The organism is Bradyrhizobium sp. Rc3b (genome assembly GCF_900114915.1).
Taxonomy (GTDB): Bacteria; Pseudomonadota; Alphaproteobacteria; order Rhizobiales; family Xanthobacteraceae; genus Bradyrhizobium.
This window is the reverse complement of sequence record NZ_FOUS01000003.1, coordinates 623379-679857: the sequence shown is the minus strand read 5'-3', so window position 1 is coordinate 679857 and position 56479 is coordinate 623379. Positions and strand designations below refer to the sequence as shown.

At 65.6% G+C, this 56479-nt stretch carries 51 protein-coding genes (1 of these 51 running past the window's edge); 26 read left to right on the top strand and 25 right to left on the bottom strand.

What is annotated here, in order from left to right:
• The 4 genes from BM190_RS10005 to BM190_RS09990 form a co-directional block, all read left to right on the top strand.
• Positions 1-356, top strand: a 356-nt coding sequence (locus BM190_RS10005; RefSeq protein ID WP_092253942.1) for a chemotaxis protein CheW, incomplete at its 5' end; no start/stop codon positions are given.
• 72 nt (positions 357-428) lie between these two features.
• On the top strand, positions 429-794 hold the full coding sequence (locus BM190_RS10000; protein WP_007600538.1) for a response regulator: 366 nt from the start codon (positions 429-431) through the stop codon (positions 792-794).
• A 75-nt stretch (positions 795-869) separates the two neighbouring features.
• Entirely contained in the window at positions 870-2060 is a 1191-nt protein-coding gene (locus BM190_RS09995) for a protein-glutamate methylesterase/protein-glutamine glutaminase (protein ID WP_092253940.1), read from the top strand.
• A complete protein-coding gene (locus BM190_RS09990; RefSeq protein ID WP_092253938.1) occupies positions 2057-2929 on the top strand; it encodes a CheR family methyltransferase in 873 nt (290 codons plus the stop codon). The genes BM190_RS09995 and BM190_RS09990 overlap by 4 nt, the downstream gene beginning before the upstream one ends.
• A 159-nt stretch (positions 2930-3088) precedes the next feature.
• Here the strand turns inward: BM190_RS09990 and BM190_RS09985 are convergent, their stop codons facing one another.
• From BM190_RS09985 to ctrA, 4 genes are all read right to left on the bottom strand, one after another.
• The gene (locus BM190_RS09985) at positions 3089-4249 is read right to left on the bottom strand and encodes a glutathionylspermidine synthase family protein (RefSeq protein ID WP_092253936.1); all 1161 of its coding nucleotides are present in this window, start codon (positions 4247-4249) and stop codon (positions 3089-3091) included.
• Between the two features lie 2 nt (positions 4250-4251).
• Positions 4252-4653, bottom strand: a complete 402-nt coding sequence (locus BM190_RS41065) for a hypothetical protein (RefSeq protein WP_092253934.1) — start codon at positions 4651-4653, stop codon at positions 4252-4254.
• Position 4654: 1 nt separating this feature from the next.
• Positions 4655-5059: a DUF350 domain-containing protein gene (locus BM190_RS09975; protein ID WP_026201752.1), complete on the bottom strand. Its 405-nt coding sequence runs from the start codon at positions 5057-5059 to the stop codon at positions 4655-4657.
• A gap of 184 nt (positions 5060-5243) precedes the next feature.
• Positions 5244-5945 (bottom strand): response regulator transcription factor CtrA, encoded by a 702-nt coding sequence (gene ctrA / locus BM190_RS09970; protein ID WP_008138878.1) that lies wholly within the window; start codon positions 5943-5945, stop codon positions 5244-5246.
• A gap of 450 nt (positions 5946-6395) precedes the next feature.
• On the opposite strand from ctrA, the gene fliI reads away from it, so the two are divergent.
• From fliI to BM190_RS09940, 6 genes are all read left to right on the top strand, one after another.
• Complete coding sequence (gene fliI, locus BM190_RS09965; protein WP_018316924.1) at positions 6396-7721, top strand: flagellar protein export ATPase FliI; 1326 nt, start codon at positions 6396-6398, stop codon at positions 7719-7721.
• Between the two features lie 121 nt (positions 7722-7842).
• Complete coding sequence (fliJ, locus tag BM190_RS09960; RefSeq protein ID WP_008138882.1) at positions 7843-8262, top strand: flagellar export protein FliJ; 420 nt, start codon at positions 7843-7845, stop codon at positions 8260-8262.
• A 343-nt stretch (positions 8263-8605) separates the two neighbouring features.
• Positions 8606-9151: a sigma-70 family RNA polymerase sigma factor gene (locus BM190_RS09955; protein ID WP_018316925.1), complete on the top strand. Its 546-nt coding sequence runs from the start codon at positions 8606-8608 to the stop codon at positions 9149-9151.
• Between the two features lie 37 nt (positions 9152-9188).
• Positions 9189-10238 carry an anti-sigma factor gene (locus BM190_RS09950; protein ID WP_092253932.1) on the top strand — a complete coding sequence of 350 codons (1050 nt, stop codon included), beginning with the start codon at positions 9189-9191 and terminating at the stop codon, positions 10236-10238.
• Positions 10239-10491: 253 nt separating this feature from the next.
• Positions 10492-11451 (top strand): helix-turn-helix transcriptional regulator, encoded by a 960-nt coding sequence (locus BM190_RS09945; protein ID WP_092253930.1) that lies wholly within the window; start codon positions 10492-10494, stop codon positions 11449-11451.
• Between the two features lie 133 nt (positions 11452-11584).
• A complete protein-coding gene (locus BM190_RS09940; RefSeq protein ID WP_092253928.1) occupies positions 11585-12802 on the top strand; it encodes an NAD(P)/FAD-dependent oxidoreductase in 1218 nt (405 codons plus the stop codon).
• 1185 nt (positions 12803-13987) lie between these two features.
• Here BM190_RS09940 and BM190_RS09930 read toward each other — a convergent pair.
• The 8 genes from BM190_RS09930 to BM190_RS09895 all read right to left on the bottom strand — a co-directional run bounded on the left by BM190_RS09930 (position 13988) and on the right by BM190_RS09895 (position 21350).
• Positions 13988-14188: a hypothetical protein gene (locus tag BM190_RS09930; protein ID WP_092253926.1), complete on the bottom strand. Its 201-nt coding sequence runs from the start codon at positions 14186-14188 to the stop codon at positions 13988-13990.
• A gap of 294 nt (positions 14189-14482) precedes the next feature.
• On the bottom strand, positions 14483-16624 hold the full coding sequence (flhA, locus tag BM190_RS09925; protein WP_177236996.1) for a flagellar biosynthesis protein FlhA: 2142 nt from the start codon (positions 16622-16624) through the stop codon (positions 14483-14485).
• 329 nt (positions 16625-16953) lie between these two features.
• On the bottom strand, positions 16954-17256 hold the full coding sequence (locus BM190_RS09920; protein ID WP_092253921.1) for a copper-binding protein: 303 nt from the start codon (positions 17254-17256) through the stop codon (positions 16954-16956).
• Between the two features lie 17 nt (positions 17257-17273).
• On the bottom strand, positions 17274-17750 hold the full coding sequence (locus BM190_RS09915; RefSeq protein ID WP_409362478.1) for a cupredoxin domain-containing protein: 477 nt from the start codon (positions 17748-17750) through the stop codon (positions 17274-17276).
• A gap of 8 nt (positions 17751-17758) precedes the next feature.
• Positions 17759-19090: a multicopper oxidase family protein gene (locus BM190_RS09910; protein WP_092254020.1), complete on the bottom strand. Its 1332-nt coding sequence runs from the start codon at positions 19088-19090 to the stop codon at positions 17759-17761.
• 13 nt (positions 19091-19103) lie between these two features.
• The gene (locus BM190_RS09905) at positions 19104-20540 is read right to left on the bottom strand and encodes a TolC family protein (RefSeq protein ID WP_092253917.1); all 1437 of its coding nucleotides are present in this window, start codon (positions 20538-20540) and stop codon (positions 19104-19106) included.
• A 9-nt stretch (positions 20541-20549) separates the two neighbouring features.
• Positions 20550-20834, bottom strand: coding sequence for a hypothetical protein (locus BM190_RS09900; RefSeq protein WP_092253915.1), 285 nt, complete (start codon positions 20832-20834; stop codon positions 20550-20552).
• Positions 20835-20909: 75 nt separating this feature from the next.
• Positions 20910-21350: a hypothetical protein gene (locus tag BM190_RS09895; protein ID WP_092253913.1), complete on the bottom strand. Its 441-nt coding sequence runs from the start codon at positions 21348-21350 to the stop codon at positions 20910-20912.
• Between the two features lie 225 nt (positions 21351-21575).
• Between BM190_RS09895 and BM190_RS09890 the strand changes: the two genes are divergently transcribed.
• Positions 21576-22763: an MFS transporter gene (locus BM190_RS09890; protein ID WP_177236995.1), complete on the top strand. Its 1188-nt coding sequence runs from the start codon at positions 21576-21578 to the stop codon at positions 22761-22763.
• Here BM190_RS09890 and BM190_RS09885 read toward each other — a convergent pair.
• Entirely contained in the window at positions 22760-23167 is a 408-nt protein-coding gene (locus tag BM190_RS09885; protein WP_092253909.1) for a DUF4864 domain-containing protein, read from the bottom strand. The two genes, BM190_RS09890 and BM190_RS09885, sit on opposite strands and share 4 nt — an antisense overlap.
• 66 nt (positions 23168-23233) lie before the next feature.
• On the bottom strand, positions 23234-23872 hold the full coding sequence (locus BM190_RS09880; RefSeq protein WP_092253907.1) for a TetR/AcrR family transcriptional regulator: 639 nt from the start codon (positions 23870-23872) through the stop codon (positions 23234-23236).
• Positions 23873-24123: 251 nt separating this feature from the next.
• Here BM190_RS09880 and BM190_RS09875 point away from each other — a divergent pair, with 251 nt between their 5' ends.
• Genes BM190_RS09875 through BM190_RS09865 form a run of 3 tightly spaced genes read left to right on the top strand, consistent with a single transcriptional unit; the run spans position 24124 to position 27927 of the window.
• Positions 24124-24621, top strand: a complete 498-nt coding sequence (locus BM190_RS09875) for a (2Fe-2S)-binding protein (protein ID WP_092253905.1) — start codon at positions 24124-24126, stop codon at positions 24619-24621.
• Positions 24618-25673 carry an FAD binding domain-containing protein gene (locus BM190_RS09870; protein ID WP_092253903.1) on the top strand — a complete coding sequence of 352 codons (1056 nt, stop codon included), beginning with the start codon at positions 24618-24620 and terminating at the stop codon, positions 25671-25673. The genes BM190_RS09875 and BM190_RS09870 overlap by 4 nt, the downstream gene beginning before the upstream one ends.
• Positions 25666-27927: a xanthine dehydrogenase family protein molybdopterin-binding subunit gene (locus BM190_RS09865; RefSeq protein WP_092253901.1), complete on the top strand. Its 2262-nt coding sequence runs from the start codon at positions 25666-25668 to the stop codon at positions 27925-27927. The genes BM190_RS09870 and BM190_RS09865 overlap by 8 nt, the downstream gene beginning before the upstream one ends.
• Positions 27928-27969: 42 nt before the next feature.
• Here the strand turns inward: BM190_RS09865 and BM190_RS40340 are convergent, their stop codons facing one another.
• On the bottom strand, positions 27970-28122 hold the full coding sequence (locus BM190_RS40340; RefSeq protein WP_177236994.1) for a hypothetical protein: 153 nt from the start codon (positions 28120-28122) through the stop codon (positions 27970-27972).
• A gap of 191 nt (positions 28123-28313) precedes the next feature.
• Entirely contained in the window at positions 28314-28862 is a 549-nt protein-coding gene (locus tag BM190_RS09860; RefSeq protein ID WP_008561958.1) for a cupin domain-containing protein, read from the bottom strand.
• A gap of 148 nt (positions 28863-29010) precedes the next feature.
• Here BM190_RS09860 and aptA point away from each other — a divergent pair, with 148 nt between their 5' ends.
• Both aptA and BM190_RS09850 read left to right on the top strand, forming a co-directional pair.
• Entirely contained in the window at positions 29011-30339 is a 1329-nt protein-coding gene (gene aptA / locus BM190_RS09855; RefSeq protein ID WP_177236993.1) for an omega-aminotransferase AptA, read from the top strand.
• A 70-nt stretch (positions 30340-30409) separates the two neighbouring features.
• Positions 30410-31675, top strand: coding sequence for a D-amino acid dehydrogenase (locus BM190_RS09850; RefSeq protein ID WP_092253897.1), 1266 nt, complete (start codon positions 30410-30412; stop codon positions 31673-31675).
• 155 nt (positions 31676-31830) lie between these two features.
• Here BM190_RS09850 and BM190_RS09845 read toward each other — a convergent pair whose 3' ends face one another.
• Positions 31831-32475, bottom strand: a complete 645-nt coding sequence (locus BM190_RS09845; protein ID WP_177236992.1) for a helix-turn-helix domain-containing protein — start codon at positions 32473-32475, stop codon at positions 31831-31833.
• Positions 32476-32654: 179 nt separating this feature from the next.
• On the opposite strand from BM190_RS09845, the gene BM190_RS09840 reads away from it, so the two are divergent.
• From BM190_RS09840 to BM190_RS09825, 4 genes are read left to right on the top strand one after another with little or no spacing between them, the layout of a single operon-like run.
• Positions 32655-33413 carry an ABC transporter substrate-binding protein gene (locus BM190_RS09840; protein ID WP_092253893.1) on the top strand — a complete coding sequence of 253 codons (759 nt, stop codon included), beginning with the start codon at positions 32655-32657 and terminating at the stop codon, positions 33411-33413.
• Positions 33414-33444: 31 nt separating this feature from the next.
• The gene (locus tag BM190_RS09835; RefSeq protein WP_092253891.1) at positions 33445-34098 is read left to right on the top strand and encodes an amino acid ABC transporter permease; all 654 of its coding nucleotides are present in this window, start codon (positions 33445-33447) and stop codon (positions 34096-34098) included.
• Entirely contained in the window at positions 34095-34826 is a 732-nt protein-coding gene (locus BM190_RS09830; RefSeq protein ID WP_092253889.1) for an amino acid ABC transporter ATP-binding protein, read from the top strand. Before BM190_RS09835 ends, BM190_RS09830 begins: the two co-directional genes overlap by 4 nt.
• Positions 34827-34838: 12 nt before the next feature.
• The gene (locus BM190_RS09825) at positions 34839-36125 is read left to right on the top strand and encodes an NAD(P)/FAD-dependent oxidoreductase (protein WP_092254018.1); all 1287 of its coding nucleotides are present in this window, start codon (positions 34839-34841) and stop codon (positions 36123-36125) included.
• Between the two features lie 55 nt (positions 36126-36180).
• Here BM190_RS09825 and BM190_RS40335 read toward each other — a convergent pair whose 3' ends face one another.
• Both BM190_RS40335 and BM190_RS09815 read right to left on the bottom strand, forming a co-directional pair.
• A complete protein-coding gene (locus BM190_RS40335) occupies positions 36181-36423 on the bottom strand; it encodes a hypothetical protein (RefSeq protein ID WP_177236991.1) in 243 nt (80 codons plus the stop codon).
• A gap of 157 nt (positions 36424-36580) precedes the next feature.
• Positions 36581-38170 (bottom strand): gamma-glutamyltransferase family protein, encoded by a 1590-nt coding sequence (locus tag BM190_RS09815; RefSeq protein WP_092253887.1) that lies wholly within the window; start codon positions 38168-38170, stop codon positions 36581-36583.
• Between the two features lie 120 nt (positions 38171-38290).
• On the opposite strand from BM190_RS09815, the gene BM190_RS09810 reads away from it, so the two are divergent.
• Positions 38291-39064, top strand: a complete 774-nt coding sequence (locus BM190_RS09810; protein ID WP_092253885.1) for an enoyl-CoA hydratase-related protein — start codon at positions 38291-38293, stop codon at positions 39062-39064.
• A 144-nt stretch (positions 39065-39208) separates the two neighbouring features.
• On the opposite strand, the gene BM190_RS40330 is transcribed toward BM190_RS09810, so the two are convergent.
• Both BM190_RS40330 and BM190_RS09805 read right to left on the bottom strand, forming a co-directional pair.
• Positions 39209-39385, bottom strand: coding sequence for a hypothetical protein (locus tag BM190_RS40330; protein ID WP_018316954.1), 177 nt, complete (start codon positions 39383-39385; stop codon positions 39209-39211).
• A 9-nt stretch (positions 39386-39394) separates the two neighbouring features.
• Positions 39395-39628, bottom strand: a complete 234-nt coding sequence (locus tag BM190_RS09805; protein WP_018316955.1) for a DUF6894 family protein — start codon at positions 39626-39628, stop codon at positions 39395-39397.
• A 262-nt stretch (positions 39629-39890) separates the two neighbouring features.
• Between BM190_RS09805 and BM190_RS09800 the strand changes: the two genes are divergently transcribed.
• The 3 genes from BM190_RS09800 to BM190_RS09790 all read left to right on the top strand — a co-directional run bounded on the left by BM190_RS09800 (position 39891) and on the right by BM190_RS09790 (position 43944).
• The gene (locus tag BM190_RS09800; RefSeq protein WP_244550629.1) at positions 39891-41909 is read left to right on the top strand and encodes a PQQ-dependent sugar dehydrogenase; all 2019 of its coding nucleotides are present in this window, start codon (positions 39891-39893) and stop codon (positions 41907-41909) included.
• Complete coding sequence (locus BM190_RS09795) at positions 41866-42807, top strand: SMP-30/gluconolactonase/LRE family protein (protein ID WP_177236990.1); 942 nt, start codon at positions 41866-41868, stop codon at positions 42805-42807. Before BM190_RS09800 ends, BM190_RS09795 begins: the two co-directional genes overlap by 44 nt.
• 111 nt (positions 42808-42918) lie before the next feature.
• Positions 42919-43944 carry a histone deacetylase family protein gene (locus BM190_RS09790; protein ID WP_092253881.1) on the top strand — a complete coding sequence of 342 codons (1026 nt, stop codon included), beginning with the start codon at positions 42919-42921 and terminating at the stop codon, positions 43942-43944.
• Positions 43945-44080: 136 nt separating this feature from the next.
• Here the strand turns inward: BM190_RS09790 and BM190_RS09780 are convergent, their stop codons facing one another.
• The 4 genes from BM190_RS09780 to BM190_RS09770 all read right to left on the bottom strand — a co-directional run bounded on the left by BM190_RS09780 (position 44081) and on the right by BM190_RS09770 (position 52789).
• Entirely contained in the window at positions 44081-45061 is a 981-nt protein-coding gene (locus BM190_RS09780) for an LLM class flavin-dependent oxidoreductase (protein ID WP_092253878.1), read from the bottom strand.
• A complete protein-coding gene (locus BM190_RS09775; RefSeq protein WP_018316960.1) occupies positions 45058-45789 on the bottom strand; it encodes a 4'-phosphopantetheinyl transferase family protein in 732 nt (243 codons plus the stop codon). The genes BM190_RS09780 and BM190_RS09775 overlap by 4 nt, the downstream gene beginning before the upstream one ends.
• A gap of 234 nt (positions 45790-46023) precedes the next feature.
• Entirely contained in the window at positions 46024-46197 is a 174-nt protein-coding gene (locus BM190_RS40325) for a hypothetical protein (protein ID WP_177236989.1), read from the bottom strand.
• Positions 46198-46336: 139 nt separating this feature from the next.
• Complete coding sequence (locus BM190_RS09770; protein WP_092253877.1) at positions 46337-52789, bottom strand: non-ribosomal peptide synthetase; 6453 nt, start codon at positions 52787-52789, stop codon at positions 46337-46339.
• Positions 52790-52931: 142 nt separating this feature from the next.
• Here BM190_RS09770 and BM190_RS09765 point away from each other — a divergent pair, with 142 nt between their 5' ends.
• On the top strand, positions 52932-56393 hold the full coding sequence (locus BM190_RS09765) for an AAA family ATPase (protein WP_092253875.1): 3462 nt from the start codon (positions 52932-52934) through the stop codon (positions 56391-56393).
• Position 56394: 1 nt separating this feature from the next.
• A protein-coding gene (locus BM190_RS09760; protein WP_092253873.1) for a protein-L-isoaspartate O-methyltransferase family protein crosses the window boundary here: on the top strand, positions 56395-56479 show its 5' end (the start). The gene runs 707 nt beyond the window's last position; 85 of the gene's 792 nt are visible here — the first part of the coding sequence; its start codon is at positions 56395-56397; the stop codon falls past the right edge of the window.

Sequence of the window (56479 nt, the reverse complement as noted above, 5' to 3'; positions counted from 1 at the left end):
AACGCGTCACCCGCGTGCCCTTGTCCTCGCGCGAGATCGCGGGCGTGCTGAACTTGCGCGGCCGCATCGTCACCGTGGTCGACATGCGCGCCCGGCTCGGCCTGCCGCAGCCCGAGGACGGCAAGGTGCCGATGGCGGTCGGCGTCGACCTCCGCGGTGAATCCTATGGCCTGCTGATCGACCAGATCGGCGAGGTGCTGCGCCTGCCCGAAGCCGGCATGGAAGAAAATCCCGTCAACCTCGACCCCCGCATGGCCAAGCTCGCCGGCGGCGTCCACCGCCTCGAGGGACAGCTCATGGTCGTCCTCGACGTCGATCGCGTCCTCGAGCTCGCGCCGGAAATGATGGCGGCCTGATACGGCGGCTCGCCGCCGACGTGCCAGTAATTGGAAGTGCCCCCCGCAAAGGGGGAGGAAGCAGAGGTTCACATGCGAACTTGTCTCGTCGTTGATGATTCCAGCGTCATCCGCAAGGTTGCGCGCCGGATCCTGGAGGGCCTCGACTTCCAGATCCTCGAAGCCGAGGACGGTGAGAAGGCGCTGGAGGCCTGCAAGCGCGGCTTGCCCGATGCGGTGCTGCTCGACTGGAACATGCCCGTGATGGACGGCTACGAGTTCCTCGGCCATCTCAGGCGCATGCCCGGCGGCGACCAGCCCAAGGTGGTGTTCTGCACCACCGAGAACGACGTCGCGCATATCGCGCGCGCGCTGCATGCCGGCGCCAACGAATACATCATGAAGCCGTTCGACAAGGACATCGTGACGGCGAAATTCCAGGAAGTCGGCCTTATCTGAGCGATCGGCCGGAGGCCGAAGCGATTCTTCGGCGCTTGTTTTCAACTGTACCCTTTCAGTCTGAGTTGGTGAGTAATGAGTGTTGCGTTCGCAGGTAATTCGGCCACGACCGGCTCGCGCGAAGCGGGGCCGCTGCGGGTGATGATCGTCGACGACTCCGTCGTCATCCGCGGTCTGATCTCGCGGTGGATCGGCGCCGAGCACGACATGGAGGTCGCTGCCTCGCTGCGCACCGGGCTCGAAGCGGTCAACCAGATCGAACGCATCAATCCTGACGTTGCCGTGCTCGACATCGAAATGCCCGAGCTCGACGGCATCTCGGCGCTGCCGCAGCTGCTTGCGAAGAAGCGCGATCTCGTCATCATCATGGCCTCGACGTTGACCCGCCGTAACGCGGAGATCAGCTTCAAGGCGCTGTCGCTCGGCGCCGCCGATTACATTCCGAAGCCAGAATCGACGCGCGAGGCGTCGGCCGCCGACATCTTTCATCACGACCTGATCCAGAAGATCCGCCATCTCGGTGCGCGGCTGCGTCGCAAGGCCGCGGTGGCAAGTCCGCCGCTGGCGCCGGCGAGCCCGGCTCCGGCCCCGCGTAGTCCTGTTGCGCGGCCCGCAGTGCCCGCTCCGGCGGTGCCTGCTGCGTCATCCGGGGCGCTCACCATGCGCCCGTTCTCCATTCAGACCCCCAAGGTGCTGCTGATCGGCTCCTCGACCGGCGGTCCGCAGGCGCTGATGGCGCTCGTCACCGAGCTCGGCCCGGTGATCGACCGCTTCCCGGTGCTGATCACCCAGCACATGCCGCCGACCTTCACCACCATCCTTGCCGAGCATTTGGCGCGTTCGAGCCGTAAGCCGGCCGCCGAGGCGGTCGACGGCGAGCCGGTGAAGCCGGGACGGATTTATCTCGCGCCCGGCGGCAAGCACATGCGCGTGGCGCGCAGCGGTGCGGACACCGTGATCGCGCTCGACGACGGCCCCGCCGTCAATTTCTGCAAGCCCGCGGTCGATCCGCTCTTCACCTCCGCCATCGACATCTGGCACGGCAGCATCCTCTCCGTGATCCTGACCGGCATGGGCTCGGACGGCATGCGCGGCGGCAAGGACATCGTTGCGGCCGGCGGCAGCGTCATCGCGCAGGACGAAGCCTCCAGCGTGGTCTGGGGCATGCCGGGCGCGGCGGCCAATGCCGGCATCTGCGCGGCGATCCTGCCGCTCAACCAGATCGGCGCCAAGGTCAACCGCCTGTTCGCGGGAGATCGCGCGTGACGCCGGTTGACTACGATTATCTGCGCAAGTTCCTGAAAGAGCGCTCCGGCCTCGATCTGTCGCCCGACAAGCAATATCTGGTCGAGAGCCGGCTCTTGCCGCTGGCGCGCAAGGCGAGTCTATCAGGCATTCCCGATCTGGTGCTGAAGATCAGGAACGGCGATGGCCGGCTTGCGACCGACGTGGTCGAAGCGATGACCACCAACGAGACCTTCTTCTACCGCGACAAGATCCCGTTCGATCATTTACGCGACACCATCCTGCCGGGCCTGATCAAGGCGCGCGCGGCGCGCAAGAGCTTGCGCATCTGGTCGGCGGCGTCGTCGACGGGGCAGGAGCCCTATTCGATCGCGATGTGCGTGAAGGAGATGGGCGCAGCATTGGCCGGCTGGCGCATCGAGATCGTCGCCACCGATCTGTCGCAGGAGGTGCTGGAGAAATCCAAGGCCGGCATCTACAGCCAGTTCGAGGTGCAGCGCGGCCTGCCGATCCAGCACCTGATGAAGTACTTCACGCAATCCGGCGACACCTGGCAGCTCAATGCCGACATTCGCGCGATGGTGCAGTTCCGCCAGCTCAACCTGCTGCAGGATTTCTCCCATCTCGGCACGTTCGACGTGATCTTCTGCCGCAACGTGCTGATCTATTTCGACCAGGACACCAAGGCGGTGATCTTCGAGCGGATGGCGAAGGGCCTGGAGACCGACGGCACGTTGTTGCTCGGCGCTGCCGAATCCGTCGTCGGCATCACCGATGCGTTCCGTCCCATCGCCGAGCGCCGCGGTCTCTACCAGCTCAACCCCGCACGTTCCGGCCGCCCCATGGGCGGATTGATGCCGCCGTCGTTGAAGGTTGCCGCGGCGCGGTGATCCTTCCGCGAGTCCGGAATTGTAGGGTGGGCAAAGGCGCACTTGCGCCGTGCCCACCATCGATCCAACACTGCAACAGAAATGGTGGGCACGCTTCGCTTTGCCCATCCTACGATACTTTCAATTGCGTCGAGAGATACTTCTCATGCGCCATTGCACTCACAAAATCGCATGCGGCAGAAATCGCGAGCGGTTGCCGGTGATCGGGCTCTCGTCCTCGCGGATCGACAATCCGCACGGCTCGTGATTCACCAGCCAGCTTCCCACCACCGGATAGAAGCCTGAGAAATTCGGCAGCGGCGCGAGCGCCTGGCGCACAAAACCTTCGGCGCCGTAGGGACCTTCCTGCTCGTCGAGCGATACGCCGCCGGACACGATCGTGACGTTGGCGCCTTCGCGCGACAGCAGCGGCTTGCGTACGTAGGATGTTCCGAGCTCCGCTGCCCGCGCGTCATCCTCGAAGAACGCCGGCAGCAGATGGGGATGGTTCGGAAACATCTCCCAGAGCAGCGGCAAGATGCCCTTGTTGGAGAGCACCGCCTTCCACGGCGGTTCGATCCAGCGCGTGGCCGCGTCCTTCAGCTTCGCGCCGAAGGAATCGTGGAACATCCATTCCCAGGGATAGAGCTTGAAGGCGAGTGCGATGTCGGCCTCGTCGAGGTCGACGAAGCCGCCAGGCTCATCGCGCCAGCCGACCTCTTCGATGTCGAGCAGCCTGGTCGAGAGGCCGGCTTGGCGCGCGGTGTCTTCGAGATAAGCGAGCGTGCCGGCGTCTTCCGAGTTGTCGGTGGTGCCGGTGAGATGGACGTGACGGCCCGCGGCGATCTCCTTCCACGCCGCGATCAGTCGCTCATGGATGGAGTTGAACTGATCGGCGCGAACAGGGATGATACGGCGCTCGATCGCCTGCTCGAGCCAGGTCCATTGAAACACCGCGGCCTCGAAGATCGAGGTCGGCGTATCCGCGTTGTATTCGAGCAGTTTTGCCGGCGACTTGCCGTCGAACTTCAAATCGAGCCGGCCATAGAGGCTGCGGTCGTCGCGCTGCCAGCTCTCTGCGATCAAATTCCAGAACGCTTCCGGAATCTGCAAGCGCCGCAGCTGCCGCTCCTCGCCGATGACGCGGCCGGCAAGCTCCAGGCACATCGCCTCGATCTCGGCGGTCGGCGTCTCGATGCCGCGCTCGATCTCGTCGAGCGTGAAGCCGTAATAGGCGCGCTCGTCCCAATAGCGCTCGCCGTCGATGGTGTGGAAGACGAAGCCGCATTGCGCCGCGGTCTCTCGCCAATCGTCGCGCTCCAGGCACGTGATGCGCTGCATTGTTAGCCCCCGCCCGAGAAGCCATGGCCGAACGAGCCGAAGCCGCCGCGGCTGACGCTGCTGTGGCCGGAATCGGACGACGTGCCCGATGAGGAGTGGCTCGAGGAATCGCTGCTGAAGAAGCTCGACCGTGACGACCAGCGCGAACTGCCGCTGCTCGAGGAGCTGCTTCTGCTGCTGCAATTGGTGCTTGTCTGCACCGCCGGGTCCGTTCCGGACGGAGGGGGCTCGCAATTCTGCCGCGGCATCATCGTGTACGCGGTGGTGCCGACCGCGAGCGTGCCCATCACCAGCAGCGCGACATGGCCGGAGCGCTTCACCGGCGCTTTGGCCGACAACGGCAATGGCTGTGGCAGGCGTGGCCGGCGCTTGCCGAACTGCTTGTTGGAAGGTTTGTCGGCCATCTCAATAGATCATGCTGGCGGCGTTGAGCAGTCCCGCCGCGAGTGAGGACAGCCCGAGCCAGATGGCCGGCGCCAGCTCGCCGGCCGCGATCCGCGCCGACAGGTTCGGCACCGGCACGCGCACGAGAAAGAACACGATGACCTGCACGATCAGCGCGATCATCGCCCAGATCAGGCAGTCCAGCACGTTGGCCGAATGTGCGATGGCGCTGACCAGCGGCGCCACGAAGCCGAGCAGGCTGAGGCCGAGCGCGATCGCCGCCGCCGGCTCGTTGTCGCGGATCAGCTGGAACTCGTTATGCGCGGTGATGCGGGTATAGACGAACAGATACGCCACGATCGCGATCAGCCCGGTGCAGAAATAGACCAGGAAGGCGGGCAGGCCGGCCAGTGATTGCAGGATCATCGTTCCCCCATCGTGCAGCGACCATTCGTCGATGGGAGGAGGATAGCGGTTCAATGGGAGGAGGGCGATGAAGCCGCCTTTGAACCCGCCTTGGCATCCCCAAAAAACAAAACCCCGCCATTTGCGGCGGGGTCCAGGCTGGGAGGAGCAAGCCCGGGAGGGCTTGCGACGTAAACCCAGAAGATCAGGCGGGAATGCGCTCTTCGTGCTCGTGGGGCTCGCGCAGCACGTAGCCGCGGCCCCAGACGGTCTCGATGAAATTGCGTCCCTCGGAAGCGTTGGCCAGCTTCTTGCGGAGCTTGCAGATGAAGACGTCGATGATCTTCAGCTCGGGCTCGTCCATGCCGCCATAGAGGTGGTTGAGGAACATTTCCTTGGTGAGGGTCGTGCCCTTGCGGAGCGAGAGCAGCTCCAGCATCTGATATTCCTTGCCGGTCAGATGCACGCGCTGGCCGCCGACTTCCACCGTCTTGGTGTCGAGGTTCACGACGAGGTCGCCGGTCTGGATGACCGACTGGGCATGGCCCTTGGAGCGGCGCACGATCGCATGGATGCGGGCCACCAGCTCGTCCTTGTGGAAGGGCTTGGTCATGTAGTCGTCGGCGCCGACGCCGAGACCCTTGACCTTGTCCTCGATGCCGGCGAGGCCGGAGAGGATCAGGATCGGTGTCTTGATCTTGGAGACCCGAAGCTGCTTGAGCACGTCGTAGCCGGACATGTCGGGCAGGTTGAGGTCGAGAAGGATAATGTCGTAATCGTATAATTTACCGAGATCGACGCCTTCTTCCCCCAAATCGGTCGTGTAGACGTTGAAGCTCTCAGACTTCAGCATCAGCTCGATCGACTGCGCGACGGCGCTGTCATCTTCAATCAGCAAAACGCGCATGCCAGTTCCCCATAGTCGCCGCTCCTGGGCGTCAGGTCGGCCGCATTCGCGGCACTCAACAAAACGCCTTTGAACAACTGATTCGGATCCTGACAACAGATGGTTAACAAATCCTGATTCTGGAACGCAAGTCCCCCGGGTGCAATTTTTGTCGAATCGCCCTAAGGTCTTGTGTAAGAAGCAGCTTTCGTCACCCAGTTCTGTTCAAGTTCCACTTTAAGAGACGGGCCTAACCGACTCCCGCGACTCAGCCTTCTTCTGAAGAGGAGTCACGCTCAGTCACAAAGACAGTGACGCAATGATTAATGATGCGGGTAAACACGAAGTTAAGCGCCGTTCAGAAATATGGCGAAACTTAAGGTTTTCCCCGTGAAGGCCCGGGGCTCACGAAGGCGGGCGGCCATTCTATGAAGCCTCATATGAAAGCGCGCTCCTGATGAAGGCTGTCTTATGAAGGCGCTTGCCGAACAGATCGGCGATATCGACGGCATCAATATTTACGGTCGCGTCGTCGGTGTGCGCGGCCTGATGGTCGAGGTGGCCGGCCCCATCCACGCGATGTCGGTCGGCGCGCGGCTGGTGATCGAGACCGGCGCCAACCGTTCGATTCCCTGCGAGGTGATCGGCTTCTCCGGCAACAATGCTGTCGTGATGCCGTTCGCCGGCCTCGACGGCGTGCGCCGCGGCTGCAAGGCCGTGATCGCCAATGCCGCCAATCTGGTGCGGCCGTCGTCGGCCTGGCTCGGCCGCGTCGTCAACGCGCTGGGCGAGCCGATCGACGGCAAGGGGCCGCTGCCGCAAGGCGCCTCGCCGATGCCGTTCCGCAATGCGCCGCCCCCGGCGCATTCGCGCAAGCGTGTCGGCGCCCCGCTCGATCTCGGCGTGCGCGCGATGAACACCTTCCTCACCTGCTGCCGCGGCCAGCGCATGGGCATCTTCGCAGGGTCCGGCGTCGGCAAATCGGTGCTGCTGTCGATGCTCGCGCGCAACGTCGATGCTGCGGTCAGCGTCATCGGGCTGATCGGCGAACGCGGCCGCGAGGTTCAGGAATTCTTGCAGGACGACCTCGGCGAGGAGGGCCTCGCGCGTTCCGTCGTCGTGGTTGCGACCTCCGACGAGCCGGCGCTGATGCGCCGCCAGGCGGCGTATCTGACGCTCGCGGTCGCCGAATATTTTCGCGACGAGAACCAGGACGTGCTCTGCCTGATGGATTCGGTGACGCGCTTTGCCATGGCCCAGCGCGAAATCGGCCTGTCCGCCGGCGAGCCGCCGACGGCCAAGGGCTACACCCCGACCGTCTTCACCGAGCTGCCGAAACTTCTGGAGCGCGCCGGGCCGGGCCTCGGGGAGGGCGCCATCACCGCGATCTTCACGGTGCTGGTCGACGGCGACGATCATAACGAGCCGATTGCGGACGCCGTCCGCGGCATCCTTGACGGCCACATCGTGATGCAGCGCTCGATCGCCGAGCGCGGCCGCTACCCCGCCATCAACATCCTCAAATCCGTCTCCCGCACCATGCCGAAATCGGCCGATCCGCAGTTCTGGCCGACCATCCAGAAGGCGCGCGCGGTGATGGCGACCTATGCCGACATGGAGGAATTGATCCGGCTCGGCGCCTACCGGGCCGGCTCCAGCCCCGAGGTCGACGAGGCGATCCGCCTGCACGAACCGCTCGAGGCGTTCCTGCGCCAGCGCAAGGACGAAAATGCGTCTCTGGCTGACGGCTATCGCCAATTGGCGCATATCCTCGGTAATTTGGAAACGGAACGCTAACTTTGTCAGGTCATCATCCCATCCCACAGAGTAGCAGAGCCGGTCTTGGCCCCAGTCGGGCCTGTGGGGAGACCGGTGACGTCCCACGTGCAGCGAGGGGACTTCTGGGGAGTACGAGTCGATGAAGTCACGAGATACCCTCATCCGCCTGAAGAAGTTTCAGGTCGACGAGAAGCGCCGCCGGGTCACCCAGATCGAGACCATGATCGCCGACTTCCAGCGGATGTCGACCGATCTTGAACGCGAGATCACGACCGAGCAGGAGCGTGCCGGGATCAACGATCCCTCGCACTTCGCCTATCCGACCTATGCCAAGGCCGCCATTCAGCGCCGCGAGAACCTGACCCGCTCGGCCGACGAGCTCAAGGGCCAGCTCGACGAAGCCAAGGCCGCGCTGGCCGAGGCCTTCGAGGAGCTCAAGAAGGTCGAGCTCCTGGACGAACGCGACCAGGCCCGCGAGCGCGCCGAGGAAAATGCCCGCGAGCAGGCCGACCTCGACAGCATCGGCCTGATGCGCGCCCGCATCGGCGCCGTCGCCTAAAGACACAGCCAGCGGCCAAACCGCCGAGAATTTGTAAAACCCGGACCCGCAAGGTCCGGGTTTTCGCATGTGCTATCCACAGCGTGGCGCCGCACCCCTTGGTGGACGGCTTGGCCACGCGCTATGGTGGTGCGTGGTTTACCTCGCCCCGCTTTGAGGGGAGAGGTCGGATTGCCCCGGCGATGCGTAGCATCGTCCGGCGCGATCCGGGTGAGGGGGACTCTCCGCGGGTCCGTCTGCAACCTCCCTTGCGGAGACTCCCCCTCACCCCGATCCTCTCAGGGCGAGCGTAGCTCGTCCCGACCCCGCAGGCGGGGGAGAGGGAGGAAGGTTGGGGGGCTGAATGCTGACGCCAGCAGAGCTGGTCGGGTTGATCGAGGCGGTGGCGAAGGGCGATCAGGCGGCGTTCGAGCGCCTCTACGCCGCCACGCGCGCGAAACTCTATGGCGTCGTGCTCCGTATCTTGCGCCGACAGGATCTCGCAGAGGAGGTCATTCAGGAGACCTACGTCAAGATCTGGAACAGTGCCGGCCAGTTCAATCCCGCGCTGTCGTCGCCGATCACGTGGATGGCCTCGATCGCGCGCAACCGTGCGATCGACATCGTGCGCAAGAAGTCGGAGGTCTCGATCGAGGAGGAGCCGCAGGCGATGGAGGTCGCGGCCGACAGCCCCGATCCGCTGGCGCGCCGGGAGATGACCGAGGAGTTGAAGCGGCTGCTGGAATGCATCGGCCGGCTCGAGCCCGACCGTCAGCGGCTCGTGCTTCTCGCCTATTACAACGGCTGGAGCCGCGAGCAACTGGCGGAGAAATTCGCAGCTCCCGTCAACACGGTGAAGACGTGGCTCCGGCGCAGCATGTTGGATATCCGGGAGTGCCTCGGACTATGAAGGTTTATACGGTGAGGGTGGTTCTGGACTGCATGTGATGGCCTACTCGGAGGACCATATCGCGCTCGCCGCGGAATATGCGCTCGGTACGCTCGAGGCCGATGAGCGCGCGCAGGTCGAGACCATGATGGCGGTGGACCCGGCGTTCGCCGAAATCGTGCAGGCCTGGGCCTATCGGCTCGGCGCCCTCAACCAGATGGTCGGCTCGGTCGAGCCGCGTCCGGTCGTGTGGGAGAACATCAGGTCCGAGATTGCGCGCACGGTGCTTGCGCAGCAGCCGCCTGTTCTGGCCGACGTCGTACCGCCGCCAGTCCCGCCCGTCGAAGCCGCGCCGCCGGAAGCGCCGCTGGAGCAGGTCTCGCAACCGGAGCCGCAGCCTCCCGAGGCAGAGCAGCCCGAGCCGGTGCGCTCCGGATCCGATGCGATACCCGACATTGCGCCGGTGTTCATGCCGCAGGTCCACGCGCCCGATCCCGAGGTCGTCCGGACGCCGCAGGTGCCGATCGCCGACGACACCAACGTGATCCGCCTCGAGGGCCGCGTGAAGCGCTGGCGCTCGATCGCATCCGCGGTCGGCGCGCTCGCGGCCGCGCTGCTGGTGACGCTGTCGCTTCAGATCTTCCTGCCCGACGCGCTGCCGGGGGCTTTACGTCCCGCGCCGCGCATCCAGACGGTGGAAGTGAAGACGCCGGCCGCGCCGCTCACCGCCGCCGCGCAATATGTCGCGCTGCTGCAGGGCCAGGGCGGCGGCCCCGCCTTCATCCTCACCATCGACGGCGCGACCAAGAACTTTACCGTGCGCAAGGTCGGCGCGACGCCGGAGCCCGGCAAGAGCTTCGAGCTCTGGCTGATCTCCGACAAGCTGCCGCGCCCGCGCTCGCTCGGTGTGATCGGCGCCGGCGAATTCACCGCGCGTCCGCTGCTCGCCTCCTATGATTCCGAAGTCGTCAACGGCGCCACCTACGCGGTCACGGTCGAGCAGGCCGGCGGCTCGCCTAACGGCCAGCCGACCTCGGCCCCCATCTTTTCCGGCAAGCTGATCGAGACCGTACCGCCGTCCCAGCCGCAGGCGCCCACGAAGAAGTAGGTCCCGTAGCCCGGATGGAGCGCAGCGCAATCCGGGACCACCGCGCCATCAGGCGACAACCCCGGATTACGCTTCGCTGCATCCGGGCTACGAAGCCGCGTCTTGTCGCCACGGTCCATCTCGCCGTCGCATCCCGACAAGTCGCCTGGAATCCGCCCCCGATTTGAACCTTGCCGCAATTCGTGGCGTCAAATTCCCGGAAATTGCAGTCGGCGCCGCCGATCGCGGAGCCGAAAGAGGGGCTAGAAAACAAATGGATGCAGCGAAAACGCCCGGCATCTTCGTTCACCAATACACCGGACTGCCGCACGGCCCTGCGTTCGAGCATTGGCGCGAGCGGGCCTTCGGTGCCTGCGGCCTCGATATCGGGCCGAGCCATGGCGACAGCATCGATTGCCGGCTCCAGATCAGCGTTGTCGACAACATCGCGCTCGCCATTCCGGAAGGCGCCTCCGCGCAATATTCCCGCACCCAGAGCCACCTTGCCGACGGCAGCGACGACCTCGTGCTGATCGCCGCACATGCCGGCCTCGTCCGTGTCGGGCAGAATGGCCACACCGTGGAGCTTGCGCCCGCGCAGATGGTGCTCGTCGACATGAGCATCACCGGCACCGTCGGTCACACCGATGAAAACCGCTTCACCACCATCCGCATGCCGCGCCGCGCGTTGCTCGACATCAATCCGCGTACCGAGGACAAGCTGTCGCAAGTGCTCAGCGACGGTGCGGTCGCCGAGACCATCTTCCGCTACCACGCGCTCGCCGCCAATCACGCGCCGCACCTCGACGCGGTGGGCCAGCGCCTGACCGCGCAGCATATGGTCGATCTGGTTGGCCTCCTGCTCGGCACCGATGCCGAGCATGCAAGTCTTGCGCGCGGCCGCGGCCATGCGGCGGCGCGCCTCGACCTCATGCGCGCCGATGTGATGGCCGCGCTCGGCCGCAACGATCTCTGCCTGTCCGAGATCGCGACGCGCTCGGGCTTGAGCCCACGCCAGGCGCAACGCCTGTTCGAGCAGGCCGGCACGACCTTCACCGAATTCGTGCTGGAGCAGCGCCTGCTGCAGGCGCGTAAGCTGCTCGGCGATCCCCGCGCCAGGGCGCGCAAGATCAGCGACATTGCGCATTCCTCGGGCTTTTCTGATTTGTCATATTTCAACCGTGCGTTCCGCAAGCGCTTTGGCGCGACACCGTCGGAATTGCGCGAGGCGTAGGCGCGCCCCGGTTTCGTTCTGCGGATCACAGTTGGCCCATTCGCGGCGATGAGCTATATCTACCTGTGCGGGTACACCGCTCGATCGCTTGTCGTTCCCTTGTCGTTCCATTGGGAAAGTGCAGTCAACGGACATGGCGCGTATCGTCGTGCTCGGCGCCGGATTTGCAGGCCTGTGGGCGGCCATCGGTGCCGCGCGCAAGCGCGACGAGATCGGCGCTGGCAGCGACATCGAGATCTGCGTGATCGATCGCAATCCCTATCACAACATCCGTGTGCGCAATTACGAGGTCGATCTCAGCGAGGTCGCGATACCGTTGCCGCAGCTGCTCGATCCCGTTGGTGTCAGTCACGAGATCGGCGAGGTCGAAGCCATCGATCCGGTCCGGCACGAAATTTCGCTGGTCACGAGCAGCGGCGAGCAGACACTGGTCTATGACCGCCTGGTGCTGGCGCTCGGCAGCGAGGTGATGCGTCCCGACATTCCAGGCCTTGCCGAGCACGCCTTCGATGTCGATACCTATACCGCGGCGCTCCACCTCGAGGATCATCTCGTCTCGCTCGGCCGCAGCGCGCCGTCGCCAGGGCGTTCGACGGTGGTGGTGGTCGGCGCAGGCTTTACCGGCATCGAGGTTGCGGCCGAGATGCCCGACAGGCTGGCGCGCGCGGGCATCACCGGCAGCCGCCGCATCATCCTGGTCGATCCCAATTCCGCGGCCGGCGCCACCATCGGCACGCCGGCGCGCCCCGTCATCGAGACGGCGTTGGCCGCGCTCGACGTCGAGATGCGCCTCGGCGTGCGCGTCGTCTCGGTCGAGGCGGCCGGCATTCGCCTGAACTCCGGCGAGTTCATTCCGGCGCAGACCGTGATCTGGTGTGCCGGCATGCGTGCGAGCCCCCTGGCTGCGTGCTTTCCGGACGCGCGCGACCGGCTCGGGCGCCTGCTGGTTGATCCCCTCATGCGGGTTGCGGATGTCGGCGGCGTGTTCGCGGCCGGCGATGTCGCCTCCAGCGTGGTCGACGGGCTGCATCCGACCGTGATGTCCTGCCAGTTCGCGCGCCCCATGGGCCGCTTCGCCGGCCACAATGTGGTCGCCGATCTCGCCGGCCTGCCGATGCTGCCGCTGCGGATCGACTGGTACGTGACCGTGCTCGATCTCGGCGGCTGGGGCGCGCTCTACACCGAAGGCTGGGATCGCGAGGTCAAGGCGACCGGTCAGGCTGCGAAGGCGACCAAGAACATTATCAACCGCAAGCGCATCTATCCGCCGCTGACCGGCAGCAAGGATGAGCTGTTCGCGGCGGCCGCGCCGACGGTGCAGGCACCGCCACCGAGCTATGGGTCGCGGTAGTCTCGCGCTGCTCGCCCTACAAGATCTTGCGCTGGCCGACGGGCAAAACACGCGAGCGATGGGTCAACGCGCGGCGGCGAAAATATTCCACTTTACCGAAATTCAGAAATGACGTATGTGTCGCGACAACCCGGCCCAAGGAAGAGGGGCGTATCGCGATCGTCACGAACGCGGGCCGGGCGGCGGTGGACGCAGGCCACATCGGCGCGAAGAGCTTTCGCAGGGCGGGTAACCGTGAGCGAAGACCTCGCGCACACGACCGATGTGATCCGCGTACGGCAAAATCGTGTCGTCCTGGCGCCCGGGGTCTGTGCGCCAAGTCTTGTGGTGATGGGTGTCGTCCAACCGGACGCATCCGCCAGCCATCCGCAAGGCGACGGGGGCAATAGTGCAACGCTCCCCGGGGAGAACACGACATAAGCCGTAAAGCCACTGCGCAGGGAAGGCCGGGATGTCCTGGCTACACCGGTATGCCGCTGTGCAACTTCTTGTCACGCAGGTTTCGCACAGTGGACCGCGGGTGCCAGCGGGCTCCCGGTCTTCCCTGCGCCCTCTTTCAAACGAGGGTGAAGCGATAAAGCAAAGCTCGGGCGAAATGCGCTGCGAGGATGCGAAGCTGTGTCTCCACGTCGAAAGCGAATAAGGAATGCTGCCGCAAGCGACATCTAAGATCGTCACCCTGAGGCGCCGGAGCGAAGCGGAGGCCTCGAAGGGCGACAGCCCGTCTGCATCTCGGCCGTTCATCCTTCGAGGCTCCGCATGCGATGCATTCGCATCGCACGCTTCGCACCTCAGGATGACGGAACGAATACCGTCAGTGCGGAGAGATTGTGGATGGCTTGACCTCGCGCGCCAAACTCCGCTCTCGTGCCCCGGACGCTGCGCAGCGCCTCTTCGGCTCTGCGCAGCAGCGTAAGAACGCTGCAGCGCGTCCGGCACACGAGAGTGGGCGGATTGCTTGCGCCTTCGCCAAGGGCTTCGGCGGACACGTCGCTTCGCTCGCGATGACGAATTTGGGGTGAGGTCTGCACGCGACCGAAACATCACCCCAGACATGAGAAAGCGCCCGTGGGGGGCGGGCGCTTTCTGTAGTCGACTTGGGGTTGGGGTCGTCTACATATCCACGTGGCGACTTTGGGGGGCTGGTAAAGAGCCGCGTGAATTCACAAAACTCGTCAGATCTCCTTAGCGAACGAGGGACGCATTCGCGCTGGTGATAACAACCGGCTTGTCGGCCTTGATGACGCGGGCGCTCTGGGTCAGACCTTCGTCCGAACCCGTGCGTGCCGTGATGCCGAGGCCCGCCACCGCGATCCCTGCGACGAGGGCGACGACCACGACTTTCAAATGGGTCGCGCGATCTGCGCTGTAGATCGAGTGGTTCATGGAAGCCTCCTGCCGCCATCTACCCGAAGTAGTCGCCGGCCGTTTCAGGCAGGTTCATGCTTCCGGTGCCCAATAACCTAGTATTGGGGGGATTCGTTCCCAAGAGGCCATCACAAGAGCGTGACAGGACGTGAAAGATCGCGATCAAAAGCGACCCTTGATCGTGCGTTTTGGTAATTATTTCAAGGCTGTAATGTGTTTCTCAGGCGCCTTGTCGAGGGTTGGTCCACAAGGCGCCAGGAACTCAAAAACCATTTGCCTGTGTCCAAAAAACACACGGCTTCTTAAGGCAAATCAGATGCTTCCGACCGTTTTCAACCTCGCCCTGGGGTGGATCTCGGCCTGCGACAGCACCGTCGTCTGGGCCCGGAACCGCTCCACCAGGGACCGGACGAAGGGACGAATTGCCGCAGACGTGACCAGCACCGGCGCCTCGCCTTCGCGGGCGGCGCGCTCGAACGCCTCGCGCACGCCGGTCATGAACTCCGACAATTTCGAGGGCTGCATCGCAAGGCTGCGCTCCTCGCCCTGGCCGATGATGGATTCGGCAAAGGCCTGCTCCCATCGCGCCGACAGCGCGATCAGCGGCAGATAGCCGGCATAGGAGGTGTTCTGCGCGCAGATCTGCCGCGCGAGGCGAGCCCGGACATGCTCGACCATGGTGGCGGGATTGCGCGAGAAGGCGAGCGAATCGGCGATGCCTTCGAGGATGGTGGAGAGGTCGCGGATCGAGATGCGCTCGGCGAGCAGGAGTTGCAGCACGCGCTGGATGCCGGAGACCGTGACCTGTCCCGGCACGATGTCCTTGACCAGCTCGCTCTGCTCCTTCGGCAGCTCCTTGAGCAGCTTCTGCACCTCGCCATAGGAGAGCAGGTCCGACATGTTGGCCTTGAGCAGCTCGGTGAGGTGGGTCGAGAGCACGGTCGCGGCGTCGACGACGGTGTAGCCCTTGAGCGAAGCCTCCTCCTTGAGACTGGCGTCGACCCAGGTCGCGGGCAGGCCGAAGGTCGGCTCGGTGGTGTGGATGCCGGGCACCTGCACCTGGCTGCCGCCGGGGTCCATGACCATGAACTGGTTCGGCCAGATCTTGCCGGTGCCGGCGTCGACCTCCTTGATCTTGATGATGTAGGTGTTGGCCTCGAGCTGGACGTTGTCGAGGATGCGCACCGCCGGCATCACAAAACCCATCTCGATCGCGAGCGAACGGCGCAGCGCCTTGATCTGCTCGGTCAGGCGGTCGGTGCCGTCGGGGCCGTTGACCAGCGGCAGCAGCGCATAGCCGAGCTCGATCTTGAGGTCGTCGATCTTGAGTGCCGCCGAGATCGGCTCCTCGGCCGCAGCAGCGCCCGGTGCGCCGGGTTGACCGGCAGCAGGCGCGGCCATGGCGGCTTCCTCGGCCTGAACGGACGTCTTCTTGTGGTTGCGGGCGTGCCAGGCCAGCGCGCCGGCGCCGGCACCGAGTGCGAGGAAGGGAATGGTCGGAATGCCCGGCAGGGCCGCCAGCACCAGCATGACCGCCGAGGACATCGCGAGCGCCTGCGGATAGCCGGAGAACTGCTTCATCAGCGCCTTGTCGGCGGCGCCGGAGACGCCGGCCTTGGAGACGAGCAGGCCGGCGGCGGTCGAGACGATCAGCGCCGGCACCTGGGTGACGAGGCCGTCACCGACGGTCAGCAGCGTGTAGCTGCGCCCGGCGTCGGCAAAGGACATGCCCTGCTGCGCCACGCCGATGATCATGCCGCCGACGACGTTGATGAAGACGATCAAGAGGCCGGCGATGGCGTCGCCGCGGACGAATTTGGAGGCACCGTCCATGGCGCCGAAGAAGCCGCTCTCGTCCTCCAGCTCCTTGCGGCGGTGCTTGGCGACCTTCTCGTCGATCAGGCCGGCGCCGAGGTCGGCGTCGATCGCCATCTGCTTGCCGGGCATGGCGTCGAGGTGGAAGCGGGCGGCGACCTCGGCGATACGGCCCGAACCCTTGGTGATGACGACGAAATTGACGATGATCAGGATGGCGAAGACGATGATGCCGATGACGAAATTGCCGCCCATCACGAAGCTGCCGAAGGCCTCGATGACGTGACCGGCGGCAGCCGTGCCCTCGTGCCCGTGCGACAGGATCAGCCGGGTCGAAGCCATGTTGAGCGACAGGCGCAGCATGGTCGAGATCAGCAGGATGGTCGGGAAGGCCGAGAATTCCAGCGGTGTCTGGATGAACAGCGAGGTCATCAGGATCAGGATCGACAGCGTGATCGAGATCGCCAGGAACAGGTCCAGCACGATCGCGGGCAGCGGCAGGATCAGCACCACCAGGATGGTGAGGATGCCGAGCGCCAGCGCGATGTCGCCGCGCTTGAGGACGTTGACGATCTCGTTGAGGGAGGGAATCGAGGGCCTTGCGGTGCCTACGCCCTGTCCCGCGGTGACGTCGACCATGGTAGCTGCCTCCCCGCGCGACTGCCGTCCGCGCGCCCCAAACGTCTGCGCGGCGGCCGAAGGGCCGCCGTTCCGAAAGTGAGGCACCGCACTGGCGTCCACGGGAGCTCCCGTTCTACGCGGCTGACGACACTCGACTTCACCCGGCAATTTTTGCCCGGTGTATGGTTAGCAAAGGGTTAACGCGGGGGCGGGAAGAGGGCGGGGAGGGGTATTTCGGGGCCCAAGGCCGTCATTCCGGGGCGATGCGAAGCATCGAACCCGGAATCTCGAGATTCCGGGTTCGCGCCAAGCGGCGCGCCCCGGAATGACAGTCGAGTGGAAGGCTCCTACTTCGCCTTGTCCATCCTGGTCACCGTATACCCCGAGGCCGCCTCCTCGGCCTCGAAGGTCACCTTGTCGCCGACCTTCACCTGCTTGAGCATCGCGGGGTCCTTGACGCGGTAGACCATGGTCATGGGGTCCTCCATGCCGAGGCTCTTGGCCGGCCCGTGCTTGAGCGTGATCTTGCCGGCGCCCTCGTCGATCTTTTTCACCTCGCCGCTGATCGCGGCGGCCCCGGCCGCGAGGGCAGCAGTGGTAAGGCCGACAGTCAGCGTCAGCGCTGCGGCAATACGAATGATGCGGTTCATGGCAGACTCCCTTCGCGTTACTTGACGGTGACGTGGCCGACCATGCCGTAGTCGCGGTGGTCGGGAATGAGGCACGAATATTCGAACGTGCCGGGCTTGCTGAACTTCCAGAGGATCTCGGCCGTCTTGTTCGGTGCGAGTCTGACGCCGTTGGGATCGTCGTGCTCCATGTGCGGATGCTTTTTCATCTCGACGGCATGCGCGAGATTCTCCTTGGTGGTGGCGAGCAGGAATTCGTGGTCCTCCTTGCCGACATTGCGCAGCACGAAGCGGACCTGTTCGCCGCGCTTGACCTCGATTTTGGCAGGCGCGTAGTCCATCTCGTTCAGCAGGATCTCGATGGTGCGCGCGGGCTTGTTGGGGTCGCCGGGCTCGCCGGCCGAAAAGGTCGCGTGCCCGTGCTTGTCGTGAGCAAGGGCCGGCGCGGTCAAAAGCGCTGCCAGCGCGAGGCCGAGCTTGATCGTCTTCATCGTCATCTCCAGTTGGTGGTTCATCGAAACGCTCACATCTTCATCTTGTGGGTCGGCTTGCCCGGTTGCCGCACTGGTGCCGCATCGGGCGCCTCGACCTCGTAGGCGACGGTGCCTTGCGGAAACTTGTACGGGCCCGGATCGCGATAATCGTCGCGCGCGAGGTCCTCGCGGATCTTCATCACGGTGAACATGCCGCCCATCTCGATCGGGCCGAACTGTCCAGTGCCGGTCATCATCGGCAGCGTGTTGTCGGGCGCGGGCATCTCCATGTTGCCCATCGCCATGCCGGTCGAGCCCATCGCCATGCTGTCGGGCGCGAGCTTGCCGACGGCCTTGGCGAGGTCCTTGCGCGACACGCCAATCAGATTGCGCACCTCGTGCCCCATCGCATTCATGGTGTGATGCGACTTGTGGCAATGGAACGCCCAGTCGCCGGGATTGTCGGCGAGCACGTCGAACACGCGAACGGCGCCAACCGGCACGTCCGTCGTCGTCTCCGGATATTGCGCGCTCTCCGGAACCCAGCCGCCGTCGGTGCAGGTCACCGCGAAGGCGTGGCCGTGCAGATGGATCGGATGGTTGGTCATGCTGAGATTGCCGATGCGCACGCGCACCTTGTCGCCGAGCCGCACCGGCAGCGGGTCGATGCCGGGAAACACCCGCGCATTCCAGGTCCACATGTTGAAGTCGGTCATCTCGTTGACCAGCGGCAGATAGGTGCCGGGATCGACGCGATAGGTGCTCATCACGAACACGAAGTCGCGGTCGACGGGTCGGAAGTTCGGATCGCGCGGATGCACGACGACCATCCCCATCATGCCCATCGCCATCTGCACCATCTCGTCGGAATGCGGGTGGTACATGAAGGTCCCGCTCTTCCTCATCTCGAACTCGTAGACGAAGGTCTTTCCCGGCTGGATGTGCGGCTGGGTCAGCCCGCCGACGCCGTCCATGCCGCTCGGAATGATCATGCCGTGCCAGTGCACGGTGGTGTATTCGGGCAGGCGGTTGGTGACGAAGATCCGGACCTTGTCGCCCTCGACCGCCTCGATCGTCGGGCCCGGCGACTGGCCGTTGTAGCCCCACAGATTCACCTTCATGCCCTCGGCGAATTCGCGCACCACGGGCTCGGCGACGAGATGGAATTCCTTCCAGTCGCCGTTAATGCGAAACGGCAGCGACCAGCCGTTCAGCGTCACGACGGGGCGATAGTCCGGTCCGCTGACGGGGTGCAGCGGCGGCTGCATCACCACCTTGTCCATGTGCGCAGCTTCCGGGATCGATGCCGCCTGCACACGGCCTTGCACCGCGGATGCGCCGACCAGCGCGGCGGTGCCCAAAAATCCTCTGCGGGAAAACATGTCGGCCTCCATCTCAGTGGCCGCCGTCGGCAGGCGCTGCCGCGGCGATGGTGGTTGAAGTGTCGCCGCTCGCAGCAGGCGCGCCGCCATTGACGGCGGTCTGCAGGTCGGACTGGGCGAGGAAGAATCGTTGCCGGGCGTCGATCGCGCCGCGCAGCGAGGCCAGACGCTGTCGTGCTTCGGTGAGCAGCGCAAAGATGTCGACCTGCATGCTGGAGAAGCGGAGCTGCATCTCCTCGGTGATGATCTTGCGCAAGGGGATGATCTCGCGCTGGTAGTGGCTGGCGATGTCGTAAGTGGATCGGTAAGTCCGATACGCATCGCGCGCCTCCGAGCGCACGTTCACGGCGCGCTCGGTCAGGCGGTTGAAGGCGAGATTGTAGATCTCTGCCGCCTGTCGCATCCGCACCTCGCCGCCGTCGAAGATCGGGATCTGGAACTGGACGTCGAAGCCGCGTTCGCGGAACGGCGCGCCTTCGGGATCCCTGGTGCGGCGGGAGATGCCGGCGAGATCGAGCAGCGTCACGAAGCGGGTCGCCTCGGTGAGGTTCAGCGACTTCGCCAGCGCCGTCAGCTCCAGCCGGGCGATCTGCAGATCGATGCGATGGGCTACCGCATCGGCCTCGATCGAGGGCAGTGCCTGCGGCCGGCGCGGCAGCGGCGGCAATTGATTGGGCAGACGGAAGTCGAGGCCGCCGTCCCACAATCCCATCAGCCGCGCGAGCCTTTCGCGCGCGCTCGTCGCCGCCTGGCGCGCGGAGGCGAGGTCGGCGGTGGTCTCGGCGTAGAACACCTGCTCGCGGGCCTGGTCGAGCTTGTTGAGCGAGCCGGTCTCGCCGAGCTTGACCGCAAGCTGTGCGGTCGATTCCGCCGTCGCCTTCGCATCCGTCAGCAGCGCCACCATCTCGTTGCCGGCGACAGCGCGCACGTAAGTGCCGCGGACGTCGGCGGCGAGCCGCAAGGTCGCCAGCGCCGCGCGCAGCTGCGCCTGTCGGAATCGGTCGCGGGCAATGTCGGAGCGGAACGGCAGGGTGGCGAGCGCAAGAATGTCGCCGACCACCTGGCGCTCGATCTCGCTGGCGCCGTTGCCTGAGATCCGCGAGATCGAGAACACGGGATTGGGCGGCAGGCTCTGCTCGACCAGATCGGTCTCGGCCAGCGCCAGCTCGTTATAGGCGGCTTGCAATCCCTTGTTGTTGAGCAGTGCGATCTGAACGGCGGCCTCCACGCTCAGCGCCCGCGACAACAACTGGCGAACGCGCGCGTCAACCGCGCCCGCTCCCTCGGGCGTGCGAACGAAGGCGACATCCTTGTTGATGGTCTGGCTCGTCAGCTCGGAGACCGCGCTCATGCCGCTGTCGGGCGAGAACACGGCGCAGCCGGCAAGTCCGGGTGCGACAAGGCCGAGCGCGGCGAGAACGAGCAGGCTTGGCGCGAATTGATGTGTCATGGCGCGCTCCTACCGGTCCTGCTTCGGCCGCGGCGCGACGGCGTCGTTGCGATCGCGCCACGGCGCCGGCGCTGCGGGCCGCAGGCTGGTGTAGGGCGCAATGGTCGACCGATAGCCGACAGGCGCGACCTTCGCCGAGGGATCGGCGGGATCGGCGCCGGCGACTTGCGTCGTTGCCGGGGTGCAGCCGGACAGCGCCAGCGCAAGTGCGGCCAGCAGCGGCCAATGGAATCGAAAATGTCGTCCACCCACCGCGGATGCGGCGGCGAACTTCGCCCCGGAAAGCGCAAGCATGATTCATCCCTGATCTGAAAGACCACAGGTCCGCGCGCGCAAAAGCGCGCAACGGCCCGAAATCGTCGTGTCAGATCAGGCGATGGGAGGACGGTAGTGCAGGGGCGGCGCCGCGCTGTGCAGGCTGGCCACGATCTCGGCCGCACAGGTGGACATTGGCTGGACCAGCGTCGCGACGACCGGCAGATCGGCCGGCAACCCACTGACGCACATCATCGCACAGCAGGGGCCGACTGTTCCCTTGCCGCCATGGTCATGCTGAGCCGGCGCGTCCTGCTTGGCTTGGTGATGCGCGTGCACCCCCGCGTGGTCGTGCGATGCGCCGTCGTGCGCATGACCCGCCCCCATCTGATGATGGACTGGTGCGGGATCTGCCAGCAGGGCCTCATCAAGGCACGGCGCCGGGCCGCTGCCCAAGGCGAGGCTTGCGGCCGGCGCGAGCACGCAGAACAGATAGGCGAGGGCGATGATCCGCCCCACCCTGATCCGCATCGCTCGTGTCAAACGCAGCAACATTCCGCCGACATGTGTTCCGCGCGGCGATTTGCTCACGCAGATTGCAAACTAATCGCAAAACGCGCGTTCGCCAAGAACTTATTACCGCAGTGCACCGCGCATGCCCAATATCGCGCCACGATGCTTGACCGCAAGGCGATCCGCGAACATGTTCCGCGCGTGCACGCGCCCAATCATCCAGGACAAAGCTCTGATTCATTCAGCCCTGATTCCCGTCAGGCCTGGATGCGGCTGCTTATTGCGCTTGTGATCGGCTCGATCGGCGCCGTCGGCATGTGGGCGGTCGTGGTCGTGATTCCCGTGGTGCAAGCGGAATTCGGTGCCACACGCGGCGCGGTGTCGCTCGCCTTCACGCTGATGATGTTCGGTTTCGGGCTTGGCGGCGTGATCGCCGGCAAGATCACCGACCGGTTCGGCATCGTGCCCGCGATGGCGATCAGCATCGCCTTCCTCGGCGTTGCCAATGTGCTCGCGGGGCTGTCCGCGCATCTCTGGCAGTTCGTGGCGGCGTATTTCCTGATCGGCCTCGGAACGTCGGCGACCTTCGCGCCGCTGATGGCGGAGGCCTCGCACTGGTTCGAGCGTTATCGCGGCCTTGCCGTGACGATCGTCGCCAGCGGCAATTACTTCGCCGGCACGATGTGGCCGCCGATCGTGAACTGGGGCATGCAGGAGGTTGGCTGGCGTCACACCCATATCGGCATCGGCATCGTCTGCGTCAGCCTGATGACGATGCTGGTGCTGGTGTTGCGTGCGCAGATGGGCGACGACAAGGTCCACGATCACGCCAATGCGCCACCGCCGCGCGTCGATCTCAAGCTCTCGACCAACACGCTGACGGTGCTGCTCTCGATCGCCAGCATCTCCTGCTGTGTCGCCATGGCGATGCCGCAGGTGCATATCGTCGCCTATTGCGGCGATCTCGGCTATGGCGTGGCGCGCGGCGCCGAGATGCTGTCGCTGATGATGGCCTGCGGCATCGTCAGCCGGATCGGCTCGGGCTTCCTCGCCGACAAGATCGGCGGCATCCGCACACTGCTGGTGGGATCGGTGGCGCAGGGCTTCGCGCTGGTGTTCTATCTGTTCTTCGACAGCCTCGCCTCGCTGTATCTCATCTCCGCGATGTTCGGCCTGTTCCAGGGCGGTATCGTGCCGAGCTATGCCATCATCGTGCGCGAGGCGATGCCGGCGAGCGAGGCGGCGACGCGCGTCGGCATCGTGATCTTCGCCTCGGTGTTCGGCATGTCCTTCGGCGGCTGGGTGTCGGGCATCATCTTCGATGCCACCGGCTCCTACGCCGCGGCGTTCGCCAACGGCGTGGCGTGGAACGCGCTCAATATCGGCATCGTCGTGTTGCTGTTGATCCGCTCGCGGATGAAGTCGGTCAGGACCGGACCTGGCTTCGCAACCTAAACCGCCTGTCCCGCCTTCAGCAGCGAGCAGCCGGTGATCTTGTAACTGCCGTCCGCCTGCTGCTCGAGCGTGTACAGGGCTTCCCAGGCCTCGCCATTGGCATCGACGATGTGGACGCGCTGCGCAATCCAACCGCCCTCGATCTTGCTCTCGCCGAACTCGAAACTCTTGTGCCGGTAGACCGGCGCGTAGCCGCTTTGCACCATGGCCATGAAGATGTCCGGCGCGGGAAAGATCTCCCGGATCGCCGGCGCGGCAAAGGAATAGGCCGCGCTCGCATCGTCGCGGGCGAAGGCCTGCTCCTGGGCCCGGATCACGCCCTGCGCCGTCGCGACATCGTCGGCGCGTGCTGAGATGGGATTGAAGGCAATACTGAGAGCGACCAGCAAGGCGGCAATGCGCATGACAGGCTCCGCGTTGAAATCCCGGCAATGCTGATCCTAGCATGACCTCAGGGCAATACGGGCGCGCTATCGCTTCCGTTTCACCGCGGGCTTGTCTGGCCTGGCCGCGCGCGCCTTGGCCTTGGCAGCGGATTGCACCCGCAATCCGTCGACGAACACGTCGAGCAGGCGCAGCACCGAGGCTTGCCATCCCGGCTGATCGTGCATGTAGCACATCCCGAAAAACGCCCGCAGCAGGTCCTCCGGGCTGATATCGGCGCGCATCTGGCCGGCTGCGACCGCGCGCGCGAGCAGCGAGCCGATCGCCTTGGTCAGCCGCTCCATGGAGAAAACGGCAAGTTCCGACGAGCTCTGATACGCCAGCGCCAGCGCGGCCGACATGCCTTTCTTGGTGGCAACGAATTCGACGGCGGACCGCAGCCAGCGCCGCAGCGCTTCGACCGGATCCTTTGCGGTTCGCAGGTGCTCGGCAAGCTCGCTGAGCTGCCCGACCTCGCGCCGGTACACCGCCTCGAACAGATCCTCACGCGTCGGAAAATGCCGATAGAGCGTGCCGATGCCGACGCCGGCGCGCTTGGCGACGGCCTCCAGGCTCGCCTCCGGGCCGCCCGCGTTGAACACGGCCTTGGCGGCTTCGAGCACGCGCTCGCGATTGCGCACGGCATCGGCGCGGGGCTTCCGGGTCTGGTCGGTGTGGTCGTCCATATCAGGCAATGTAGATCACGAATTGGTTAGATTGAACCCTCGTTGAACCCTTGCCGGGCTGCATCGCGTTGGTGGCGCACGGGGTTTTGACCAATTCCAATATTTTTCCACCGGCCCTTGTTAAGCGGAGGGAGCCTCCGTATCTTCGCCTCGATGTTGGCCGGCTTCTGCCCGGTCAATTTGGATCGACGGCGGCCACGACGGTGGCGCGCTGCGCGATCACTCATGTCCAAATCTGATCGGAGCCTTGTATGAACCACTCCATCAGCCTCACCGTGAACGGTGCGCGGCGCGACTTCGTCCTCGACGATCCACGCGTCACGCTGCTCGATCTCCTGCGTGAGCGCCTCCATCTCACCGGAACCAAGAAGGGATGCGATCGCGGCCAGTGCGGCGCCTGCACTGTTCTGGTCGACGGCAAGCGCATCAACTCGTGCCTCGCGCTCGCGATCAGTCATGACGGCGCCGACATCCTCACCATCGAAGGCATTGCGCGCGGCGACCAGCTGCACCCCGTGCAGGCCGCCTTCATCGCCCATGACGGATTTCAGTGTGGCTTCTGCACGCCGGGTCAGGTCATGAGCGCGATCGGCATGATGGGCGAAGGCCAGGCCGGCAACGATCCCGAACGCATCCGCGAATGCATGAGCGGCAATCTGTGCCGCTGCGGCGCCTATGCCGGCATCGTCGATGCCGTGCTCGATGCGCAAGGACAGATGGACGAAAGCGATCAGAGGCGCTCCGCATGAAACCGTTCGATTACGTCAGGCCTGCCACCGTCACTGAAGCGGTTGCCGCCGCTGCCCAGCCGGGCGCGGTCTATCTCGCCGCTGGCACCAATCTGCTCGATCTGATGAAGGGCGGCGTCAGCCGTCCGGATCGTCTGGTCGACGTCACGCATCTCGATGGGCTCGACGGCATCGAGCGCCTCGCCGATGGGTCCTTGCGCATCGGTGCGCTCGTCAGCAACGCCGATCTCGCGCATGATGCGGACTTTGCAAGGTCCTATCCCGCCGTCGCCGAAGCCCTTCTCTCCGGGGCATCCGCGCAGTTGCGCAATGCCGCGACCGTCGGCGGCAATCTCTTGCAACGGACGCGCTGCGCGTATTTCTACGACACTGCCAGCCGCTGCAACAAGCGCGAGGCCGGCAGCGGCTGCGATGCGCGCGGCGGCGAGAACCGCACCCACGCGGTGCTCGGCTGGAGCGAGAGCTGCATCGCCACGCATCCCTCCGATTTCTGCGTGCCGCTGGTCGCGCTCGGTGCGGTCGTCGAGATCGAGGGGCGGGCGGGCCGGCGCGAGATCGCGCTCGACGAGCTGCATCGCCTGCCCGGCGATACGCCCGAGCGCGAGTCCGCGCTCGAGCCGGGCGATCTCATCGTTGCAGTGCGCCTGCCGCCGGCGGCGCGCGAGTTTGCCCCGCATGCGCGCTACCTCAAGGTCCGCGAGCGAACCTCCTACGCCTTCGCGGTGGTCTCGGCCGCTGCTGCGTTGCGGATCGAGAACGGCAGGATCGCCGAAGCGCGGCTTGCGCTCGGCGGTGTCGCCGCAAAGCCCTGGCGTGCCAGCGCTGCGGAGGACGTTCTCAAGGGCGTCGCGCCCACGACCGATGCCTTCCAGGAAGCCGCCTGGCGTGCGCTGACCGACGCAAAGCCGTCCGGCGACAACGCCTTCAAGATCGAGCTCGCACGCCGCATCGTCGTGCGCGCGCTGACCCTCGCTGCCGCCGGTACGCCCGCGCGCCTGCCCGCACTGCCGGCCTCTCCCTTTGCCTCGACATCAGGAGCCATCCATGCCTGAGCTCAACCTCACCAGTGCGCCTGCCCATCTGCGCCACGGCTCTAATATCGGCCAGCCGCTGACCCGTCGTGACGGCGTCCTCAAGGTCACGGGGCAGGCGACCTATGCTGCCGATAATCATCCGCCCGGCATGCTGTTTGCGGTGATCGCGACCTCCAGCATCGCGCGCGGACGTGTGGCGTCGCTCGATGTCGCCGCCGCCAAGCGCCATCCCGGCGTCGTCGATGTCATGACGTCCGACCACAAGCCACCCCTCGCCATCGACCCCGAGATCAAGACCAATCCCTTCGTGTTTCGGATGGAGGCTTTGCAGAGCAACGAGGTCCGCTACGCCAATCAGCCGATCGCGGTCGTGATCGCCGAGACGCTTGAAGCCGCGACGGAAGGTGCCGCGCTGCTGGCGCCGCGCTATGAGACGCTGCCTGCGCTCATCGGCCTCGATGCCGGCGAGAGTTTTGTGCCGCCCGTCGTCGGCGTCGGCAACCCCACCGAAAATCACCGCGGCGATGTCGAGGCGGGCCTTGCCTCGGCCGAGACGCAGATCGACGCGACCTACGAGACGCCGCCGCAATATCACAACGCGATGGAGCCGCATGCGGTCGTGGCTCACTGGGATGGCGACAAGCTGTCCGTGGACATGCCGACCCAGGGCCTGAAGCTGTCGCTTGCGCGCATCGCCGAGCTGTTCGGTATCGCGCACGACAAGATCCACATCCGCAGCCCGTTCCTCGGTGGCGGCTTCGGTTCGAAGGGGCTCATGGGCGGCCCGCCGGTCCTCGGCATCATGGCGGCGAAGCTGGTCGGCAAGCCGGTCAAGCTGGTGCTGCGCCGTGAGCAGATGTACGGCCCGGTCGGCCATCGCGCGCCGACGCGCCAGCGCCTGCGCATCGGTGCCGACGGAGAGGGGCGCCTCACCGCGCTCGATCACCATGCGCGGACCGTATCGAGTACGTTCGACGATTTTTACGAGCCCGCGGCCGATGCCTCGCACACACTCTATGCGGCGCCTGCGATCCGCACCTCGCATGACGCCGTGCGCGTCAACACCGGCACGCCGCTGTTCATGCGCGCACCCGGTGAGGCGACCGGCTCGATTGCGCTGGAGAGCGCGATCGACGAAATGGCGTGGGCCTGCGGCATCGATCCGCTTTCCTTCCGCCTGAAGAACTATGCCGAGGTCGAGCCGATCACGGGAAAACCGTTCTCGTCAAAGGCGCTGCGGGCCTGCTACGATCAGGGCGCGGCGCGCTTCGGCTGGGCGAAGCGTCCGCTGCAGCCGCGTCAGATGCGCGACGATGCCGGCCTGCTGGTCGGCTGGGGCATGGGCACGGCGACTTTCCCGGCGCTGATGTTCCAGGCCGAAGCACGCGCGGCGATCCGCCGCGACGGCTCCGGCGTGATGGAGATCGGCGCACACGACATGGGGCAGGGTGCCTGGACGGCACTGGCGCAGATCGCGGCCGACGCCGTCGGCCTCGATGTCGACCGCGTCACGTTCAAGGCGGGGACATCGGACCTGCCCGATGCCGGCATCGCCGGCGGCTCCGCGCACACCGCAACCGCGGGTGCGGCGATCCACAGCGCGGGCGCGGCCGTGATCGCAAAGCTCGCCGATCTCGCCACCAATGACGAGCGCTCTCCGCTGTTCGGCGCCGGCAATGCCGGCGTGATCGCGCGTGACGGCAGACTGATCCGGCGCGATGACGAGAGCCGCGGCGAGAGCTATGCCGAGATCCTCGCGCGCGCCGGCGTCGCCGAGGTCGAGGCGCACGGCACCGGTGCGCCGAACCCCGCGGCGATGGAGGAATATGCCATGCATGCCCATGGCGCGGTGTTCGCGGAAGTGAAGGTCGATCCCGAACTCGGTCAGGTCCGCGTCACCCGCATGGTCGGGGCCTTTGCCGCCGGGCGCATCGTCAACCCGCGTATGGTGCAAAGCCAGCTGTTCGGCGGCATGATCTGGGGCCTCTCCTTTGCGCTGCACGAGGAGGCCGTCACCGACCGCCGCAGCGGCCGGATCATGAACGCCAATCTCGGCGAGTACCACGTTCCCGTGAATGCCGACGTGCCGCCGCTCGACGTGATCACGGTCGAGGAGCACGACCCGCACGTCAATGCGCTCGGCATCAAGGGCGTCGGTGAGATCGGCATCACCGGCAGTGCCGCCGCGGTCGCGAACGCGGTCTGGCATGCGACTGGCGTGCGCGTCCGCAAATTCCCGATCCGGATTGAGGAGTTGCTGGCGCAGCGTTGAGGCGGCAGGCGGAGCGAGGCCCGCTCGCTCTGCGGCGGACGATCAGTTCATCATCCTGCGGAGAGCCTTGATCTGCTCTTTCTGCACTTCGATGTATTTCGCGATGGCCTTGCGCAGCTCGCGCGAACGGAGCTTGTCGGTGTCGCGCAGGACTTCGTCGAGCGCGGCTTCCGCATTGGCAAGAGTGGTCTTCATGCGCGAGCCCCTGTTACGAAGCGGCCCCGGAGTACCCAGGAGTCCGGGGCCATAACCTCAGCACCTCTAAGCCAGGCTGCTCGGCTACGGTTCGTAATATATAGCGGTCCGGCGCGCGGAAATTGAGATGGCTCAACCACCGTAAGATACCGGTGGCCGCCCGGAACCTTCCGGATGCGACTGTTCGCGATTCAGAACGTCGGCGGCGTGCAGGCCGAGATCACCTCGCACGGTTTGCCGCCGACGCAGCGGAAACGGTGCGGGCGGCGGCTCTCGAAATAATAGGCATCGCCCGGATTGAGGATGCGCCGCTCGTCTTCGACGGTGACTTCGAGCTTGCCCGAGATCACGATGCCGCCTTCCTCGCCGTCATGGACGAGGTGGACGCGCCCGGTGTCGCTGCCGGGCTCGTAGCGCTCTTTCAGGATCTGCAGGCTGCGGCCGAACAGATTGTCGCCGATCTGCCGATAGGAGATCGGCTTCTTGCCGACTTCGGTCAGCTCCTCGGCGCGGTAGAAGATCTTGCGCCTCGACTCCGGCTCCAGCGCGAAAAACTCGGCGAGCCCCATCGGGATGCCGTCGAGGATACGCTTGAGGGCGCCGACCGAGGGGTTCATCTGGTTGGATTCGATCAGCGAAATCGTCGAATTGGTGACCCCGGCGCGCTTGGCCAGCTCGCGCTGTGACAGCTTGTGACGCGCCCGGATGAATCGCAGCCGTCCACCGATGTCGACGCTCATAGCCAAGTCCTGTGTTGCAGGTGTTGCGGATCGCGCAAATATGGACCGGCAGCCCCAGCGAAATCAATGGCTTGCAGGTTACCAGAAAAGGACTTGTTGCGCTTTTGAAGCCGTGGCTCTGCTAGAGGGTCAGCAAAGGAGCGCGGCCGTGACCCTTCATCAGATTCCGAACACTATCAAGACCGACTCGTTCTGGATGCCGTTCACGGCCAATCGGCAGTTCAAGAAGGCGCCGCGCCTGTTCTCCTCGGCCGAGGGCATGCACTACACCACCGTCGACGGCCGCAAGGTGATCGACGGCTCCGCCGGCCTGTGGTGCGTCAATGCCGGCCACGGCCGCAAGCAGATCGCCGCCGCAGTCGAGCGCCAGCTGATGACGCTGGACTTCGCACCGTCGTTCCAGATGGGCCATCCGCTGGCCTTCGACTTCGCCGAGCGCCTCGCCGAGATCGCGCCGAAGGGCCTCGACCGGATCTTCTTCACCAATTCCGGCTCCGAATCGGTCGACACCGCGCTGAAGATCGCGCTCGCCTATCACCGCGCCAACGGCCAGGCGAGCCGCACCCGCCTGATCGGCCGTGAGCGCGGCTATCACGGCGTCGGCTTCGGCGGCACCTCGGTCGGCGGCATGGTCGCCAACCGCCGCGCCTTCGCCACCCTGCTGCCGGGCGTCGACCACATCCGCCACACCCACGATCTCACCCGCAACGCCTTCGCCAAGGACCAGCCCGAGCACGGCGCCGAGCTCGCCGACGATCTCGAGCGTCTGGTGGCTCTGCACGGCGCCGAGACGATCGCTGCCGTCATCGTCGAGCCGGTGCCCGGTTCGACCGCGGTGCTGCCGCCGCCGAAGGGCTACCTGCAGCGCCTGCGCGAGATCTGCGACAAGCACGGCATTCTCCTGATCTTCGACGAGGTCATCACCGGCTTCGGCCGCCTCGGCACGCCGTTCGCCGCCAACTTCTTCGGCGTCACGCCTGATATGATGACCACCGCCAAGGGCATCACCAACGGCACCATTCCGTGCGGCGCGGTGTTCGCGCATCGCAAGGTGCATGACGCCATGATGATCGGCCCGGAAAACGTCATGGAGCTGTTCCATGGCTACACCTATTCGGCGCACCCGACCGCCTGCGCCGCCGGCATTGCGACGCTCGACATCTACAAGGATGAAGGCCTGCTGACGCGCGGCGCCTCGATCGCCGACTATTGGCGCGATGCGCTGCATTCGCTGAAGGGCCTGCCCAACGTCATCGACATCCGCAATTGCGGGCTGATGGGCGCGGTCGAGCTGTCGCCGCGTGACGGTGCGGTCGGTGCGCGTGGCTACGACGTCATGGTCGACTGCTTCAATCGCGGGCTGTACTTCCGCATGAGCGGCGATTCCTTTGCGCTGTCGCCGCCGTTGATCGTCGAGAAGAGCCACATCGACGACATCGTGTCGATCCTGGGTGACGCCATCAAGCGGGTGGCCTGATAATTGCTCTCGCCGTTGCGAGTTGTTTCCTTGCAGCGGCGAGCGTGATGCCGCGGGAGTTTGACCAAGCGTGAAAGTTCTGATCCTCGGCAGCGGTGTCATCGGTGTCACCTCTGCCTACTACCTTGCGCGTGCCGGCCACGAGGTCACGGTCGTCGACCGTCAGCCCGAGCCGGCGCTGGAGACCTCTTTCGCCAATGCCGGCGAAGTGTCGCCCGGCTATTCCTCGCCCTGGGCCGGCCCCGGCGTGCCGGTGAAGGCGGTGAAGTGGCTCCTGATGAAGCACGGCCCGCTGGTGATCCGGCCGAAGCTCGATCCGGTGATGTGGGTCTGGCTGCTCAAGATGCTGCGCAACTGCACCAGTGCGCGTTACGCGGTCAACAAGAGCCGGATGATCCCGATCGCGGAATACAGCCGCGATTCCTTGCGCGATCTGCGCCGCGACATCGGCATCCAGTATGACGAGCGCTCGCAAGGCACGCTGCAGCTGTTCCGTTACCAGGCCCAGCTCGACGGCACCGCCGAGGACATCGCCGTGCTCAAGCAATATGGCGTGCCCTTCGAGGTGCTGAGTCGCGAGGGCTGCATCGCGGTCGAGCCGGCACTCGGCGGCGTGAAGCAGAAGTTCGTAGGCGGGCTTCGCTTGCCGCAGGACGAGACCGGCGACTGCCACATGTTCACGCAGGCGCTGGCCAAGCATGCCGAGGCGCTCGGCGTGCGCTTCATGTTCAACACCTCGATCGACCGTATCGTCACCGACGGCGCGCGCGTCAGCGGCGTCGCGACCAGCGCCGGCATGTTGCAGGCTGATGCTTACGTGCTCGCGCTCGGCAGCTGGTCGTCGCGGCTGGTTGCGCCGCTCGGCATTTCGCTGCCGGTCTATCCGGTGAAGGGCTATTCGATCACGGTGCCGATCAAGGAGGCCTCCGGCGCGCCGGAATCGACCGTGATGGATGAGAGCTACAAGGTCGCGATCACGCGATTGGGCAACCGCATCCGCGTCGGCGGCACCGCCGAAATCTCGGGCTATTCGGACAAGCTCTACGACGCGCGCCGGGCCACGCTCGATCATTCCTTGTCCGATCTGTTTCCGTGCGGCGGCGATCTCGCCAAGGCGACGTTCTGGAGCGGCCTGCGTCCGATGACGCCGGACGGCCCGCCCGTGATCGGCCCGACGCAATTCGCCAACCTCCACCTCAACACCGGCCACGGCACCCTCGGCTGGACCATGTCCTGCGGTTCGGGTCGCGTGCTCGCCGACATGCTGTCGGGCAAGAAGCCGGACATCGATGTGAGTGCGCTGACGGTGGAGCGGTATAAGCACCGGTTTGGGTGATCTCTTCGCCTCTCCCCGCGTGCGGGGAGAGGCCGGAATTTGCATAGAAAATTCCGGTTGAGGGGGAGCCTCCGCGAGTCTCACTCTGACCGCTTGCGCGGAGGGCGCCCCTCACCCCGACCCTCTCCCCGTAAGAACGGGGAGAGGGAGAGCGGTCACCCCGCCCCCGTCACGCAATTCACCCACAGCACCATGGCCTTCGCATCCTGCGCCGGATTGGAAAACCGGTGTGGCCGGCGGCTGGCAAAGCGAAAGCTGTCGCCGGTCTTCAGCGACCAGGTCTCGCTGTCCACCGTCAGCATCATCTCGCCTTCGAGCACGAGGCCGGCCTCTTCGCCGTCATGGGTGTAGAGCTCGTCGCCAGTGGAGCCGCCGGGCTCCAGATGCACCAGGAACAGATTGAGCTTGTTGTCGGCGCTCGCCGGGCTGAGCAATTGCCTGGAGACGCCGGTGCGCCAGAGCTTCAGCTCGGGCCGCTGCAGCCCGCGCGTCACCACCTGATCGGAGGTGCCGTCGGCGCTTGGGCTTGCGCCGAACAGTGCGGCTATGCCGACGCCGAGCACGTCGGCGAGCGTCGCCAGCACGCGTAGCGATGGTGACGACAGGCCGCGCTCGATCTGGCTGAGAAAGCCGATCGACAGGTCCGTGCGCGCCGCGACCGTTTCCAGCGAGAATTGCCTGACGCGCCGGAGATCCCTGATGCGGCGGCCGACCGCGACGTCCATCGCGGGCTCGGCGGATTTGGCGACGGCTTTGGTCTTCACCCTCTTCACCGGCTTTATCGCGGCCGGTCTGCGCATTCTTTTGCCACCGCTCACGTCAAACCGCTTCCTTCATGTGCATGAAAACCACTTGCATCATCCGCGAAAGTGTGACCAAATTTTCATATTGGTGAAAATAGGCCGAAACGGCTCGGCTCGCAACGTCTGATCACGACACCTGCGAGCGCCGCCATCGGCCAGACCCAAAGGGGGATGCGATGAAGCGTTTTGGTCTGGCCGCGGTCGCGGCGCTCGCACTGATAGCCGTGGCGCCCGCTTCGGCGCAGCAGGTGCTGAAGGTCGGCTCGACCCCGACGGGTATTCCCTTCACCTTCCTCGACACCAAGACCAACACCATCCAGGGCATCATGGTCGATCTCGTCACCGAGGTGGGCAAGGATGCCGGCTTCAATGTGCAGATCGAGCCGATGCAATTCTCGGCGCTGATCCCGTCGCTGACCTCGAGCAAGATCGACATCATCGCCGCCGCGATGTTCATTACCGCACCGCGCAAGGAAGTCGTCGATTTCTCCGACCCGATCTACACCTACGGCGAGGGCCTGGTGGTGCCGAAGACCGACACCAAGGCCTACGCTACGCAGGACGACCTCAAGGGCGAGACCGTCGGCGCGCAGGTCGGCACCGCCTTCGTCGATGCGCTGAAGAAGTCCGGCCTGTTCGCCGACGTGAAGGCCTACGACACCATTCCGGACATCCTGCGCGACGTGAACACCGGTCGCCTCAAGGCCGGCTACGCCGATTATCCGATCCTCGCCTACAATCTGAAGCAGGGCGGCTTCCCCGAGGTGCGGCTCGTCGATGGTTACAAGCCCGTCACCGTCGGCTCGGTCGGCATCGGCGTGCGCAAGGGCGAGAGCGCGCTGCTCGGCAAGATCAACGCCTCGCTGGCCAAGCTGAAGGCCAACGGCACCATCGACAAGATCCTCGATAAATGGGGCCTGAAGGCCCAGGGCTGATCGATAAATTCGGATCGATGAAGGCTGCCCGATGAAAGGCTTCTGGCGCGACGCCGTCGAGTTCTTCCCGATCCTGATGAACGGCGTCGCACTGACGATCGTCGTCACCATCGGTTCGCTATTGCTCTCGACGGTGCTCGGCCTGATCTGGGCGATGATGCGGGTGTCCGGCATCAAGGCGCTGTCGATGATCAGCGCCAGCCTGATCAATGTGATCCGCGGCATCCCGATCATCGTGCTGTTGTTCTACCTCTACTTCGTGATGCCCGATCTCGGCGTCACGCTATCGGCCTTGCAGGCCGCGATCCTCGGGCTCGGCGTCGCCTATTCGGCCTATCAGGCGGAAAATTTCCGCGCCGGCATCGAGGCGATCGACAAGGGGCAGATCGAGGCGGCGCAGTCGATCGGCATGGGCTGGTGGCTCACCATGCGGCGCGTGGTGCTGCCGCAGGCGGTGCGCATCGTGCTGCCGCCTTACGGCAACGTCATGATCATGATGCTGAAGGACTCTTCGCAGGCCTCCACCATCACGGTCGCCGAGCTCGCGCTGCAGGGCAAGCTGATCGCGTCCTCGACCTTCAAGAACACCAGCGTGTTCACGCTTGTGGCGCTGATGTACCTCACCATGAGCATTCCGCTGATCCTGCTGGTTCGTCACTTCGAGAAGCGGGCCGGCAAGCGATGATCGAGCTGAACGACGTCCACAAGAGCTTTGGCGAGAACGAGGTGCTCAAGGGCATCACGGCCTCCGTGCAGAAGGGCGAGGTGGTCTGCATCGTCGGTCCCTCCGGCTCCGGCAAGTCCACCATCCTGCGCTGCATCAACGGGCTCGAAAGTTACGACCGCGGCGAGATCAGCGTTGAGGGCCTGAAAGTCGATCGCGATGCGCCGTCGATCGTGAACATCCGCACCCAGGTCTCGATGGTGTTCCAGCGCTTCAATTTGTTTCCGCACCGGACGGCGCTGGAGAACGTGATCGAGGGGCCACTCTTTGTGAAGAAGGAGCCGCGTGCCCAGGCGCTGGAGCGCGGCCGCGCATTGCTTGCCCAGGTCGGGCTTGCCGAGAAGGCCGATGCGCATCCGCCGCAGCTCTCCGGCGGCCAGCAGCAGCGCGTCGCGATCGCGCGGGCGCTCGCTATGCAGCCCAAGGCGATCCTGTTCGACGAACCGACCTCGGCGCTCGATCCCGAACTCGTCGGCGACGTGCTCGGCGTGATGCGCAAGCTCGCCGACGACGGCATGACCATGGTCGTCGTCACTCACGAGATGGGCTTTGCCCGCGACGTCGCCGACCGCGTGCTGTTCATTGACGGCGGCGTCATCGTCGAGCAGGGGCCGGCCAAGGCGCTGCTCAACCAGCCCCAGCATCCGCGCACGCAGGATTTTTTGCGGCGTGTGCTGCATCCGCTTTGATTGGTCTTTGCCATGCCTGCGCGCCTGCCTCTGCCGCCCTCGCTCTATGCCGACACCGCCGTTGCGCCGGCCGCCACGCCGCCGCTCGATACGGACAGGAATGTTTCGGTCGCGATCGTCGGCGGTGGTTACACCGGCCTGTCCACGGCGTTGCATCTGGCGGAGCAGGGTGTCGAGGCGCTGGTGCTGGAGGCGCAGGAGCCGGGTTGGGGCGCGTCCGGCAACAATGGCGGCCACACCAATCCCGGCCTGAAGCACGATCCTGATCAGATCGCGGCTGATTTCGGCGCTGACCTCGGCCGCCGCATGATCGAGTTCGCCTACGGCACCACGAATTTCACGCACGATCTGATCCGCCGCTACCAGATCCCGTGCGAGGCACGTCAGAACGGTACGCTGCGCGCGGCCTATCACGAGGCCAGGGCTGCCGCGATCAAGACCACCGCTCAGCAATGCATCCGCCGCGGCATGCCAGTGACATATCTGAACCGCGAGCAGCTCCGCGAGATGACCGGTACCGACCGCTACATCGGCGCCATGCTCGATGCGCGCGGCGGCGATCTGCATCCGCTCAGTTACGCCCGTGGTCTCGCACGCGCCGCGGTCTCGGCCGGCGCGAAGGTGCACGGCGAGACGCCGGCGCTGTCACTGCGCCGCGATGGCAGCCGCTGGCGCATCGAGACGCCGCGGGCGGTGGTTCATGCCGACAAGGTCCTGCTCGCCACCAACGGTTTTACCGACGATCTCTGGCCGGCGCTCCGCCGCACAATCGTGCCGGTTTTCTCTTCGATCGCGGCCACGGCGCCGCTCTCCGATACGGTGGCCCGCGCGATCATGCCGACGCGGTCCGTGCTCTACGAGAGCGGCCACATCACGGTGTATTACCGCATCGATCAGCACAATCGTCTCTTGATGGGCGGCCGCGGCCCGATGCGCTGGATCAAGTCGCCGAACGACGTCGCCTATCTCATGCGCTATGCCGAGCGGCTATGGCCGCAGTTGAAAGGCGTTGCCTGGACTCACGGCTGGAATAGCCGGCTCGCCATCACCGGGGATCACTATCCCCACGTGCATGAGCCGGCCGAAGGCATCCTGATCTCGCTCGGCTGCAACGGCCGCGGCGTCGCGCTCGCGACCGCGATGGGCGCGCAGCTCGCGCGTCGGCTGATCGGCGGCGCCAAGGCGGAGATCGACATGCCCATCACGGGCATCAAGCCGATTCCGAGGCACGCCTTCTGGCCGGTGGGTGTGACGACCGCCGTGATCGCCGGCCGCATACGGGACCGGCTCGGCATGTGAAGAAGGCGCCGCCCGGTCAGGAGCGACGCCTTGCATCATAGATCGATATAGGACGTCAGCAGCGGCCCTGTTTCCACAGGCCGGGCGGGCATCCGTGACCACGCCAGCCGACCTTGCGTCCGCGCGACCATCCGGGCGGTGAGCCGTAGTAATGATGGCCCATCGAATGACCATGACCATGGCCGTGCCCATGTCCACCGCCATGTCCACCACCATGCCCGCCCTTGGCCAGGGCAGGACTGGTGAATGTGAATCCGGCTGCAAGGATCAGCGACGCGGCGAGCGCAAGTTTCTTCATATGTCCTCCACTGGGGCGAGCGCACTTGTCCGTTCAATCAACGAACGGCCGGTAGGTAAGTTCCCTGCGAATGTGGAGGAGTCGTGACGCTCGCGCAGATGCGTAATCGCGCGAGAACTCAACGCGCGCTGGCACAATCCCGCATTGATCGATGCGCTCAGGCTTCCGCCACCGCGTCGGCCCAGGGCTGGAAGATCTCGACCGCACCAAAATTCGTGTCGCCCTCGCGCATCACCACGCTCGGGCAGGCGAATTTTTGCGGCAGCGTCTGCACGCGGGTCTCTTCATAGTCGAAGCGCGAGCCCAGCGTCTTGCGCACGTCCTCCGGCAAGCGAGCATCGCCGATCACCACCGCGCCCTCGCTGGCGTCGATGCGCGGCTGGTGGATGGCGGCATCGAGGCCCATGCCGAAATCCATTGCGAAGGAGACGAGCTGCATCACCGAGGGCAGGATGCGGCGGCCGCCGGAGGCGCCGACCGCGAGCCGCTTGCCGTCCTTAGTCTCGGCGATGACGGGCGTGTAGTTGCAGAGGCAGCGCTTGCCGGGCGCGAGCGAATTGGTGGTGCCCGGCGTCGGATCGAACCACATGATGCCGTTGTTCATGGCGATGCCGGTGTGCGGCGTCACATATCTCGAGCCGAACGACGAGAGCAGCGTCTGCGTCACCGCGGCGATGTTGCCGTGGCGGTCGACCACGGAGAAATGCGTGGTGCAGGCGGGAGCCAGATATTCGGCACCGAGCGAGCGTTTGCCGTCGGCATCGCCCATGTCCTTGAGCCGCTCGCGGAAGGCCGCCTGCAGAGCGAGCGCATATTCGACATAGGCAGCCGCGTCCGGCGCGCTTGCCGGCGTCAAGCTCTGCTGCAACAGACGCAGCGCGTGCGCCATGGTGGGCCCGGCCGTGAGCTCAGGCGTCGCATAGACCTTGCCGCCGCGATACGGGATCGCCAGCGGCTCGCGCAGATGCGCGCGGAAGGCGGCGAGGTCCTCGACCGACAGCGAACCGCCATCGGCCTTGATGTCGGAGGCGATGCTCCTGGCGAGATCGCCCTGGTAGAAATCGCGCGGTCCGGCCTCGGCGAGATGCGACAGCGTCGCTTTCAGCGTGTCCTGCGGCAGTCGCGTCTCGGCCTTGATGCCCCATGGCGCGCTCGGCGGCAGCCCATCCTTCAGGAACGCCGCCACGCTGGCGGGATAGCGCCTGAGATCGGCGGCCGAGCCCGAGATCGTCACCGTGGTCCACCAATCGACCAGCAGGCCTTCGCCGGCGAGCCTGGCTGCCGGCGCGACCAGATCCTTCCACGGCATTTTGGCGTAGCGGCGGTGCGCCTCTTCCATCCCGGCGACGACGCCGGGCACGGCGATCGAGCCGGGGCCGTGGATGTTGCGATCGTCCTTCACCCGCGGCCAGGGGAAGAGATCGGACGCAGCGCCTTCGCCGCTGAGCGGATAGTCGGCAACGCGCAGGCTCTGCGGCGCACACATGCCGTAGTCGATCACCTCGTAACGATTTTCCTTGGCGCGGTAGAGCACCATTGCACCGCCGCCGCCGATGCCGCTGTTCCAGGGCTCCACCACATTCAGCGCCATGGTGGTTGCGACGATCGCGTCCACGCAGTCGCCGCCCGCCGCCAGCACCTGCGCGCCCACTTCGGCCGCCCGCCGCGATTGCGAGGCGACGATGCCGCCCTTGGAGCTGACGGCGGGTTTGCGGATGGTTTGGTTGAGGCTGAACTGATGAGGCATGATGTCGTCTTGATCTCTGTTGTTCTGGCGTTGCTGTGCTGGCGCGGAAGCTCAGCATTGGCTGATGTTGCGAAGGATGGCACATTGCCGCCAACGAGAAAATCCAAAGGGAGACGCGACATGGCTGGTGTGAAACAGGCGCGGGATGGCGCGGTCGGAATCCTGACGCTGGACGAGCCGGCGAGCCTGAATGCGATGACGCCGGACCTGCTCGGTGCGCTCGCCGCCGCCATCGGCGAGATGTCGCAGGACGAGGGTATTCGAGCCCTGATCCTCACCGGCGCGGGGCGTGGCTTTTGCTCAGGACAGAATTTGAAGGCCTCGGAAGCGCTGGGTGAGGATCTTGCTGCCGGCGTCATGAGGTTCTACTGGCCCGCCTTCAAGGCGCTGCGCGAATGCCGCGTGCCCGTCGTCGTCGCCGTCAATGGCGTCGCGGCCGGCGGCGGCTTCAGCCTGGCGATGGCCGGCGACATGATCGTGGCGGCGCGGTCGGCGAGCTTCATCCAGGTGTTCAGCCGCATCGCGCTGGTGCCGGATCTCGGCTCGACCTGGCTGTTGCCGCGGCTGATCGGCCGCCAGCGCGCCCTCGAGCTGATGCTGCTGAACGAGCCGCTGACGGCCGAACGCGCCCAGGAGATCGGCCTGGTGCGGCAGGTCGTCGAGGATGCAAAGCTGATGGACGAGGCGCTGGGTCTGGCGCGCCGCATCGCCGAGGGACCGACCCGCGCTTTGGTGGCAACGCGCCTGCTCGTCGAGGAGAGCGAGCATGCGACCTACGAGGCGCAGTTCCGCCGCGAGATCGAACTCCAGGCGGTGATCCGCAAGAGCGCCGACGCCCTTGAGGGGCGCAACGCCTTCGTGGAGAAGCGCAAGGCGAAGTTTACGGGGAGGTGAGGTGGGGCACGCTTGCCCTGCTCGTCATGCCAGGGCTTGCCTCGGGCATCCGTCTTTGGCCCACGCCCCAAAACGTAGATGGCCGGGACAAGCCCGGCCATGACGAAGGAGAGACGGAGATTGGAAGCCGCGAGGCCTCAGCGCTCAGAGCGAGCGGTTCAGCCGGCTGGCCTGATACTTGGCGCGCCATTTGGGGCCCGGCCCGCGCATGTAGTGCAGCTCCGGGCGGTAGGGGTCGCCCGCGACCCTGATCAGCGTCTGCCATTTGGCGGCGACGAAGTTCACGGGCTGGCGGAACAGGCTCAGTGAAGCGAGCAACATGACATCACCTCAATGCGGCTTGCCGAGCATGGCGGTGAAGGGAAGATCGAACAGATCCTCGCCGTCGGAGCCGCTGACATGGATCACCCAATCGCGCCAGTCTTCAGCGCCGGGCGTCTGGATCATCGAATTCATGATCTGGGAGGCACGGTCGCGCGCCTCCGTGAGATTGGAGACGGCGGCGCCGTAGCGGTCGATCAGCGTGCCCTCGGTGTTGGAGCAGTGAAAATAGACCTGGACCATATGCGCCTCCTGGCGGGAGTAACTTGGATGGCAAATCGATACCACCCGAAGCCTTCGCGAAACATTCGGGTCGAGCCCGGTAAGGGAATCTACGGATATTGGTCGGCTCAGAGGTCGTTACAGGTTTAATCACAGGCGAGTGATGTTCGGCTGGACGGCGTTCGGACGGCATGAAACAGCTGTTTCGCGGGAAATCTTGGGGGCCGCCGTGAGCTACTTCACATCCAGGCGTGGACGCCGAAGCCTGCGCGCATGTGCGGGGATGTTGGCGGTCCTGCTTGGGCTCATCTCGGCGGCGTCATCGGAGCCGCTCCGCCGCAGCGGCTATGCGGTCAGCGCGGAAACCTGCGGCAATGGCGATCTCGCTTTTCCCAGGATCCAGATCGACATGAAAGCCGGATTTTGCGCCGGCCTCGTCGCCAGCGAAGAGGATGGCCTGAAATTCCCGCGCGCGATCGTCCAGGTGCCGGGCCGGGAGCTGCTCGTGGTGGCCGACATGGGCGGCTGGGGCCACACCGACGGACGGCTGTTGCTGCTCGATCCGCGCGCGGCCCAGGGCCAGCGGTTCAGGGAGCTTCTGACGGGAATCGAATATCCGTTCGGCCTGACCATCGGCCCGGACAAAAAGCTCTACGCCTCGACCGCCGAGACCATCTTCCGGTTCGACCCGCTCGCCGACAATCCGCGCGGCACGGTCGAGACCATCATCCGTCATATGCCTGGCCGCCGGATCACGCTGCCCGACGGGACGAGGCTCCAGGAGAGCGCGCATCCGCTCAAGCAGTTTGTCTTCGACAGGAACGGGCGGCTATTCGTCAATGTCGGCTCGCACAGCGACGACTGCATCACGCCGGCGCCGATCACAAAGCCTTGCGCGGCGGCCGAGGGCGCTTCCGCGATGGCAGCGATCTGGCTGTTCACGCCGCCCACGGGTGGCGTCTTCCCGGCGCTGAAGCCTGGCGATGCCGATCCGCCGCACACCGTCTATGCGCGGGGCTTGCGCAACTCGATGGCGCTGGCGCTGCATCCGAAGTTTCCCGAGGCCGGCTACGCCTTCCTGCAGGGCGAGAACAGCCGCGACTTGCCCGACATCTTCAAGCCGAACGAGGAGATCAACGCGATCGAGCAGGGCAGGCATTATGGCTGGCCCTATTGCTACGATCTGTCGACGCCGAGCCCGGAATTCAGGAACGTGCTGCAAGGTGGGCTCTACAAATCGCTCTGCACCGCCAACGCGCTCTACAAGCCGCCGCTCTCGCTGATGCCGCCGCACGGCGCGCCGCTCGCGATGCTCTATTATCACGGTGGCAAATTTCCGGAGCTGGAGGGCAAGCTGCTGGTCGGCCTCCACGGCTATCGTCCGACCGGCAGCCGTGTCCTCGTCTACGACGTCGACGATCGCGGTTTCCCCAAGCCGTCCCCGGCGCCGGTGCGCTACCACGTCAGTTGCGCCGCCGATCCGGCGCGCAGCTTTCAGACAGACGCCGGCGAGGTCGCCGCCTCGCCGTTCGACGAGCTGATCGCAGGCTGGCACCGCGTCAACGGCGCGCGGCCGCAAGGTGCGCCGGTCGGCATGACGGTCGCGGAAGACGGCGCGATCTGGCTGGTCGAGGACAAGAACCGGACGGTGATCCGCATCGATCGTGCCGCGGGTGATCCGCCACAGCCGCTGCCGTGCGACATGCGCAGCCAGACGATGATCAATCAGCTCGCGGCCTTCGTCGCCAGGGATGCGCAGAACAGCGCCCGGCTGACCACACTGCGCAAAGGCCTCGTCGAGAAGCATTGCGTCGGCTGCCATTCCGATTTCGGTTTGAAGGGCGGCCAATCGGAGGCGGAGAAGGACGCGGCGGTGCTCCGCTTCATGCTGTCGCAGGACGGTTGGATCTATCCCGGCGATCCCGATGCCGGCAAGCTACGCACGCGACTGCGCGGTCTCGGCGCGGAGAAGCTGATGCCGCCGGGCGGCGAGAGCCTGCCGAAGACCGAGCCAGGCTACAAACGCCTGCTGGACACCGCGGATCTGCTCGTCGCGACAATGGTTCCGGGCACGCGGATGCGGATCAAGCCGGGCCCGCCGCAGCGCAAATTCTTTGGCAAAACCAGCAAGGAATGCGGCGAAATACCGGCTGCGAAGGTCGTTGTCGTGACACAAAGGAGCGCTGTAGACAAACCCGGCTTCAGCCGATTCTTCCGGCCTGCCGATCCCTATTTGAATGGCGAGTGCACCGACGGCGATGGCTATTACATCCGGCAGGAGTTTCTGGTGCCTGTGCAGTAGCGTCCTACTCGCCGTTGCGACGGCATCCGCCCAGGCAGAGACCAAGCTGTTCGAGAGCGCGCAGGTGACGCCTCCCGGCGAATATACCTTCGGTATCGAGGGACCCGCGGCTGACCTCGACGGCAATTTGTTCGTGGTCAATCTCGGCAAGCCCGGCACCATCGGCCGGCTGCCAGCCGGCGCCACCGCGTCGGAGCCGTTCACGGCGCTGCCCGATGGCAGTGTCGGCAACGCCATTCGCTTCGACCGCAGCGGCACCATGTTCATCGCCGATTACAAGAAGCACAACATCTTCGCGATTGCGAAGGGGGCGACCGAGCCGTCTCTCTGGTTTCACTCCGACGAGATGAACCAGCCCAACGACATTACGATTGCACGTGAGGGCACGATCTATGCGAGCGATCCGAACTGGAAGGGCCGCGAAGGCCATATCTGGCGGATCGCGAAAGCCGCCGACGGCACGGTGCAGGGGCAGATCATGTCGGCGCCGCGTGCAATGGGCACCACCAACGGCATCGATCTCAGCCCTGACGGCAAGACGCTCTATGTCGGGGAATCCAGCAGCGGCCAGATCTGGTCCTATGCGATCAACGGCAACGAGCTCACCGGCGCAAAGCTCGTCAAGGCGTTTCAACCCGACACCGTCGACGGGCTGCGCACGGACGTCATCGGCCGGCTCTATGTTGCGCGCATTCTCAAGGGCACGATTGCGCTGATGAAGCCGAACGGCGCGGTCGAGCGGGAGATCGCGCTGAAGGCCAAGGAGCCGACCAACCTCGCCTTCGGTGGCAGCGACGGCAAGACCGTCTTCGTCACCCAGCGTCAGGGTGGCTTTATCGAGTCCTTCCGCACCGATCAACCGGGTCGCGAGCACTGCCTCCAGCGCGGACGCTGCTGAGCGCCGGTTGCGATCTGCTTCCGGCGCAGGGCGAGACGGCATTCTTCTTGCTTGCATCTGGCTGCCGCAGCGATCAAGACGTCTGTGAGCATGCGATCACGGAGTGTTTGAGTGAAAGCCGTCCATACTGAACTGCACCGCAGCCACGATCCGCAATTCTTCCTGGTTCGCGGCGTCGTCAAACGCACCACCGAGCAGCCGGAGCGCGCCGACCGCCTGCTGAAGGGATTGAAGGACGGCAAGCATCAATTAGTCGAGCCGACCACATTCGGGCAGGGGCCTCGCGCGCGCATCCACAGTCCGGAATATCTGTCGTTCCTGAGCGAAGCCTGGGACGCCTGGACCGCGCTCGGCGATTCCGGCCCCGAAATGATCGGCAACATCCATCCGGTGCGCCACGCTGCGACCTACCCGACCCACATCGTCGGCAAGCTCGGCTGGCACACCGCCGACACCGCAGCGCCGATCGGTCCGGGCACCTGGGCTGCGGCCTGTGCCGCGACCGACGTTGCGGTCACCGCCGCGCAGATGGTGATGGACGGCGAGGATGCTGTCTATGCGCTCTGCCGTCCGCCCGGCCATCACGCCTATCGCGACATGGCCGGCGGCTTCTGCTTCCTCAACAACAGCGCGATCGCCGCGGCGCATCTGCGGCAGAAGCACGAGCGCGTCGTGATCCTCGACGTCGACGTCCATCACGGCAACGGCACGCAAGGCATCTTCTACGCCCGGCCCGACGTCTACACGGTGTCGATCCACGCCGATCCCATCGCCTACTATCCCTATGTGTGGGGCTATGCCCACGAGCGCGGCGAGGGACCCGGCCTCGGCACCAATCTCAACATTCCGCTCGCCATCGGCACCGGTGATGACGGCTACATCCAGGCGATGGACGTGGCGCGCAAGGTGATCGAGTCCTTTGCTCCCGGTGCCCTCGTTATCGCGCTCGGCCTGGACGCCTCCGAGCACGATCCGCTCAAGGGATTGGCCGTCACCACGCCCGGCTTCCGGCGCATCGGCCAGGCCATCGCGAAGATGGGCCTGCCGACCGTGTTCGTGCAGGAGGGCGGTTATCTCTCGGATATTCTGGGCGCGAACCTGACTTCGGTGCTGGCCGGATTCGAAGAGGCGCGGTGAGGTTCGCCGAATAGACCGCCATCCTCCGTCATTGCCAGCGAAGCGAAACAATCCAGAATCTTTCCGCGGCACCAGTCTGGATTGCTTCGTCGCAAGGGCTCCTCGCAATGACGATGTGGAGGCACAGGATCCGTCCTCAAAACATCCCGCTTGCCGCGAGCGCCTTGCAGACGTGCTGCATCTCGGCCTCGTCGGCGACCATGTCGAGCATGACAGTGGTCAGGCCCTTGGCCGCAAAGTCCTTCAGCTTCGCGCCGATCTCCCGGTAGCTGCCGACGAGATAGGGGCAGTCGGCCTGGAAGGTCAGGAACGGCAGCAGCCAGTAGCCATTGTCCCCGAGATCGCCGCTCTGGCCGGCATAGAGGTGCCGCTTCCACACGGAATCGGTGTTCTCCATGGTGAGCACGAGAAGCTCGCGATCGTCAGGGTTGTCGCGGAAACGTAGCTTCGCGGCCTGCCGCGCCTCCTCGCGCCCCTCGCGGGCGAAGATGCCGAAATTCATGCCTGATACGCTGAGGCCGCGATCGAGATCCGGCGGCAGCATCTGCATCTTGATGCAGCCGGTCTCCTTCGCCACGCGCTGGGCCGCCTCGGATTGGCCTGCGATCAGGAATTCGGGCATCAGCTCCGCCGGCAGGCGCGGGCGAAGCTGCAGATGGTGCGCACGGTAGAAGCGGCCCTCGAAATTCACCGGCCGCGGGCTTGCCAGCAACTGCCGCATCAGCCCCACGAATTCGCCGAGCCTGATATAGCGGTCGGCATGCGACTGGTCGTCGCCCAGCCCCTGCAAGTCGCTGACCGCGGTCCCCGTGATCATGTTGAGATAGACCTTGCGGCCGTAAAGCTGGGCAAAGGACGAGACGAATTTCGCCGCCGTGAACGGGTGCATGTAGACCGGATTGACGGCGATCAGCGGCGAAGATCGCGTCGTCGCAGCCATGACGTGCTGGGCCATGGCCCAGGGCTCGACGAACACGTCGTTGCCTTCGAACAGCAATATGCCTTCGAATCCGTTGCGGTCGGCGAACTGCGCCACCCGCATCAGCTCGCCGACATATTTTCCGGCGTCGCGGTTGCGTGAAATCGCGGGAAAGACGCGCAGCCGCGGCTGCGTCATTCAGCCGCTTCCTGGAGCGGCCAGGCATTGCGGCTGATGGGAAGGCCACCGTCCGCACGGGAGCCGTCGGCGATCGCGAGGCGATGCGAGGGTGAGGGCGAGCACAGCGAGAAGCGCCAGCCGTCGGGATCGTCGGCGATATCGGGCTTGAAGCTGATCTCGATGGCCTCGCGCGAGACCTGCATCGCGAAGGCGTCGAGCGGCAGATTGAGCCCAAAGCCCCTGGCCTTCAGATAGGCTTCCTTGAGCGTCCAATAGTCGAAGAAGCGCTCGGTCGCCGCGGGCTCCGGCAGTCCGCGCAGCGTTTCGACCTCCTCCGGCGCAAAGAAGCGAAGCGCGGTGGATAGCGGCGCCACCCGCCGCGACACGGTTTCGACGTCGACGCCGACGGACTCATGTCTCGACACGACGCAGGCGACGCAGCCGTCGGCATGAGACAGGCTGAAATGCAGCGCGCTCGAGGTCGCGGGTGCTGCGACAAACGGCCGCCCATAGCGGCCGGCTGCAAAGGACCAGTCGGACGGCGCGACGTTGGAGGCGATCTGCGACAGGGCCAGGCGCAGCATCGCATGTGCGAAAATATACTGCCGCCGATGCCGCTCGAACATGAAGCGATCGGCCCGGACCCGTTCGTCGACCGAGAGCAGCCGTCGACAGGCCTCGACCGCGCCCGGCGCGTCGATGGACTCGATCAGTCCGACAAAGAGTTCAATTCTGTCGTCCGCCATCAATTGGGCCTTTTGCGTCAGGCCGAAGGCAGATCCCCGGTCCCGACGGAAGAAACAACTGAGCAAGAATCAATCAAGCGGACCGCTTCTAGCGGTCCACCCGGGCGAATTCTTGTCGATTTGCAGGCCGGTTTACAGGCGCAAGCTTGTGCGAGACCCCAACTCGACACGCGAGCGGCCCATCCCCGAAAAGTGAAGCCCTAAAGATTCGTACTGCGTCCCGGCCGACGAATCTTACCTCTTCTTCTTCTTCTTGGCTTTCTTCGAACCGCCAAGCACCGAAAGGCTGGCGTCGACGTCCTTCAGCGCGGACTGGAGCTTCTTCTTCTCGGCACCGAGCAGCTTCTGGAGGGCCTTGCGGTCCTTGTCGCTCAACGACGTGCCCTTTGTAAATTTGATGAAACCCATAACACTCCCCCGGTGGAAAATAATCGTCCAAATCAAAACGCGGGAATAATCTTGCGCGACGGCGCCAAATAATCAAGATGCAACTTGGTCATGCACAGCTTTGACGAGTGAACCCGTATTAGTCCGCGATGTCATCCGCTCACGCCGCGTTGCGCGCGAGTAATCGGTCGAGCGGCGTGTTGGGCTGGGCGACGGCGGCCCCCAGCAGCGCAACGAGATCCTCCATCCACGCGCCGACCCTGCGGCCGTCGAGCAGCTCAAGCTTGTAATTGCATGAGCCGGTGATGCCGGTCGGGCGCTCCTTGAGCATCAGCGACAGCCAGGTCTGGTCGATCGGCAGCACCGGCTGGCCTTCGCGTGCGATGTTGCCGATCGATCCTGTCGCGAGGTCCGGGAGATCGAGCGGCTGGCGCAGCGGATTTTGCAGCGTGAAATAGACCTGGAGCAGCGAGGCCGGATCGATGCCCTCCCGCTCCAGATGGTCGGCCAGGATGTTGAAGGGCAGCTCTTGCCGCGCATGCGCGTCGAGCACGCTCTGGCGTACCCGCGCTAGCGCCTGCGTGAACGATAGCTCCGGCGTGATTTTGGTGCGGACGATCACCGTGTTCTCGAACGGGCCGACGATTCGGTCGGTGTCCGGCTGGGCGCGATTGGCCATGGCGGTGGCGATAGAGATGTCGGTGCGACCCGTCCGGGCCAGCAGCAGGGCCTTCAGACCGGTGAGCAGGCACATGAACAGCGTGCCATTGTGCCGGCCGGCGAACGCCGTGAGCCGGCTGATCAGCTCACGATCCAGATTCACCGGATGATGCCCGGTCGACGCGCCCGGGCTTGATTCGCCGTCGAAAACGGACACCGCGCCGCGCAAATTCTCCGTCCAGTCGGCCGCCTGCAGGCGGGCGGCGTCCGTGCCGCACCACCAGCGCTGCCAGCGTGCGACGTCCGAAAAGGCCGGGGGCGGCTTCGGTAGCGGTACCGACTGATATCCGGCCAGCGCCGCATAGCGGCTGGACAATTCCTCGAACAGCACGCCGATCGACCAGCCGTCGACAATGGCATGATGCAGCGTCAGCAGCAGCACATGTTCGTCGTCATGGAGCCGCAACAGCCGGGCGCGGAGCAGCGGCGCGCGCGTCGTGTCGATGGGCGTAGAAGTCTCCTGTTGGATCAGAAGCTCGATCTTCCGGAGCTCCAGCGCCTTGCGCCGTTTGTTGGCGTGGGGATGACCGTCGCCGATCGTCTCGATGGTCAGGACACGGCCGAGGGTGCCGGGTGCGGCGATGCGGCTGACGGGCTCCTCGCCGTTCCAGCCGAACGCGGTCCGCAGCGATTCGTGCCGGCGCACGACGTCCTCGATCGCCTGTGCCAGGGCGGCCGCATCGAGCGGACCCTGCAGACGGAACGCGAAGGGCAGGTTGAACAGCGGCAACCCCGGGAGGTTCTGCTCGATCCGCAGCATCTGGTCCTGCGCGATCGAGAGCGTTGGTCCGCTGCTGTCGGTCAGGCTCGCTTTGGCCGGGCTTGTCACGCTTGCGGCAGGCTTGCGCGGCGTCGCCGCCATGGCCTGGTCGACCCGCCGGGCAAGCCCTTCGATCGTCGGTGCCTCGAAGATGGTCTTGATCGGCAGCGACACGCCGAGCGCGCGGGCGATACGCGCCATCGCCTGGCCCGCCAGCAGCGAATGGCCGCCAAGGTCGAAGAAATTGTCAGTGACACCCAGGCTTTCCACCTTGAGCAGGTCGATCCAGATGTCGGACAGCACCTTTTCAGTAAAGCGCCGCGCCGGCACGGGCGCGTCCGGTCCGGGCGCCTCCTGCTGCGTCGGCACCAGCAGTGCGGACCGGTCGATCTTGCCATGGGCATTAAGCGGTACGTGATCCAGGAACAGGAATGCGGACGGGATGGCGTGGCCCGGCAACCGGCTCTTCAGGAATTCGCGCAGCTCGCTGGCGCTGATCCGGCTGGCGGGCCGTGCGACGATATGGGCGATCAGCCTGACATCGCCGCTCGCCTCGCGGCGCGGCTCGACGATGCCGGTCCGCACGCCCGGATGGTCGGCCAGCGCGTTCTCGATCTCCTTGAGCTCGATACGGTAGCCGCGGACCTTGACCTGAAGGTCGGCGCGGCCGAGGCATTCGAGCGTCCCGTCGGCACGGCGGCGGGCAAGATCGCCGGTGCGGTAAAGCCGACCGCCTGGCTGGCGCGAGAACGGATCGGGCAGGAAGCGCTGCCGGCTCTGCGCGGGATCGTTGACATAGCCGCGGCCGATTCCGGCGCCGCCGATGCAGAGCTCGCCGGTCACGCCGACCGGCTGCGGCTGGAGGTTGGCGTCGAGCACGTAGAGCTGGGTGTTCGGCAGCGGCGCGCCGACCGGAACGTTGCTCGTCGCGCTCGCCGGCGCTTTGGTCAGGCGATGCAGGGAGACGTCGTCGGAACATTCCGACGCGCCATAGGCGTTGATCAGCGGCACCTTTGGGCAACGGGCGAACCAGGCCTGGCAAAGCTCGACGGGCAGCGGCTCGCCAGTCGAGATCAGCAGCCGCAATCTCGCAAAGGCGCGCCGGACCTGCGCCTCGTTCATCCGTTCGACGATGACGCGCAAAAGCGACGGGACGATCTCGAGCACCGTGATGCCTTCGCGTTCAATCTCCCGCGCCAGCAGGATCGGGTCCTGCACGATCGCGTTGTCGCAGACATGCACGCGCGCGCCGACCATCGGCCCCGCCAGGAACTGCCAGACCGAGATGACAAAGCTCTGCGGCGCGGACTGCGCGATGACGTCGCTGGCAGAGAGGCCGAGCTCGGCAATCAGCGAGGCCAGATGGTTCGACAGGCCCCGCTGCTCGATCATGACGCCCTTCGGCGCGCCGGAGGAGCCGGACGTATAGATGAGATAGGCGAGGCTAGAGGCTGTGTGCCGTACGGCGCGGGACGGCTTGGTCGATCCCGAGGCGATCGCATCTTCGAGTTCAGCCACCGGGATGCGCTCGACCAGCGGTTCGAGCAGCGCGGCAACCATGGGTGACCGCGCGCGGCCGGTCAGCAGCATGCGGGCGCAGCTCGATCCGAGAATGGTCGTGAGCCGCGCCGGCGGTTGATCGGGATCGAGATTGAGGAAGGCCGCGCCCGCGCGCTGCACGCCGATCATCGCGGCGAGCAGGTCGGGGCCGCGATCCGCAAGCAAGGCCACCACGCTCTCGGCACCGACGCCTTCGCGCACCAGCCAGCGCGCAACCGACCGGCTGCGGCGCGCCAGTTCGCGATAGCTCAGGGTGGTGTGTCCATCCGTCACCGCGATGGCGTTCGGTATTGTCCTGGCCTGGCGGTCGAAGCGTTCGCTCACATTGCCGCGGGTGGTGAAATTGGCCGGCACGCCCCGGCCTGTCGTCAGCAATTGCCGGCGCTCGGCCTCGTTGAGGAGCGGCAGGCGCGAGATGCGCTGCTCCGGATTGGCGATGACGGCCTTCAGCAGAAACTTGAACTGTGCCGCCATGCCGTCGATCGTCGCGGCGTCGAACAGGTCGGTGGCGTATTCGAAGAAGCCGGTGAAGCGACCGTCGGCCTCGACCAGCTCGAGCGTGATGTCGAAGCGCGCCACTTTCGGATCGATCTCCAGCCGCCGCGTCGAGAGGCCGGGAAAGCGTGCCGCCTCGATCGAGGCGTTCTGGAGGATGAACATGATCCGGAACAGCGGATTGCCGTCACTGCGGCGTGCGATCTGCAATGCGCGCAACACCTCCTCGATCGCAAGGTCCTGGTTGCGGTAGGCATCGAGCGTGACCTGCCGGACCCGCCGCAACATCTCGCTGAAGCTCGGGTCGCCGCTAAAATCGTTGCGCAGGATCAGGGTGTTGGCAAACAGCCCGATCAGGCGCTCGCTCTCGATCTGGTTGCGATTGGCGATCAGCGATCCCGTCGCGACGTCCTCATGCCCGGTGTGGCGGTACAGCAGGCACTGGAAGACTGCGAGCAGCGTCATAAAAGGCGTGACGCCCTGATCCTGGCTCAATGCTCGGACATCGCCCGAGAGAGCCTTGGAGAACTCGAGATAGTGGCGGGCGCCGTGACCGCTCCAGACCTCCGGCCTTGGCCGGTCGGTCCGCAGCGGCAGCGTGGTGACGCCGTCGAGCTGGCCTCGCCAATAGTCGAGCTGGTCCTTGGCTGCCGGCGTCTGTGCCCAGCTCCGCTGCCAGAGCGCGAAGTCGCGATATTGAAAAGCTGGCGCGGGCAGGGCCGCCGCGCTCTTCTTGTGAGCGGCGGCGTAGTGGGCGGCAAGCTCCTCCCAGAACAGGCGTTGCGACCAGCCGTCGGTGACGAGGTGATGGACATTGACCACCAGCGCGTGGCTGGATTTGTCGAACGACAGCAGGGTGACTTTCAGCGGCGGCTCGTGCGCAAGGTCGAACTTGTATTGCGCGAGCTTGAGCGCCTCGCGCCTGATCACTGCGGTCCGCTTGTCGGCAGGACAGGGCTTGAGCTTGACCCGCTTGAGCCGCGGCGGCGATTGCAGCACGAGCTGCGCCGGCTCGCCCCGTCGTTCGACGACGACCGAGCGCAGCGCCTCGTGGCGTGCGCTGATCGCGGCAAGGCTCGCCTGAAGCGCGGCGACGTCGATCTGGCCCTTGAGCACCGCGACTTCGACGACGTTGTAATTGTAGCGCGTCGGATCGAGCCGCGAGAGCACGTACATCCGCTGCTGCTGGAACGAGAGCAGCGCGTCTGCTTCCATCGCCTGCCGCCAGGCCGGCAGTGTCGCCCCGTGCCGGCTTGCGGCGGTGTCGATCCGGGCTGCAAGCGCGACGACCGTGGCGCAATCGAAGATGTCCTCGAATGAGAAGTCGACGTTGAAGCGTTCGCGCAGGCGAGAGCGCATCTGCGTCACCGCGAGCGAATCCGCGCCGAGCGCGAAGACGTCCTGATCGACGCCGATCTGCGGCAGCTCCAACAGGCCGGCCCAGATCTCGGCGAGTTGTGTCTCCAGCGCGTTGCGCGGCAGCCGTGCCTCGTCGCCGTTCTCCGGCTTGGCGATCAGCTCGGCCAGCGCGTTGCGCTTGATCTTGCCGCTGCCGCCTTTCGGCAGGGCTGCCACGCTGCGGATCAAGCTCGGCACCTTGTAGGCCGCGAGCCGTTTGCGCGCGAACTGGCGCAGCTGATCCGAGGTCGCCTCCGCATCCGGTCGCAGCACCACGACGGCGGCGACGTTCTCGCCGAGCTTTTCGTGCGGGACGGCGAACACGCCGGCCTCCAGCACCGCCGGATGGCTGAGCAGGACCTCTTCCACCTCCAGCGGCGAGATCTTCTGCCCGCCGCGGTTGATGACGTCCTTGATGCGGCCGACGATGAAGAGATAGCCGTCCGCGTCGAGATAGCCGAGATCGCCGGTCCGGAACCAGCCGTCGCGGAAGGCGGCCTGTGTCGCCGCCTCGTCGTTGTAATAGCCGCGGCTCATGTTCGGTCCGCGCAGCATGATCTCGCCACGCTCGCCGCTCGCAAGCGCGCGGCCCGTCTCGTCCATGATCGCGATCTCGGGGCCGGCGGCGCGCCCGACCGATCCGACCTTGCGTTGCTCGAACGGATTGGCCGCGATCTGCGAGGCCGCTTCGGTCATGCCGTAGGTCTCGAGCACGGGAACGCCGAACGTCGCCTCCAGTCCTTGGAGGATCGTGGGCGCGAGCGAGGCCGAGGCCGAGCGGATCACGCGCAGCGACGACGATCGGGCGCGGTCCGGGTCGGATTCCGCCGCCGTCAGCAGCGCGCGATGGATGGTCGGCACCGCCGTGTACCAGGTGGGCTGCAGCTCCCGCATCCAGCCGAAGAAGGACGGTGCATCGAAACCGTCGGTGCAGATCACGCTGGAGCCCGCGGCCAGCGCCGTCAAAAGGCCGGAGATCAGGCCGTGGGCGTGAAACAGCGGCAGGACGTTGAGCAGGCGATCGCGGGACGAAAGCGACAGCACGTGGCCGGCATTGTAGGCAGACAGGCATACATTGCGATGCGTCAGCGGTACCATTTTCGGCCGCGCCGCCGTGCCTGACGTCAACAGGATGAACGCATCGTCGTCGCCGCGCGAGGCGCCGCCGGTCGCCGCCGGCCCGACCGTCGGACCGATGAATTTGCCGCCGCCCAGATTGTCTTGCGGTCCCGGCACGAAATCGATCACCGCGATATCGAGTGCCTTGGCGACGTCGCGGCTTGCCGAGTTCATGTCGGCCCGGGTCACGAGCGCGGTCAGCTTCAGTTCGCTGAAATAACGCTGCAGCTCGTCCGCGGTCAGATCGGGATTGACGGGGACGCAGGCGCCGCTCGAGGCAACCGCGATCAGCGCCAGCGCGCTGTCGGCGCCGCGCGGCAGCGCAACCGCAATCCGGTCGGCAGAGGTGATGCCGAGCCGGCGCAGCGTGCCGACGAGATCCTGCGTCACCTCGCCAAGCGCGCCGTAGTTGAGGACGGGCCGACCCGGGGCGAGGAGGGCGGGCGCCGCCGGCGTCTTGCGGGCGTAGAAATCGAGCAGGCCGCCGATATGGACGAATGTCTTCGTTTCGGCCGCCGTGCCGCTTGATTCCTCCGGGGCTGGGAGTGTGACGTCCGACAATTCCGTTCCCTTTTGATCCGATTGAGCTATTCTTCCAAGAAGTCAGGGAACGCGTCCAGTCTGAGGTGAAGTTTTGGCCCCAAAATCTGTGGTTGAGGGGCCCTAAGCCCTTCGACGGAATTATGGTCGGGCAGAAATCACCATGCTGGAGAATGGGCCGGACACGGAAAGGGAAGGCGAGCTGAAGCGCTGGCTCGAGGGCGTCGGCCTCGGCCACTACACCGATCTCTTCGTACAGCACCGTCTCGATCTCGACGTCATGGGTGACCTGACCGAATCCGATCTGGTCGAGCTCGGATTGCCGCTCGGCGATCGCAAGCGGCTGCAGCGGGCGATGGCGGCGCTGTTCCAGGCGGAAACGGCCGAGGCGCCCGCGACAATGGTGCCGCCAACGCGCACGGAGGTCGGCGCTGAACGGCGTCAGCTCACCACCATGTTCTGTGACATGGTGGATTCCACCTCGCTGTCCGTGCAGTTCGATCCGGAAGACGTTCGCGACATGATCGCGAGCTTCCGCGAAACCTGCGTCCGTGTGGTCAAGCATTACGAGGGCTTTGCCGCCCGTTTCGTCGGCGATGGTATCCTCGTCTATTTCGGCTATCCGACCGCGCATGAGGACGATGCCGAACGTGCGGTGCGCGCCGGGCTCGAGATCGTGCGGCTGCTATCGAGCGCACGCGCGACCGAGCTGCGCGGTGGGCTCAGCCACTCACCCGCCGTCCGCATCGGGATCGCGACCGGCCTCGTCGTGGTCGGCGATCTCGTCGGGCAGGGCACCGAAGAGCGCGACTCCGCGGTCGGAGAAACCGTCAATCTCGCCGCGCGCCTGCAGGGCCTCGCGCCGCCTAACGGCGTGGTGATTTCCTCATCGACCCAGTCGCTGTTGAAGGGGAAGTTCGACTACCGCAATCTCGGGGTCCATGCCTTGAAGGGGATATCCGAGAAGACGCAGGCCTGGCACGTGGTGCGCGCCTCGCGGGTGGAGACCCGCTTCGCCGCCGCCATGGGCACGCGATTGACGCCGCTCGTCAACCGCGAGGAGGAGATCGCGCTGTTGATGGGCCGCTGGGAGCAGGCCAAGGATGGTGACGGCCAGGTCGTGGTCAAGTTCGGCGAGCCCGGTATCGGCAAGTCGCGCATCATCCAGGAAATCTTCGAGCGGATATCGGGCGACCGGCATGGACAGGTCTCGTTCCAGTGCTCGCCCTATTACACGTCCACCGCGTTCTATCCGTTCGCCGAGCAGCTCAAATTCTACCTCGGCCTCGACCGCGAGGATGCGTCCGCGCTGTCGCTGGCGGGCCTGGAGAGCGCGATCGCCGCCGCTCATGGCGACATCGAGCAGGTCACGCCGCTGTTTGCCGCGCTGTTGTCGATGCCGACCGGCGACCGCTATCCGCGGCTCGAGCTGTCGCCGCAGCAGCAGAAGGATGCGACCGTCGGGGCGCTGGTCAATCACTTCCTCGGCCTTGCGCGCGAGATGCCGCTGGTGATCGCGTTCGAGGATTTGCACTGGATCGACCCGACCTCGCGCGAGGTGATCGACCTCCTGGTCGACCGGGTGCAGAACCGGCCGATCCTGGTCATCATCACCGCGCGGTCCGAATTCCAGCCGAGCTGGAACGCGCATTCGCACATCACGACGCTGGTGCTGAACCGCCTGAGCCGGCAGCTGCGCGCCACGCTGGTGGAGCGCGTCGCCGGCAGAGAGCTGCCCAAGGAGGTCGTCGAGGAGATCATCGTCAAGACCGACGGCGTGCCGCTGTTCCTGGAGGAGCTGACCAAGACGGTCCTCGAATCCAACCTGCTGACCGAGCGGCAAGGGCGCTACGTGCTGTCGGGCCCGTGGCGGCAGCTCGCGATCCCGGCAACCCTGACCGACTCGCTGATGGCGCGGCTGGACCGGATGGGGCCGTTCAAGCGGATCGCGCAGATCGGCGCCACCATCGGCCGCGAGTTTTCCTACGAGACGCTGCACGCGGTCGCCAATACGCCGGCGGAACAGATCGAGGCGGCGCTCAATCATCTGGAGCAGGCCGGGCTGATCATGCGCCGCGGTCTTCCGCCCGATGCGCTCTATTCCTTCAAGCACGTCATGATCCAGAACGCCGCGCATGCGAGCCTGCTGCACAGCGAGCGCCGCAAGCTGCATTCACGGATCGCCCAGGTGCTTGCCGAGATGTATCCGGAGAAGACCGAGCGCGAACCGGAGCTGCTCGCCCATCACATGACCGAATCCGGCCAGAGCGAGGGCGCCGCGAGCTTCTGGCTCAAGGCCGGCAAGCAGGCGGCCAAGACCGGCGCCAATCTGGAGGCGATCGGCCATCTGCGCCGCGGCCTCAGCGTCGTGCAGGCCAATGCGCGGATGCAGGGCGCCGACGAAATGGAGCTCGAGCTGCGCATTGCGCTCGGCAACGCGCTGATTGCCGCCAAGGGCTACGCGGTCCAGGAGGTCGAGGAGAACTACATCCGCGCGCTCGAGCTCGGCCAGCAGCTTGACGACGACGAAAAGATCTTTGCCGCCACCCGCGGGCTCTGGGTCTGTCACTTCATCCGCGCCGATCTCACCCGCGCGCACGATCTCAGCGTCGAGCTGTTGAAATTCGCCAAGCGCGAGCGGCTCAACGAGCGGGCACAGCCGGCGCAGCAGACCGGCTATCTGATCGAGGCGCACCGCTCGATCGCGATGACCATGCTCTATCGCGGCCGCTTTGCCGCTTCCCAACATCATCTGCACCGCTGCATCAATCTCTACAGCCCGGATCTCCACTCCGATCTGATGGAGCGGCACGGCATCGATCCCGGCGTCGTCTCGCTGTCCTATCTCGGCTACCTCCTGTGGTTCCTCGGCCGCCCCGACGCGGCGCGCCAGCACAGCGAGCAGGCGATCGCGAATGCCGAGAAGATCCGCCATCCTTTCACGCTCGCCTTCGCGCTCGTGTTCGGTGCGTATCTCTGCCAGCACTTGCGCGACGTCGAGGGCACGCGCGACCATGCCAACCGCGCCATGATCATCGCCACCGAGCATAATTTTCTGCATTGGAAGCAGCAGGCGGCGATCCTGCGCGGCTGGGCGCTGGCGCAACTCGGCGAGGCCGATGAAGGCCTCAGCCAGATGCGCTTCGGCCTCGACGAGTACGAGGCGATGGATTCCTGGCTCGCCGGCTGCTGGTTCCGCTGCCTGCTTGCGGAGGCCTACGCCAAGGTCGGGATGCGCGAGGCCGCCTTGCGCGCGCTCGATGGTGCGCTCGCGACCGCGCGGCGGACCGGCGATCATTCCTATCTCGCCGAAGTCTATCGCCTGCAGGGCGAGATCACGCTGTCGGACGGAGACCCGGCCTCGGCACAGGAGGCCGGCGATCTGTTCGCGCTGTCGCTGGAGATCGCGCGCAAGCAGGGCGCGTTGTCCTGGGAGCTTCGCACCGCCGTCAGCCTCGCGCACCTGTCACATCAAGCCGGCAGGCGCGAGCACGCGCGTCTGCTGCTCGTGCCCGTTGTCGGCAAGTTCAGCGAGGGTTTTTACACGCCGGACCTGAAGCAGGCGGTGCAGCTCGTCAACGAGCTCGGTGCGGACGCGCCGGTCCGCGAACGCGCCGACCCCTGACATGAGCGATCTTGCCGCCGCGCGTGCGCGCTATGTGGAGAGGATTGCAAAGCGCGAGCGGATTGCCTCAAAGCGCCTGCTCGAAG

Bases quoted from the DNA above. Each gene is read 5' to 3' on its own strand.
- BM190_RS09975 (WP_026201752.1), bottom strand. From the start codon at position 5,059: ATGATCCTGCAATCACTGGCCGGCCTGCCCGCCTTCCTGGTCTATTTC.
- BM190_RS10000 (WP_007600538.1), top strand. From the start codon at position 429: ATGCGAACTTGTCTCGTCGTTGATGATTCCAGCGTCATCCGCAAGGTT.
- BM190_RS09815 (WP_092253887.1), bottom strand. From the start codon at position 38,170: ATGCCTCATCAGTTCAGCCTCAACCAAACCATCCGCAAACCCGCCGTC.
- BM190_RS09825 (WP_092254018.1), top strand. From the start codon at position 34,839: ATGCCTGCGCGCCTGCCTCTGCCGCCCTCGCTCTATGCCGACACCGCC.
- BM190_RS09860 (WP_008561958.1), bottom strand. From the start codon at position 28,862: ATGAGCGTCGACATCGGTGGACGGCTGCGATTCATCCGGGCGCGTCAC.
- BM190_RS09810 (WP_092253885.1), top strand. From the start codon at position 38,291: ATGGCTGGTGTGAAACAGGCGCGGGATGGCGCGGTCGGAATCCTGACG.
- BM190_RS09800 (WP_244550629.1), top strand. From the start codon at position 39,891: ATGTTGGCGGTCCTGCTTGGGCTCATCTCGGCGGCGTCATCGGAGCCG.
- BM190_RS09775 (WP_018316960.1), bottom strand. From the start codon at position 45,789: ATGGCGGACGACAGAATTGAACTCTTTGTCGGACTGATCGAGTCCATC.
- BM190_RS09905 (WP_092253917.1), bottom strand. From the start codon at position 20,540: ATGACACATCAATTCGCGCCAAGCCTGCTCGTTCTCGCCGCGCTCGGC.
- BM190_RS09885 (WP_092253909.1), bottom strand. From the start codon at position 23,167: ATGCGCATTGCCGCCTTGCTGGTCGCTCTCAGTATTGCCTTCAATCCC.
- BM190_RS09765 (WP_092253875.1), top strand. From the start codon at position 52,932: ATGCTGGAGAATGGGCCGGACACGGAAAGGGAAGGCGAGCTGAAGCGC.
- BM190_RS09910 (WP_092254020.1), bottom strand. From the start codon at position 19,090: ATGTTTTCCCGCAGAGGATTTTTGGGCACCGCCGCGCTGGTCGGCGCA.
- BM190_RS09995 (WP_092253940.1), top strand. From the start codon at position 870: ATGAGTGTTGCGTTCGCAGGTAATTCGGCCACGACCGGCTCGCGCGAA.
- BM190_RS09920 (WP_092253921.1), bottom strand. From the start codon at position 17,256: ATGAACCGCATCATTCGTATTGCCGCAGCGCTGACGCTGACTGTCGGC.
- BM190_RS09945 (WP_092253930.1), top strand. From the start codon at position 10,492: ATGGATGCAGCGAAAACGCCCGGCATCTTCGTTCACCAATACACCGGA.
- flhA (WP_177236996.1), bottom strand. From the start codon at position 16,624: ATGGTCGACGTCACCGCGGGACAGGGCGTAGGCACCGCAAGGCCCTCG.
- BM190_RS09830 (WP_092253889.1), top strand. From the start codon at position 34,095: ATGATCGAGCTGAACGACGTCCACAAGAGCTTTGGCGAGAACGAGGTG.
- BM190_RS09875 (WP_092253905.1), top strand. From the start codon at position 24,124: ATGAACCACTCCATCAGCCTCACCGTGAACGGTGCGCGGCGCGACTTC.
- BM190_RS40340 (WP_177236994.1), bottom strand. From the start codon at position 28,122: ATGAAGACCACTCTTGCCAATGCGGAAGCCGCGCTCGACGAAGTCCTG.
- BM190_RS09955 (WP_018316925.1), top strand. From the start codon at position 8,606: ATGCTGACGCCAGCAGAGCTGGTCGGGTTGATCGAGGCGGTGGCGAAG.
- BM190_RS40330 (WP_018316954.1), bottom strand. From the start codon at position 39,385: ATGTTGCTCGCTTCACTGAGCCTGTTCCGCCAGCCCGTGAACTTCGTC.
- BM190_RS09835 (WP_092253891.1), top strand. From the start codon at position 33,445: ATGAAAGGCTTCTGGCGCGACGCCGTCGAGTTCTTCCCGATCCTGATG.
- BM190_RS09915 (WP_409362478.1), bottom strand. From the start codon at position 17,750: ATGAACCACCAACTGGAGATGACGATGAAGACGATCAAGCTCGGCCTC.
- BM190_RS40335 (WP_177236991.1), bottom strand. From the start codon at position 36,423: ATGAAGAAACTTGCGCTCGCCGCGTCGCTGATCCTTGCAGCCGGATTC.
- BM190_RS09805 (WP_018316955.1), bottom strand. From the start codon at position 39,628: ATGGTCCAGGTCTATTTTCACTGCTCCAACACCGAGGGCACGCTGATC.
- BM190_RS41065 (WP_092253934.1), bottom strand. From the start codon at position 4,653: ATGGCCGACAAACCTTCCAACAAGCAGTTCGGCAAGCGCCGGCCACGC.
- BM190_RS09895 (WP_092253913.1), bottom strand. From the start codon at position 21,350: ATGTTGCTGCGTTTGACACGAGCGATGCGGATCAGGGTGGGGCGGATC.
- BM190_RS09890 (WP_177236995.1), top strand. From the start codon at position 21,576: ATGCGGCTGCTTATTGCGCTTGTGATCGGCTCGATCGGCGCCGTCGGC.
- BM190_RS09795 (WP_177236990.1), top strand. From the start codon at position 41,866: ATGGCTATTACATCCGGCAGGAGTTTCTGGTGCCTGTGCAGTAGCGTC.
- BM190_RS40325 (WP_177236989.1), bottom strand. From the start codon at position 46,197: ATGGGTTTCATCAAATTTACAAAGGGCACGTCGTTGAGCGACAAGGAC.
- BM190_RS09940 (WP_092253928.1), top strand. From the start codon at position 11,585: ATGGCGCGTATCGTCGTGCTCGGCGCCGGATTTGCAGGCCTGTGGGCG.
- BM190_RS09840 (WP_092253893.1), top strand. From the start codon at position 32,655: ATGAAGCGTTTTGGTCTGGCCGCGGTCGCGGCGCTCGCACTGATAGCC.
- fliJ (WP_008138882.1), top strand. From the start codon at position 7,843: ATGAAGTCACGAGATACCCTCATCCGCCTGAAGAAGTTTCAGGTCGAC.
- BM190_RS09930 (WP_092253926.1), bottom strand. From the start codon at position 14,188: ATGAACCACTCGATCTACAGCGCAGATCGCGCGACCCATTTGAAAGTC.
- BM190_RS09950 (WP_092253932.1), top strand. From the start codon at position 9,189: ATGGCCTACTCGGAGGACCATATCGCGCTCGCCGCGGAATATGCGCTC.
- BM190_RS09985 (WP_092253936.1), bottom strand. From the start codon at position 4,249: ATGCAGCGCATCACGTGCCTGGAGCGCGACGATTGGCGAGAGACCGCG.
- BM190_RS09780 (WP_092253878.1), bottom strand. From the start codon at position 45,061: ATGACGCAGCCGCGGCTGCGCGTCTTTCCCGCGATTTCACGCAACCGC.
- BM190_RS09845 (WP_177236992.1), bottom strand. From the start codon at position 32,475: ATGCGCAGACCGGCCGCGATAAAGCCGGTGAAGAGGGTGAAGACCAAA.
- BM190_RS09880 (WP_092253907.1), bottom strand. From the start codon at position 23,872: ATGGACGACCACACCGACCAGACCCGGAAGCCCCGCGCCGATGCCGTG.
- BM190_RS09865 (WP_092253901.1), top strand. From the start codon at position 25,666: ATGCCTGAGCTCAACCTCACCAGTGCGCCTGCCCATCTGCGCCACGGC.
- BM190_RS09900 (WP_092253915.1), bottom strand. From the start codon at position 20,834: ATGCTTGCGCTTTCCGGGGCGAAGTTCGCCGCCGCATCCGCGGTGGGT.
- ctrA (WP_008138878.1), bottom strand. From the start codon at position 5,945: ATGCGCGTTTTGCTGATTGAAGATGACAGCGCCGTCGCGCAGTCGATC.
- fliI (WP_018316924.1), top strand. From the start codon at position 6,396: ATGAAGGCGCTTGCCGAACAGATCGGCGATATCGACGGCATCAATATT.
- BM190_RS09870 (WP_092253903.1), top strand. From the start codon at position 24,618: ATGAAACCGTTCGATTACGTCAGGCCTGCCACCGTCACTGAAGCGGTT.